Source organism: Nodosilinea sp. LEGE 07088, from assembly GCF_015207395.1.
In the GTDB taxonomy this organism is placed as follows: domain Bacteria; phylum Cyanobacteriota; class Cyanobacteriia; order Phormidesmidales; family Phormidesmidaceae; genus Nodosilinea.
In genome coordinates, this window is sequence record NZ_JADEWX010000034.1 from 1 (window position 1) to 46,315 (window position 46,315).

The following is a 46,315-nucleotide window of genomic DNA, read 5'->3' on the forward strand; positions in this document are numbered from 1 at the left end:
CCCCAAGCCCCACCAGCGATCGCCGCCCAACCCTGCAGCCCGGCGAATCGGTCATGCTCTCCGGTGGCACCGTGGTGACCGGCACCGAAACCGGTTATACCGTCAGCTCACCACTTGATAGCCCAAGTGTCGTTAAGCTCCCCAACGGCCAATACCACCGACCCGGGGATACGTCCACAGTCACGGACGAAGAAACCGCTAGTTTCCCCTGGTGGGCCGTACCATTCTTGGCCGTGCCTGCTGGCCAGCTCGCCATAGGCGACCCGGCCACACCGGCTCAGTTCACCAAAGCGCCCCCCGCCGCACCCGTAACCCCTATCCCCAGCCCACCGGAAACCGGCTGCCGCTGCAACGCCCCGCTCTTGGCTGGCCAGTCGGCTCAGGCTGCCGAGCTGGGCGCTATCAAATCGAAGCTGGCCCGGATCGAAACCAACCAGACTGGCCCCCAGGGTTTTGGCGGACTCTATGCTCTGCTGATTGAACTCAGAACCAAGTTAGGGGCCGTCAACGACTTCATGAAGAAGGCTTGGGAAACGACCCGCATGCAAAAAGTACTCGATGTGCTGACCTTTATCGGCGTCATGCACAATGTTTCTATGCTGTCTAGGGACATCGGCGAGACGTTTTTCTACGTCGTTGGCCAGGCCTTAAACATTGTTGGCATTGACGACGAAGAAGGTAATCAGCTCGACATTCAGAGCATTGTTAGCGGCTCGGTTTATAGCTTTCTAACCAACGTTTTTGGGGAAGCCTTTGTCGAAGGTGCGATCGATAGCTATCGCAAAGCAAATCGTATTGTGCAGAGCGCGTCTATGGTGGTTTGGACAATCAGAAGCCTTCAGGACACCTCCCTTGACCTGATGGAATGGATCGCCGAGAACACGGGCAAAATCGGCAATGCTCTAAAGCGGTTCGGCGTCGTGGGCGATCGCGCTTACCCCTGGATGGCAGAGCAGGCACAGGCTCGCGATCGCAACCGCGCCAGGTTCTCCAAAATCACTGACGCCCTAGAAAACACCGAAGATCGCCTATCGGCGTACTCCGTTGCAACTTCCAACGTCTTGGAAATTCAGGAAGAAACTGCCGAGCTAGGCGAGAACTGGCAAGCGTTCAAATCATCCTTAAACGACATCCCCGACCCCTGGTTTAGCAATCAGCCGGTACAGGATGCGATCGCCACTGAAACTGCCGCCAGCGTCTCACCCTCGATCACCTCGACCGATGCCGACAAGGTTAATTAAGCTATGGCCCTACCCCCCGAGTTCTCAGAACAAGAGCACCTTCAAGACGCAATTCGCCGCTGGATGAATCGTGAAATTCGCGACTATTTTTCAGATTTAGGCGGTGAGGAATGGGACGAAGACATTACCACGCCCAGGGCTTCTCTGCGCGTGGCTTGTACTCATAAAGACGCTGATTCCCTCCTGATGACCTCTCTAAGGTGGGATCTATTCGAGCGCGTTCGCCTCCAACGCCTGCAAATTCCCATCACCGGTATACCCGCCGGTGACACCCACGAAACCCGCAAATTCCGGCCCCAAATCTTTCTGTACTTTCAAGAGGATTTAGCCGACGTAGAGCCCGGCTATGACCCGATCACAGGGCGTATAACCTTCCGCCTAATGCAGTACTCCTATGACCAAATTACCCCGGCGATCGCCCAGACCCTAGCCCAGCGGGTAAAGGTTAACTTTGCCGTCGGCGCTGGCTACATCTGGCGTAAGGGCAAAGTTATGGTCAGCTATACCGACAAAAACAAGGGCTATCAACTTCAATTGCTCTGCCGTTCAGAGGCTGCCGGTATTCAGCTCATCAACCAGGTGCTCGACATCAATAACGACGCCCCCGACCTGAGTAAATGCAACGTCAGCGAGAACCAGCTTGAGGCCGTAGCTTACCCCGTCATTCCGCCTAATGACTATATCTACGGTGACACTCGACGACTGCCCCGCCGCCGCCCGGTCGGTGACGTGCGGTTCCAATACGCCCTGTTGCATGTGTGGGGGTTGACGCAACCGATCGCCCTGGTAGACCGCACTGGCCTGTGGCCCTCTGCCCTAGCCGCTTAGCGTCTGTCCTGTTTGGCCGCTTGTTTTTAGCGAGTATTAAAAATTTGCCAGAACGTCTATGACGTTTGCCCCTGAATTTATCCGGCTAGAAAGGGGTAAACAGGATGCAACAGTCGTTATGGGTAATAACCATGGGTAATCGCTATTCAGACATCAAACGCGCTGCAAGACTTCAAACCGGCCTTAACAACTACATCAACCATTTGCAGACCCTCGGCACCCGGCCCAGCCGAATCGGTACTCAGGGCGCACGTAATCTAGATGTGACTCTCTATTTCCAGCCATTCACCGCCAGCGTTGCCACCGATGAGTACGTTGCCGGCCGCTGCACCACTGCCAGTGATACCAAATTGCGCGCCATTGTTAACGGGGCTGATGATGCGGCCGTCACCAATACCCTAGGGGCCAACACCCTAATCAACCTACCTAAATTCCGGGGCGCTCGCGTGGTCTACTTTGAGAACGCAACTCGCTCCGTTAACGTCGAAACCTCTGATGTGACCGGATTGCAGTACCTCAAGTACGCCGGTGAGCGGTTCTCTATCCCCTTCGGGGCTCAGACTGCAACAGCCGACCAGCAAGATGCTTTCCTATCGGCAAAAGCGGCCATTCTGGCCGCCAACGCTTCTGCCGCCGTTAAGCGGGTCTCCCTCTCTCGTGAATTTATTGGTGTAGAGCCCGCGTAACCATGGCTGACGCCCTATCCCCGCTCGATCCCTTCTTGACCGCCCTACGGGCTGATCCAGACTTCAACCGTTCAGACGAACGCAATGAGCTGGAATCAGCCCTAGTGCGCGATGCCTTGATTACCGACCTAATTACCGGCCAGGGCTATCTCGACACCACCCTAGACTGTCTGGCTGAGCAGGGCATTGACCCTGACGCCTGGCTCGGGGCCGTGGTCAATAACATCGAGCATGTAATCGACGCGGGGGTAAGGTTTGACCGTCATGAGACCGGCCTATTTTTGCCCGCTGTAATCCACTAAGCAACCTTTATGTCTGAATCCGCCGCCGAAATCCTAAAACGCCTCAAGCCCCGCCGCCGCCGCGTCACCGTGATCGGCACCAGGGCCAGGGCTACCAAAACCAAGACTCCGGCCAAGCCCAAAGCTGACGCTTAATTATGGGCTGGTCTACCCTAGGCACCCTAACCCCTGCCCTGGATAACTGGCGAACCCTAAACGCTCCCGCCGCCGGTGAGCTGTTTAGGATCAGCCAGTCTTGGTCTGGGGAATGGCCGGGCACCGGATTTATTCAGCTCCGGCTGCTCTACGCCAACAATGAATTTTACGAAGACAGCTATTTTGAAACCCGCCGCATCTACCCCACCACTGACGAACGGCTTCTCTATCTTCCTTTCAACCCGGTCTTTGCCAGCGCTGGTTACACCGTGCGCTACTTTCAAGCCCGGCTGAGCTTCCGCGCCCGGGTATTTGAATCGGCTAACTGGCAAGTCGCCCTAGACGAGTTTCTACCCGATGCCCCTTAGCCTTTTACCTACTTTCTGTATCGCCGTCCTGGTGACCGTGCTGACGATCGTCAGCCTGGCCTACGGCAAAAGCGATCGCGACGAATTCCCCGGTCGCCGCCAGGGCGGCGGTGGCCACGCCTATAGTGATCAGGATGACCGCGATGCCGATTGAAGTTGCTATTCCTCTGATACTGTCGGTGGCCACCGCTGTGGTGGTGGCCCTACGCAAAGCCTTTGCCGACGTAACCAAGGCTATCTCGCTGCTAACGCTACTCCGTGAAGATGTGAAAATAGCGCTGGTCGGGATCGAAGCCCTGCGCATAGTCGATACCGACTACGACACTCGCGCCCGACTCATGGAGCAGCGCCTAGAAGATCTCGAACGCTACTTGCAGCTGGCCAGCGGAGGCCAGTACCCCCACCCCTTCCAACCAAGAGCTAATCGGAGTCCGGGTAAGCTTTCCGCACTAGAAGCCTAAGTGCCTCAGCGGGCAAATAAACCTCGACAGTCCCTTCGGTAAACGGTGGCGGCAAAATTGAGCAGCTAAACACCTCGGCCATACCTGTGGAGCTAACCATGAAGTTGATCACCCCCCGCCAGCCGCCGTATTCAGGCCAAGACTCAATTACCTCTATCAGCACCGCGCCCCTCGCCATTCGTCGATCATCTCAACTATCTCATTATGAGACTTGCCCTCGACGTGTAGCGCTAGGTAGACCCGACTAGCCCGGCTCGCCACCTTCTCTCTGGTGAGTAACCCACCCGGAATGTGGCGAGTACCCTCTATTTTGTGGCCCCGGCCCCAGCGGTAACGGTAGTATGTTCGGCCCTTGCTCTCGTATGGCCCGCATTCCTGCCACAGTTCGCCAGAACCGCGAGAATTAGTGCTGTCGGAATCGCCGTCAGAAGTTCTGCGATCGCCAGTGGCGATCGCAGAACCCTTGCTGTCGGAATCGCCAGAACCGCGAAAATTAGTGCTGTCGGAATCGCCGTCGAACGCTTCCTCTGGCACCGCCATGGCCGGAGGCCAGTCGTAGGGCTTCGCCACCGTGGCCCCCGGCTCCATCAGCCAGATCGAATCCTCAGTAGTACCGGAGTGGTACACCACCATTTCAGTCCCGGCGTAGTGAATGGTGGCCCCTGGTGCTGGCTTCGGTGCGCGATCGCGCACCGACTCTTTGAACCCCCGGTTAATGATCAGCGTGTCGCAAATCTCTTTGACCTGGCCCTCTACGATGACGACAGCCCGACAGATGGCCCGCTCCCGGTCAATGATGGTGAACGGCTGCCAGGCCGTAACACCGTAATAGGTGCGCTCTTTCCAAACCACCTGGCCCGGCGTAAACGGGCTTTCCTCCATGGCGGCGATCGCCTGCAAAATAGGTAAATCGTCCTGTGACAGTTCCGACCTGGTGGCCTGGGCCGCGGCTCCCCGCAGCTGCCCAGCGCCGGACGCTGTAACCCTTGATAAATCAACGTTCTTCTCTGTCGAAGGCAAAACGACCCCGTTGTGACAGTTGCCGCCGCACCCCACCTTGCAATACCACCCGGCGCGCTCATCGAGGGCGGGTGTTGCATTGGGGCAATCGGGCATGCTCATGGCTCCCCCTTCAACACAGCCTCAGTCAGCAAAACTAGAAAAAGCTCCCGGTGACGCTTAGGAAACCGTTGCAACTGTTTCCATACGTGGCGAAACATGAGTCGAAGCACGGCCTGCTCTTGGGCCTCACGGTCAAGGCCCAGCTCGGTCATGGTTTCAATGAAGTCATTGGCCAGGCGATCGGCCAGGCCATCGGTGAATAGGTCGGTCTGTCGGTTGGGCATGTTGAGCCTATTGAGTGCAAATTGATGAAATGAACTGGGAATTAATCGCAATGCAGGCCGTAGTCTACGGTTTCTGTACTTGGTGGCAGTTGCATGACAAGGCATATAGAGAGGGCAGGGTAAGTAGGCCGTTTTTTGGTGCTGCTCCGAAGCCAACGACCCGCCGCCGCTACCCTACTCCTCCACCACCCCGGCCCCGGCACACAGAACGGAGCAGTCGGCCTGGTGGTGTGTCTATCATCGGCGGCAATGCCATTTACCTCAGATCACCATTGCCCCCGCCGGAGCAGCCGCCCAGATTCAAAAAACCGACCAAAATTGAAACTGCCTCGGGCCTAGCCCCAAAAATTGAAATTGAGCCACCACCACCCCCAACCGCTGCGCCACCATCACCCCCAACCGCTGCACCGCCACCGCTACCACCGCCAACTGCTGCACCGCCACCACCGCCGCCCCCATCAACTCAATCAAAGCTCAATCCCGCCTACCTTATTCCGCTACCAAAAACTACACCAGTACGCCCGCCCATTGAGGTTCCGACAGCGCTGCTATTCACGCTAGACCGCTACACCGGCGATCGCGACATCTCTAACCGCCTGGTTCGATTCGTGGCTGAAACCAATCCATCCAGGGATGGTCGATGGTGCGCAGAAAAGGCATTATGGGACATCAAGCGCGATCGCTATTAACGAATAGCTCGCGAATCGTTAATAGGGCACAGGAAACGGGCCGATGTTATCGAAGTCAAAAACATGCCCCAGAGGTGCGATCGCACCTCTGGGGCTATTTAGTGTCAGTCCTGGTTCTCTTCGGAGGTCAGCAGGCCATCTGCCGCGATCGCCAGTAGTTCATCTAACTCTTCTTGCGCCTTTTGGGCCTCCTTTTCGTACCACTCGATACAGGCGTTCATTTCACCCAGCCGTTCTTCGGCGCGCTTAATCAGCCGGGTTAGGAGTTTCCCAATAAGAGCTCTGCATTGGCCGACGGAGTCTCCCCCCTCACCAGCTGTTCCACGAACTCCGAGTTTGACACGTTCAAAGCCTGCGCTTTCTCTCGCAGTATCTTGCCTGCCGTGGGGGTAAGCTTCAGCTCCACTCGACTGGTTTTCGCCTCCCCATATTTGGCGTGAGTTTCCTTGGGCATGACCATTACTCATTGTGACTGCCTCCATTGTACGGCTAAAGTATCATTCAAATTATACGGCTAATCTTGCTAATGATGATTATTAGCCGTACAATAATTTCGTGCGTCAGCTGGATACCCCGCCGGGGCATGCTTCCTTGCCCCGGCTTCTCTGGCCAGTCTGGGAAAGGCCCCCTGGTGCACCAGGTGGGAAGTAAACCGTTCAACTCGGTCACTGGCCACCCATCGTCTCACCGAGGGCGATCGCCCTCGAATGCCCTATGCCAAGCCAAAAAAATGGCCCCACCGTAGCGGAGCCTCAAGGAGTGCAAAATACTAGCCCTAGACTACCCCAGTTCCCCTACGTTGTTATGCACCGCGACCCGCGCACAAACGGCATGATGCCCGTTGCGATATTCCTTTACCGCGCCCACGCCGGTGCCTTTATGCGCGGCCTGGAAATCACCAACCCCGATGCCGTTGACCAATTCGAGCTAAGAGAGATTAACTATGACTAGACCCTACACCCTGCCCCCGTGGACAGCCGACGCTATCCGCGAACTAATCGACACGCTCAACTGTTTAAATAACGGCCTCTACGAATCGCCCTCCGACATGGCGGAATGCCTACACAGCACCGCCGAATCTATCCGCCTGGTGCTCGACCCGGCCGAATTTGAGCCCCAAACCGCCGATCTACTCAATGCGATCGCCGTGCTCTACCTGGCCCTGCAGCTGGCTGCTAATGAAGCTCACATTGCTAACGTAGACCCCATGTATTACGCCAACGAAGGCCACGCGGGCACCTTTGAGCGCTGGGCTAAGAATGCGATTGAAGCGGTTGAGGCTACCCCCGGCGATCAAACCAGAGATATGGTGGCCGGTACCCTGGTTCGACTCCGCCAACTCACCGCCGAGGTGGTGGGTGCGGCCCCCCATGCGGCGGTGTTCCCAGCCCTCGATCAACCGCCAGAACCCCCGTTCCCGTCTTGGATAGCTCCGGTAAAGCGGTCGGAGCCATCGCCCGCCATGCACTCCCTAGGCCGTGCCATGTTTGGCGATTGGTATCTGTCGCCCGACGATACCCCCACCGCTGCCGATCCCGTTGACCCCTACCCCACCGAACCCAATGAGCACTACTAACCGCCTACCGACTGAGGTTTTAGACTGCCTAGCTGCCCATCTGCTCGCCGTGGCCTGGCTAGCCGATGAGGTGCAAGACCTGGGCCCATGGACAGATCTAAGTCGTGACGACCTGATAGCCGAAGCCCGCAAGCAAGGTTTCTACCGTTATCGCAATACTCCGCCGCAGGGCATTGCGGCGATCGCTGCCCAGGCGCTGACCGACTACGCCGCGATCGCCGCTCTCGACGACGACAAAAACGCCCTCGACGACGACAAAAACACGCCTGATGAGTCCTGATAGGACGAAACACCGACCCCGCCGGGCCGGTGTCGCGGGTTAGCTTGCACGGGTAGAGGGGCCGCAATCCCTCTACTCTCTAAACCGCCTTTGGGCCGGAGTTTTATAAATGTTGCTGTCTTATCGGCTACGGAACGTTGCTACACGGCCCTTAGCCCTGCGCTCATTTAACGTTGCTACACGGCCCCTTGTAAGGGACTACGGATCTAAGAATGACGTGCTAGACAGTGCCGTGCATCGGCCTGGAGCTTTTGGAACAACGATCTAAGTAAGGCCCCATGACCAAAATAATCGGAATAGAAGTCGGCAAGACTTCTATCGTTTGCTGTTGTCTAGACTCTGATAACCTACCTAAAAACTATCCAGAATTCGCCCGTTCTTATACACCACAGACCCTTTTACCTAACCTCATCGGTGCCCAAACACTGCTGGAGCTGGGCGAAGTGTTTGTGATAGAACCCACCGGCGACTACTCAAAAATCTGGATTGACCTGCTCAAGGCAAACGAACGCTGTGTACTCAGAGTTAACCCCAAGCGGGTTAAAGCTCTGAAGGAATATCACGGCGTCATGTCAAAAACAGACCGTTACGACGGCGCTTTTTTGGCCCTCTATGGCGCTGAAAACCTCGACAACCCCACCGCTTTTCTGAGTGACTATGCCGAAGAACTGCGCGAATCTCTACTTCAACATACCTTCCTATCGCGCATGACCGGTAACCACCAGCGCCGCCTGTGGCAGCTGCTCTCAAGGGAGTGGCCAGAGGTGTGCCGTAGCCGCAGCGGCGGCAAGCCCCGCCAGGTGCGCGAATTTCTGGAGCCTACCCCGCCGGGCCTGTGGCGGTTCATCGCTGGTGAGGACTACCAGCAGGCCGCAACCCGTCAACGCTCCCTAGATGAGTCGATCGGCTCCGGTCTGAGTGAGCTATCTAAAACCCTGGCAACTCAGGTGTGTGAGCTTGAGCGCAAGCAATACGACATGGAGCAACGGATACAGGCCTTGGCGTCTGCCTCAGAGTTTGCGCCCTACCATGCCGTTTTTGACCTATTCGGGTTCGGCCCTCTCACCCGAGCTTCAATCCTCAGTCGGATCTATCCGTATCAGCAGTTCATGGGCCCTGACGGCAAACCGATTAAAATCCGGGTGCCCTCGGTGAAGGGTAACCACACCAACCGCCGGAATAAATCGCTCGGAGCATTCCGGCTCAGCCTGGGCAATGGCACTAAGACCTACCAATCGGGGCAGCTGGCCACCGAACGCGCCGCCGGGCCAAAGTACGCCCGTGTGGCCCTCTACCTGCATGTGCGCTCTCAAGTAGTGCTCCGGGGCAATGCTCCGGGCCTGGCCCCTAAATACCTAGCCAAGCATAGGGATTTCTATCAGGCCTTGCCACCCATGCCCCACACCAAGGCTGTCTCTAAGGTTATCTCTCACGTCGTTAAAGACCTCTACCGTGAGCTGCTGGCCACCCTGTAACCAGCCGCCGCCCGACTACCAAACGCGCCGCCGGAGCACTCCGGCGGCGCGTTTGGTTTATAAATGCTCCTTCACTCCGTAGCACCCTGCGATCGTTTGGTGGGGTAAACGATTCCGCTTAGGTGCTCCGTCGTTACGGAACATTTATAAACACTCGTCCAGATTTAGCCACACCCGAGGTTTGGGCAGATAGTCAAGTCGCCTGAACGGCGACGAACCCATAAGCCTGCAAGGATGGCGAGACTCTGATTATAGTACTAAAATACTGATTTGGCCATTGGTTCGCCGAGACGTTATTAGCCGGGTGAAACCCCACCGGTTATTCCCACCGCCCTGGGAATAACCGGTGAAAAAGACTTCACATCCGAGCTGACGAAGGCAGCCGATCGGGCCTGATATCTGGCGACAGCTGAGGACCGCCACGGCTTCGAGGTATTGCTGGATTGGGCCAAAACCGGCTCCGGTGAGGCGGCGGCGCGATCGCGCCGCCGCCTCACCAGCCATTACCCTTTGACGCACATCACCTGCTTGAGAGTAGCAACGACCTCCACCAGGTCGGCCTGGTTGGCCATCACCTGCTCAATCGGCTTGTACGCCCCCGGAATTTCATCCAGCACGCCCGCATCCTTGCGGCACTCCACGCCCTCGGTTTGCTGGACGAGATCATCCAGCGTAAAGGTGCGCTTAGCCTGACTGCGAGACATCTGCCGCCCCGCCCCGTGGGAGCACGAGCAGAACGCATCGGCACAGCCCTTGCCCTTCACAATGAAGGACTTCGCCCCCATGGAACCGGGGATGATGCCATAGTCGGTTGCCTGCGATCGCACCGCACCTTTGCGAGTGACGTACACCGCTTCATCGAAATGCACCTCTCGCTCGGCGTAGTTGTGGTGGCAGTTGACCTGTAGCTCGGGCTTAAAGGGCTTGCCCCCGGCCAGATGGATTTCTACCACCCGCTTGAAGCGGGCCATCATCACCTCCCGGTTGCGCAGGGCGTAGTTTTGCGCCCACTGCAGATCGCGCCAGTAGGCCTCGAACTCCGGCGTACCCTGCACAAAATAGGACAGGTCAGGATCGGGCAGCTTCAGCCCGGCCAGCTTGGCCAGGTCTTTGGCGGTCTCGATATGGCGCTGAGCCAGCATGTTGCCGATGTTGCGGCTGCCGGAGTGCAGCATCAGCCACACCTGCCCAGCCTCATCCAGACACAGCTCAATAAAGTGGTTGCCGCCGCCGAGGCTACCCATCTGCTTTTGGGCCTTGCCTTCCAGATGCTGCACCTTGGGATGCAGCGCTTTGAAGGTGCTCCAGCCCTGCCAGTTGGTCACGTCTTTGCCGACCTCCTTGTTGTAGTCGAAGCCTACCGGAATCAGCTTTTCTACCTCAGCGCGAATCTGCTTGAGCTTGCCCTCCAGCTGGTCGGCCTGGTACGGGGTCTTGACGGCGCACATGCCGCAGCCAATATCCACCCCCACCGCCGCCGGAATGATCGCCGCTTTAGTGGCAATCACCGAGCCCACCAGCGCCCCTTTGCCCAGGTGAACATCGGGCATCAAGGCCACATGCTTGTGAACAAAGGGTAAGGAGGCCACGTTTTTGGCCATTTTGGTCTCTTGGGGACCTAACTCATGCCCGGCCCAAGACAGAACGGGCACCGATGTTGATAACTTCAATGGTTGATAAGGCATGGTTTTACATCCTTGGCGTTACAGATTGGATGGCGGCACCCCTGGCGATCGCTACCCGTAGCCTTGTGAATGAGCGACTGACCCAATGCGGGTCAGATTTCCCCTTACCCAAACCCTCACTTATCCGATGAATCAGTACGCGGTAGTAACCAGTTACAATACCCAATACCCCTGTCACAATGCTGGGCATACGCTGTAAGTGGGATTCGAACCCGCACTGCCCTAGGTGCTTCCAGGTGATCGGTTTGCAGCCGATAAAATCCAACTTCAATCCAGTTGGCGGATTCGTACTCGCCTTTACCGAATAAGCTACCCACTCATTCATGGTGCGGGCAGCACTATGACTGCCCCAGTTTGTTTAGCTTTCAATCAGATCAGTGGCCCAGTTGAGGGCTTGAATCTGAGCATCTAGCTCACGGTAATCCCGCGATAGCTGGTCGATGGTTTGCTGCAGCTCAGCCACATTGACCGTGCTGACAAAACGCAGTTCCGATCGCATGTATCGATCCTGCGAAATTGTCGCAGCATTGATCAAACCCTCGTAGCTGCCCCGCTTCAGACGGAGCACATCCCGCGTAGCCAGAGCATCCGACAGCATGGCTTCCTGAAACGGCGTGATCGAGTTGGTGTGATTGATCTGTTGAATCAGTCGCACCAGTTCACGGGTGGTCGCCTCTAGTTCCGCCAGGAGTTCCTGGGGGTCTTCGGGCGGCTGCTCACCCTCTTGGACGCGGGCGCTCCGCGTTAGCCGCTGCCGCAGCTGGGCCACATGCTTCTGCGCGTCGGCCCGCAAAATCAAAGCTTCTGCTAGTTTCATCAGAACCACCTCCTCATATCGTAAATAGTTTGTCAGCCCCCCATCGCCACAATCAGGGCCTAAAAGTAGTGGCTGCGTAGGCTGCCGTCGTAGCGGCCACTGTTGCGACAGCAGCGCTTGAAAGCGACGCCCCGAACCGCAAGGACACAGGTCGTTGTTACCGAGTTTTTCGTGCAGTTCTTTGTCGCCGTGGACGAGGCGGTGTCCCCGTTTCACGGCGGTTTCAGATGGGTAGCCCCGACGACGTTTGCTAGAGGGCTCAAAAGCTAGAACTGCCAGCTTCCTCAAAGTCGTCCAAGAGCGCGTCGAGATCGTCGTTTTGCCTGGGGTTAAAGCGTTTCATGGGTCTCACCTCCAAGTGGAAAACTAAGCTTAAGAAAGCTGCTGGCGAATCAGGCGCAGCGTTTTCTTGTTGCACTGCCGCTTGCTAACGGCGTAGATGCGATCGCCCTGAAAGATAATCGCCTGCTGCCAGGTGATTTCGCCCTGCAAGATATCGGTCACAGTCTCGGCTCCATTTACTGGAAAGTCGGCGAACGTGACGAGATACCAAATCTCATCCAGCTGGCGATATTGATGGTGGCGATCGATCACAATGCGATCGCGCTCCTGCTTCCGATCTTTTTGCTTGCGCGGCACTTTTTGAACCACACACAACAGACCTGTTTCAGGATGGACGTAAAAGCGATCGCGATAGTGGCTCTCCAGTGGCTTAAACCCGCCCCACTCAGGCTTGCAGTAGAGCACACCGTCGATCATCTCCACATAGCGCTCAACATAATCCCACACGTGACTAAGGATATGCTGACCCGCCAGTGTGCTGGTATCTAGCCGTCGGCAAAGCTTGCTATAAACGGCATTCCAGGGTTGGCCGACCTGCGATCGCAACCAGCGCCGCAGCGGCCCCAGATGATCTGAAAAATACTTGGTCTTTTGCCAGGGCTTAATCAGATAGGGGCTGAGCAAACCATCTTCGCTTGCCACTTTCGTCAATTGGCATAAACGTTTCTTCCCTCCTTTTAACTTGCGAGAACTCATCCTCATGCCACGGCGAGGACGTTCAATGACAATTTCAGCTAAACGATGCTCACTCATAGATTGAACTGTGAATAAAGTTAGACTGCGATCATTGGTTGTTGATAGTTAAACGTCATTGAACTCACCTCCATCGGGGAATTTAGAACAACAAAAACTAACCCAAACGCCAAAAACATTTGGGGTGACTGACGAGAGTCGTTCGCGAAGCGTCTCCCTGGGGAGAAACTCGCTAACACTGGTGTCACAAACCAGCCCCTCCATCACTTCGGGTAGCCCCTCTGGGGCGGCTTCGCCAACAGTCACAGTGGATCTGGTGGGGGGCGTTCGCGCTAGCGTTCCCGCTAGGGAATACCCACAGCCTCCTGTGTGCAAAACAGGCGCTCTCCCAGTTAGAGCTACAGACCCAAGCAGCAGGCGTGGTAGGGATCGAACCTACACAGGTCGATTTAGAAGATCGATGCCCATTCCATTAGGCGACACGCCCACATTTGGTAGTCCTGGCAGGAGTCGTTCGCGAAGCGTCTCCCGGAGGGAGAAACCTGCAACCGACTGTTTACAAAACAGTTGCTCTACCGTTGAGCCACACCAGCTTGTTGGTAGCGGAGGTGGGATTCGAACCCACTACGTGAAGGCTTATGAAACCTCAGAGCGCACCATAGCTCCATCTCCGCGATACCCCTGACAGGAGTCGAACCTGCATCTGTCCCGGTTTAAGCGGGATACGTCTGCCAATTGCGTCACAGGGGCAAAAGGGTGGATGAGTAACTGAGTAAGTAGGTTGTTTTCCCATCCACTCGTCTACCCATCTACACCTTAAGTGGGCTGTGTAGGGTTCGAACCTACGCACTTCCGCTTAAGAGGCGGCTGCTCTACCAACTGAGCTAACAACCCAAAAGGAGAGAAATTTTGGATTTTGGATTGCCGATTTTGGATTTTCTCCCAATTCAAAATCCAAAATCCGAAATCTAAAATCCAGTGGGTCGCCCAGGGGTCGAACCTGGATCTCTCCGCTTAAAAGGCGGCTGCATATCCGCTCTGCCAACGACCCAAGTTGGTACACCGGGCAGGAATCGTTCGCGCAGCGTCTCCATCAGGAGAAACCTGCTACAACACACTAATCAGGTGCGCGCGTCACCACTTCCGCCTCCGGTGTATGAAATGGTCGGGATGGTAGGATTTGAACCCACGACTCCTTGGTCCCAAACCAAGGCTTCTGACCACTGAATTACATCCCGACGAGTGCTCCCGGTAGGAGTTGAACCTACACATGAACTGTTTCTAAGACAGTCGCCTCTGCCAGTTGGGCTACGGGAGCGTAAACAGGAGGATAGGGCGATCGCTCAAGTAAGCAACGCCCATGCCCCCCGACTGGGAAGGAAGGAATCGAACCCTCAAACACCTGATTCAAAGTCAGGTCGCTTTTCCTGTTTGCGTACTTCCCAACGCATGGATGCCGAGGCTGGATTTGAACCAGCATCTCTGTGATTCAGAGTCACAGCGACTTTCCAAGTCGTCCACTCGGCAATGAATGGCTGCCCCAGTAGGACTTGAACCTACAACCGTGCGGTTAACAGCCGCCAGCTCCACCATTGAGCTATGGGGCATGGGAAGTGACGGAATCGAACCGTCTTCTCACCGTCTTCAGCGGCACGTGAGCACCAGCTTCACCAACTTCCCGTTTTGGCGGAGGATAGAGGAATCGTTCGCGGAGCGTTTCCGAAGGAAACACCCCTAGCCCAAGGACTACCCTGGTTTTCAAGACCAGTTGCCGACCATTCAGCGGTATCCTCCAAAGGTGGCGAGAACGGAGGGTTTCGTTCGCGTCAGCGTCTCCGAAGGAGAAACCCCCACTCTTCGGTTTCGTAGACCGATGTGTTATCCAGTTACACCACGTTCTCAAGAGCGGAGCGAACAGGAGCTGTTTTGCTCCGCAACGCTGGCGCGAACGCGCAGCGTCTCCGAAAGGAGATACCTGTAGTGGGAATCCCACGACTGTTTAGCAAACAGCTTGCTTTACCGATGGCGATCGCTCCAAAACTTTGGTAGGTCGGGCTGGACTTGAACCAGCAATGCAATAAGCGGCGGTTTTACAGACCGTTGCCCCCACCGGTAGGCGAGCCGACCTATGTTGTTGAAATCGTGACTCACAGCATGAGTCGTTTGGCAGTGCCGACGGGAGTTGAACCCGCAAACATCGACTTGAAAGATCGACGGCTTTACCGATTTGCCTACGGCACCAGGAAATTTCTACGCCGCGGCAGACGTAGAAACGCACAGACCAGGATTCGTTCGCGGAGCGTTTCCGGAGGAAATACCTGGAACAACGGTTTTGGAGACCGTGATGTTACCGTTACACCATCTGTGCTAGTTGGTCGCAGCGGCGGGAGTTGCACCCGCAACAACCAGGGTATGAACCTGGGGCTTTGCTGGTTAAGCTACGCTGCCAAAAAGTGGACTCCAGGGCGGGAGTTGCACCCGCAATTTCCGGTTTTGCAGACCAGCGCCTTGCTAATTTGGCTACCTGGAGATTTGGTGGAGACGTGGAGGATTGAACTCCAGTCCTGCAACCGTCCGTTTGTTGGTTTCGGAGCAGTCAACACCAGTCGCGTCCCCACGGACGAAGATGACAGGATTTGAACCTGTGGCTCCTGCCTCGGAAACGGGCGCTCTTTCCAACTGAGCTACATCCTCAATGTGGAAGCCTCGACGGGAGCTGCACCCGCTTCTCTATGACTGAGAATCACAGCGACTTATCTGATCGTCCACGAGGCTATCAATAGCGGTGGTGGGACTCGAACCCACGAGTACTCCGGTGCCTTAAAACGCGCTTCCCCAACTCACATCCCTGCTTCGTCAGGTGCACTGCAAATTCGGCATTCCGGCTGTCCCTTACGTATGTCACCACACCTGGGGGACTATCCTCCAGCGAGTCAACGTTTGCTGGTGCTCTACCTCATGAGCTACACCGCTATACGGGGATGATGGGATTTGAACCCACGATCGCTCGTTCGACAAACGAGTGCTTTTAGCCTGACTAAGCTACATCCCCAAAGGTGGCAGTATTTAGTTTTCAAGGTTCAGATGGAAAGGTTTCAAGCCTTGAGGAAGGCTTTGCCTGCCCTGATGCTACAAATGTAGTATGTATACTACAGACTGTCAAGTGTGGATTGCAACTTTTGGTAGAAAGGTCTGGGTAGCGCTCTCGCAGAAAACTGGGATGCCTTACCCAGACCAGGCTTTTCGGGCTATGCCCAAGCAGAAACAGGACTTTCACTCAGTTGCCACAACTTGTAGATGAGGGCTTCGGTGCGATCGCTCAGGGCGGTTACAAACATCCCCTCATGGGCGTCGGGGCTGGAGGCAATCCAGCTACCACTGAGTTTGATTTCGACAAACCAATCGTCCACGGGAAAGACCTGTGTATTACGAACACCCTCGTCTCGTAGCACGCTTTCGAGCTGCCGTAACTCAGCGATCTGGGTAGGCAGCAAAAAGCTCGCCTGGCCAGGTTCTACATGCAAGTTTTGGGCCAACCGCATCGCCAAAACAACGTGCTGGGCGATGAGCATTTCAGGGGAGGCCATGACCCACTCCATATAGAGTCCGAGGTCGGTGTAGTTCAGCTTCAACATTGGTCGGGTCTCCTATGCTAGTGGGTTAGTCGGGGGGATGCTCGCTCCAAAACTGGTCGGCAAAGGCCATAACCGGGTGCATGGGCGCTTTGGGTTTGGTTTTGAGCACCAGGTGGGTGTCTGGTAACAGGCGATCGCCCTTAGTGGTGTTGCAGCGCTCGCAGGCCGCGACCACGTTGTCCCAGGTGTGGGTGCCCCCTTTTGAATGGGGAATCACGTGGTCAATTGTCAGTCGCCTGGGGCTGCCGCAGTACTGGCAGCGGTACTGGTCACGGCGAAACACTTCCCGGCGGCTCACCGGGGGCACCTTCCAGTGCCGTTCGCGATCGCCACTGGTCAGCCGGATGTGCTCTGAGACTTGTAGTACAAGATTGGGAGAGCGCACCTGCCACTGCTGAGCGCCGTGCAGTGCGATCGCTTCGGCCTGGCCGGTGACTAAAAGGGCGATCGCCCGCCTGATATTGATACGCATCAAAGGCAGATAGTTTTTTGAAAACACAACCACTTGATGCTGAAGCACGAGAGGCTGTGGCGTTTGCTGCTGAATAGACATGGCTGTAATCCAAAAAAATACCCCCCGCTTTTGGCTCTCAAAAGCGGGGGGCAGAGCAGTAATTATGCTTTTCCCTATAAAAGAGATAGGTTGCTCCTACCCCTTCCGCTTTTGGCTAAATGGTCTCGACCGAGCCATTCGGTGGCTATGCCGTTGATACCTGTATAGGCGGGTTTAGCGGCCGGGCTATTGGGCCGCTCACCGATAAACAACACCGACTGTTCGCCAAAACACGGGCGAATTCGGTGCAGTAAGCGGATGTTTTCTCTGGATAAGCGGCAGTTCATGGGAATATCAGGTTTGAGCGCAGGCTGGGTTTGAATAATGTAGATGGATTCATTATGTTACATCTGTAGTGCGATGTCCACACTCAGATGTAGCTAGATGTTCTAGGTAATACAGGGCACCCGCCGGGTATTACGCAACTTTCCACGATTTTTCCGAAAATTTTCCTTCTTTAAAGTGAACAGCCCTAGCCAGAAAAAGTGGTATCGGGCTCCTACCGAGCAGTCACAAAGCGCTCGCGGGCCATCGCTCGCAGCTGTTGAATATCTTCTCGGCGGGTAACCGACAGGGGCACCGTACGCTTAATCTCTTCTAGCAGCAGGGTGGTATTGGCGGAGCGGTTCTCGTAAAGGGCGCGGTAGTGGGCGGTGATCACCGCCTGCTCGATCTCAGCGCCGCTAAAGCCCTCGCTGGCGATGACGAGTTCGTCGAGGTCAAAGGCGTCGATGCCCTGCTGGCGGCGACTGAGGTGAATATTTAGAATATCGTGGCGCTCATCGGCCTCGGGTAGATCGACAAAGAAAATCTCGTCAAAGCGGCCCTTGCGCAGCAGCTCCGGCGGAATGGCTGATAGGTCATTGGCGGTGGCGACCACAAAAATTTCCTGGGATTTCTCCTGGAGCCAGGTGAGAAAATAGCCAAACAGGCGGCGGCTGAGGCCACCATCGCCCTCGCCGCTGGTTTGACCCATACTTTTCTCAATTTCATCCATCCAGAGAATGCAGGGGGACATGGTTTCGGCCATGGTTACCGCGCGGCGAAAATTCTTATCAGATTCGCCGATGTACTTGTCGTAGAGGCGGCCTGCGTCGAGCTTGAGCAGGGGTAAATTCCACTGGCGGGCAATGGTTTTGGCCGCCAACGACTTGCCGCAGCCCTGAATGCCGACGATCAAAATACCCTTGGGGGCAGGCAGATTGTACCGGCGTGCCTGGGGAGTAAAGCCCACCTTGGCATAGCCTAGCCAGCGCTTCAGCCCCTCAAAACCACCTAGCTCGGCCAAGTTGGTCTCGGAAGGAAAATAGTCGAGCAGCCCCTCTTCGTGAATGACGCGGGCTTTGCGCTCCAGCACCCGATTGACATCGTCGGTATTGAGTTTGCCATCGTGGAGAGCGGCGTAGGCGACCACCTTGCGGGTTTGGCTCAGGGTCATACCCTGGAGAGCTTTGACCAGGGTGTGAATATCTTCGGGACTGAGCTCGACTTTGACCCGGCCCTTGAGCGATCGCACCACGTCGGCCACGGCCCCGTAAAGCTCTTCGGGCTGAGGCAGCTTGATGTCAAAATACACCACATCATGGGCAATTTCGGGCGGCAGGCTATGGCCAGTGCCGCTGATCACCAGCGATGAGCGATTGCGAGAAAACTGGTCGGCCACCTCCCGAAACTGTCGCGCCACCACCGGGTCTTTGAGGTGGGGAGCAAAGTCTTTGAGCCAGTAGATCGCCTTAAAACTCAGGTCCTGAATGTGGCGCAGCATGTCCAGAGGTTCGGTGGTCTGGGGCAGCGCCTGGCCGCGCTTGGCGCTGGGGGGGCTGTACTCGTTTTGCCAGCGATGGTCGGGACTGTCAGGCGATCGCATCAACCCCTGGGCAATGCTCCACTCAAACACCGTCATCTGCATATCGGCACAGGCTGCGCTAATTAACCCCTGCACCCGCTCTTCTTCCACCGTGTCGATCACCACCACTGGATGAAACGACGTTATCAGGGTTTGAAAGTGCTGCACGCTGGGGTTGAGAGCCATCGTAAAAATACCGGAGAAGTGCGCTAGGGCTAATATGCCCGGTTCTTACTTCGTTTCCCCCACTCGCCCATCCGGAGGCCCCGCTTAATCGAGCGCGTCTAGCCCCTGGCGAGCGTATCGAATGCGCAGCTTGAGTCCCAGGGTGACCTGTTTCATCAGCCAGTACAAACTGGCCAAACCCACAAAGGTGACCGCAATGACTGCGATCGGTCGCTTAGAGGTGAGGACGTCTAGGGTATCGACGAGAACGCTGGTGGGGTCTACCACCAGATCCCAACTGTTGAACCGCAGAAAGCGACCCAGATAGATGCCCACGGCACACAGGGCATGGATCAACAGCTCAATCGGCAAAATCAGCGCTCGCGCCCCATGCTGTTTGAGATAGATCGCCAGGTTGAGAATAGAGATGACGTAGGCCTCAAACCCCAGCAAAATTGCGATCGTATGGATGGGAATAAACACCAACGCCACCACCCAGGTGCGGATCAGGCCAGAGCTGGTGCCATGAATCAGGTGAATGATGTCGGTTAGGACATAGGGGGCATTGGGCAAAAAAGCCAGAAATACCACCAGCCCAGCCCACCACAGCCAGCCCCGAGGGGTACTCTGCTTTTGAAACACCAGCCAGCTCATGGCCGCCGCCACCCCGATCAGTCCGATCAACCACAGCAGGCGCAGCTGGGTGGCAAGGCCACCGTCGCCCAGGATGTTGAACCAACCCTGCATTACCCGGGGCATTCTCGGCCATAGTCCGATCACGCCAATGACGCCTACCCCTGACCAGGCGGCTAAAAACCATTTTTGCGGTATGACGCGACTGCGAAACAGACCAAAACTCAACAGCAGAGGTACAAAGGCTAGGAATAGATTCCACCAAATCCAGCCGTCATAGACGTTATCGAAGGCGCTGACAATACCATTGGGCAGAAGCGATCGCATCGGGGGTTAACCTCAAAGAGGGCTTACCCTAATCTAGATCCTGACAGCCAGATCGTCTTCATAGTCGGTCAAGGGCAGACCTTTTTCGCCCCCTGCCCCGCAGAGATATACAAGTCTCGGCGCTGATTTGAACCCTACGTGGAAGCAATGCCTGGCCCGGCACCATAGGGAGTAAGATGCAAAAGACCTCAGCCCCCGTCCAGCAGCATCTCCATGGTAGATACCCCCCAGCGCCAGGGCAACACCACCGAGCATTTGCTCGGCAGCCAACCCTACAAGGCCTCGGCCCAATGGCAAACTCTCTACGAAAAAGATCAGCCCGTAGCCGAGCTGTTCCACGTGGCCTACACCATCGCCGACCAAGACCCGGCCCAGCGCCCGATTACCTTCGTGTTTAACGGTGGGCCAGGGGCGGCCTCGGCCTATCTACATATGGGTGCCCTCGGGCCGCGCCGAGTGGTGTTTAACCCCAATGGTAGCCTGCCTCGCCCGCCGGTGCAGGTAGTCGACAACGCCGAGAGCTGGCTCAGCTTTACCGATCTCGTTTTTATCGACCCAGTGGGCACCGGCTTTAGTCGTACCCTGCCCAAGAACGGTGAAAAATCTGCTCAGTCAGACCATAAACCGGGCCACAAGCCCGACGACAAGGCCGACGATAAAGCTGACGACAAGGCCAAAAAATTCTGGACGGTCGATCGCGACCTCAACGCCCTGGGCGAATTTATTCAGGGCTATCTGTCGGCCCACCACCGCTGGCTGTCGCCGGTATTCATTGCCGGGGAGAGCTACGGTGGCTTTCGGGTGGCCAAACTCTGTCGCAAGCTTCAGCAAGACTACGGCGTGGGCCTGTGCGGCGCTATTCTAATTTCTCCGGTGATGGAGTTCATGCTGCTGGAGGGCACCGATTACAACCTCAGCGGCTGGGCTACGGTAATCCCATCGATGGCGGCAACAGCGGTGCTGCACGGGCGGGTAACGACCGCCGACACCCCCACCGCCCACGGGGTCAAAGCCGCTGAATTTGCCCGCAAAACCTTGATCCCGCTGCTGGCCCTGGGCGGCACCGCCCCCGCCGAGGAGCAGCAGCATGTCTTCGATCAACTGGCCCAGCTGATTGGCCTCTCCCCCGCATTGGTGCAGCGCCATCGGGGCCGCATCGACATTGTCACCTTCGCTCGAGAGCTACTGCGCCACCAGCAGCGCATTTTAGGCCTCTACGATGCCTCCGTAACGGCGATCGACCCTTTCCCCGATCGCCTGGTGAATGAGGGCACCGACCCCACCCTAGAGGGCATCGATCGCCTGTTTACGGGTGCCATTAACAGCCACCTGCGATCGACCCTGGGGGTTGATACGACCCTGACCTACAACCTACTCAGTTTTGAGGTGTTCAAAGCCTGGGAGTTTTTGCCGGAGAGTGAGTACCGTCAGGGGTTTATCGGCTCGGTCGATGACCTGCGGGTGGGCATGGCCCTCAACCCCTACCTCCAGGTCTATATTACCCACGGCATCTACGACCTAGTAACCCCCTATTTCTCGTCTAACCATCTGGTCGATTTAATGAACCTCAACCCCGATTTGCAGACCAACCTGACCCTGCGACATTTCGAGGGAGGGCATATGTTTTACACCTGGGACGAGTCGCGACGGCAATGGCTTAGCGATATGCGGCAATTCTATCGGCAGGCGGCGGGGCGCAGCCTGTAGCTGGGGGCTTGGGTACGGGCGATCGCCGTCGAACCCAAGGGCAAAAAAAACCGACAAGCCCAAATGCATGGAGTTGCCGGTTGGTTGTGTGTTCCCTGTAGATGACTCGGCTAAAGTTGAGTCAACCTTAGTATCACGGGAAAGTTCCTAGAGACCTAGCGAATTTGTCACTACAGCTTGTGAGTTTGATCACAAATTTAAGCATTTTGACCGATGGCAATTCTTCTAAAGCCGTACTCGCTGTAAAGACTCTTCAACCCCAATTGTTCCCTGGGGACTTTAGCGCAAAAATAAAGGCACCAAGACGACGCCCCTGTATATCGAGACAAACCTATGACCGAGTTATCCATGGGGTCTGCCGAAGCCCTGGCCAGCATCGCCATGGTGGCGATCGCCGCTGACGGCTATTTAGCCGAGCAAGAGGGGCAAGACATGACCATGCTGCTGTCGCGGATGGTCATGTTTAACAGCTACTCCGCCGAGGCTATGCAGCACATGTTTGATCTGGTACTCGAGCGCCTTAAACAGCAGGGCCCAGGGGTGTTGGTTAACGAGGCCAAGGGGGCTTTATCCCAAGATATGCGCGAGACAGCCTTTGCCATTGCCACTGACCTGGTGCTGTCTGACCGCACGGTTACCCCCCAGGAACAGGCCTTTCTTGAAGATCTCTATCGTATTCTCGATATTCCCAGCGACCTGGCCCAGAGGATTGTACAGGTCATGACCATCAAGAACCGGGGCTAAGGCTGACCAAGGTCTGACCCGCGCAAATTCTACCCCCAAGCATGCCAGGGCAAAGGTGCTCAGTTGAGCACCTTTGCCCCGTGAAACGATGGGCCTTAGGGTTGTCTTTTATGGTCGGCATCGGGTGGCGATACAGGAAATAGCCAGGTCATGAAGCTAACACCAGCCACTAAAGCCAGAGCAACGATCGCCGCCCCCGTCAAGAAGGGTAAAAACACCATCGGAAACACCTCTAGGCCAACTGGTGAGTACTTTAGGAAAACCCTATGGCTAACCTGTGACTGAGCTGTGTCAATCTGACATCGCCTCCAGGAGCTGGTTAAGCGCCGTGACGTACTGGGTATCTTGCTCGGTCCGAGGCGATCGGGTTGCATCCACAGATCGCGCTGGGCAGCTTCAGTTGACTCAGTCACCCCATCGAGGGTAATGCCTCGGTGGTTAATGTCAGCTTTAGGTAGATTGCAGTAGCCGCTCGATTCGCGCCAGACGCTCCAGCAGCTCAGCCTCGACGGGGGTTGGTAAATCGACGGCGCGCTCTACGGTGATGCTGCCGCTGGTTTCTAAAATGGCGGCTTTAATTTCGGCCAAGTCTTCAAATCCCTGACGTCGCAGCACTGTTTTTAACTCTCCGGCACTGATGAGTTCCTGGTGCAAATTTTCGGGAATCATCTGGCCATCGAGCAGAAGCAGTCTCGGCTTGCCCTCGATGAGCTGCTGTACTTTGGGATGGCGATAGGTTAGCCGCACCACTAGATAGTTGGTCATCAACAGCGTCGCGGCACCAATAAAGCCCCCGGTAACGGAGTTGTCGTTGCCGATAATGGCGTTTTGTACGGCGTTTGAGAGCATGAGCAGCACCACCAAATCAAAGCCGGTGAGTTGCCCCAGTTCTCGTTTACCGCCTAAGCGCAGGGCAATCAACAAAAAGCCATAGACCAAAATTGGGCGGACGATTTTTTCTAGGATGGAGATATCGGGTATCCACAGATCACTGACCACATTCATGGAAGCACCTAAGCCGTTTCAACTACCTTAAAGTGGCTGCTTCCATCCGGAAATGGCATCGTCACGACGATGCTAAAAAGCTTGTAGTGTTTTGTCAGAAGACCCTGGTTTTGTGCAGCCGTCCCCAAGGAGGATAATCTATCTAAGGATGAAATGTTTACCAGCGGTCATATGGGCTAGGGCTAAATTACCTTGGCGATCGCAACGCAATCTCCAAAGGTCGCATCCGTTTTCACCCCCTGCCAATCCATCGACGGAACCGCCGCCCGGTAGCCCTGGCCTTGCAGCGCTGTAATCAGCTGGTCTCGGTTGGGGATATCCATCTGTCCCCGTCGGCCAATTTCGCCGAGGGGATAGTAGTAGGGCGGCAGGTCAATTTCCTGGGCCATCATCCCTAGCAGCTTGGCCTGGGAGCACCAGTTCCAGCTAATCGCCAGGATTTGCATGGCGGTCAGCATGGCCTCGTCATGGAGCGGCCCGAGCCACAGCGGCCCGCTGAGCACGGGGGCATCTGACGGTTCCCCCAACCCGTGACGGCAACTCACCCGGCCCAGGTGTCGCCAGTCCACCGTTTGAAACTGGCCGCAGTGGTGACAATAGGCGATAAATCCATAGGTGGCATCCGTCAGCGTTGGTTTGGGCACTAGTCGTACCATCACCCGGTGCACTTGGCCCGTAGACAGAGCAAAGACGGGCTCAATGCCCAGGCCCCGGGCGGCAGCGATCTGGGCCGCGTGGCCAATCAGCAGGCGCAATCCCTGCTCGTGGGCAGCGGGGTGCGATCGCGCCCAGGCCCCATAGGTTCTCAAACTCCGCTCGGGGTCGTGGCCGCTGGTGGCACGGCCATCGGTGCTGGTCAAATACAGTAGCCCCCCCAGGCGGGTGGCCCACAGCCCATTCGCCGTATAAGGTGATGGCCCGCCAAAATTGTCGATATCCACCAGGTCGTAAAAGTCGCGCTGCTGATAACAGGTAAAAAACACCTGATTGGCATCCTGGTGAGTGATGCGGTAGATGTGGGCGGGCAATGTCGCTAGATTTTGCCCCAGCACAGCGGACAAATCAGGATTGCCTTCGTTGGCCCAGACAAACTCTGCCTCGGCCTCTAGGCCGTAACGTAGGGGCCGCACACCGCAGCCGGTCATGGCGTCGAGCACTCGCAACCTGCCGTGGCGCTGGCGATAGACGGCGGCGGCTAGCACCGCCAGGTCGCGGGCGATCGCACTTTGGGGCCGATAAAACGCGTCCCCCACGGCAAAGGTCGCTTTGCCTTCATGCCGCTGCGATGGCACTGACAATGCCCCGGTAGGGGTCACCGGGTGGCCTCAATGGCCTGGGCGATCGCCCCTTCCAGGGTGGGCTTGTCGAATTCGGTGAGCACAAAGACCTCCTGCACGGTCTTCCCTTTGCGGGCAATTAGCTTAAACCCACCGCGAATCGGCACCGATACTTTAACCCGCAACTCGGGGGAATGGGCTCTGACGTTGGCAATTACCCCGGGGGTCACCGTGCCAATACCGGGCTGTTCTAAGAGGCGTTCGAGAATGGGAATCAGCCCGGGCAAATGGGTAGAGTGGTTCCAGACAAGGCGACCGTCCGAGGCTTGTGTCATGGGGTGGCTTAAGAAAGTTTTAAGGAATTAATACTAGATTATGCTTTTTCGAGGGGGGCCATCGTCAAGCCAGCGCGAGTAAGTTGTGTGTGATAGAGCTCTGCCTGCTCCAGAGGGCCCACCCAGACAACCGCCTGCCCCTCATGGTGAATCTGGTTGGTTAGCTCCCAAGCTTGATCGCTGCCCATCCCTGGAATATACTTCAGCAGGCACTCAGTCACATGCTGGAAGGTATTGAAATCGTCATTGAGAACGATGATTTTATAGTTGGGATAGGTCTGACGAGTAGTTTGACGAGTTTTTTCGGGAGCGATGGCAGGCGCAGAAGAAGTGGCCTGGGGCAACACCGAAGTCATAGAGCTGAATCCTAAAAGTGCCATACCGGAGGTAATATCTAAACCAACTGCCTCAAATAGGCTCTGAAGTGAGGTTCTTTCGCCTAGTGTACCGAATACCGCTAGCCTTCCCAAGGCTAAAATGACTGAATTCGGAAATTGCTGATTCCCAGGCCATTAATCAGGGCTTGAATTACCGGCTAGCACCGCTACATTCAGGGTGTTGGCCTGCAGCACCCAATCCCCTACGCCCAACCAGGCCCGACTTAAAGGGCGATCGCCCTTTAGCCAAGCCAGCGAGCTACATCCTTAGCGTGGTAGGTCAAAATCATATCGGCCCCCGAGCGCTTAAAGCTGGTCATCGTTTCCATCACCAGCTTTTGCTCATCAACCCAGCCGTTGAGGGCTGCCGCCTTCACCATCGAGTATTCGCCCGACACGTTATAGGCAGCCACGGGTAGGTTGGTGGCCTGCTTCACCCGCCAGATGATGTCCATATAGGCCAGGGCGGGCTTCACCATCAGCATGTCGGCCCCTTCGGCGATATCCAGCTCGATTTCCTTGAGCGCTTCGGTGCCGTTGGCGGGGTCCATCTGGTAGGTGCGGCGATCGCCAAACTGAGGCGCACTCTCCGCTGCATCGCGAAACGGCCCGTAATAGGCCGAGGCATACTTCGCCGCGTAGGAAAGAATCGGCAAATCTTCAAACCCACTTTCGTCTAGCCCAGCGCGAATGGCCTGGACAAACCCATCCATCATCCCCGAGGGCGCAATGATGTCAGCCCCCACGTTGGCCTGGGCTACAGCAGTTTTCTTCAGCAGTTCCAGAGTGGGGTCGTTGAGCACCCGTCCGCTCAGATCGCCAGTCTCTAGATAGCCGCAATGACCATGGCTGGTGTACTCACACAGGCAGGTATCCACAATCACCAGCAGGTCGGGCACCGCTTCCTTAACCGCCGTGGTAGCTCGCTGCACAATACCGCAGTCGTGCCAAGCTCCGGTGGCGTCGGTGTCTTTGTCGGCGGGGATACCAAATAGAATAATGGCGGGAATACCCAGGTCGTAGACTTCCCTCGCCTCTTCCACAATTTTGTCAACCGAAAGCTGGTACACCCCCGGCATCGACGACACTTCCTTAGCAAACCCATCCCCCGGTACCGCAAATAGGGGATAGATCAGATCGGCCTGGGTAATCAGGGTCTCTTGCACCATGCGGCGAAGTTGCGGGTGCTGGCGCAGACGGCGAGGACGATGAGTGGGAAACATAGCCTGGGGCGTAATAGGAGGTCTCTAAGCATGGAGCTTCATTAAACTAAAGCTTTATTTAGGTACGAAAACAACCGCTTGGTTACGTTCCGTAATCTACAGCAAGGATAAAGATCGATCGCCTGTCTGACCCCCCACTATAAGTAATCCAATTTTGTAATCCAATTTTTGGGGCCGATAAAATCTTCCGTGGGGTGTGCTATTGTTATAAGCCGTGTCTGGTTATTGCCAGTGCACAACTTCCCCATGGTGGGGGTCGCTAGCTCAGCGGTAGAGCACTCGGCTTTTAACCGATTGGTCCTGGGTTCGAATCCCAGGCGACCCATACTTTAAGGTTCCACGGCTCTGCAGGTAGCAAAACTCACGGTCTGTGTCCCTCAGTGGTCTATGATGGGGCCAAGTGCTGGGTAAACACATCTCGGCTGGGTGGGGAGTTCTTTTAAGCTTGGCTTTAGCTTGTCAAAACATTTCGTTATAGATCATCGATCTGTCCTAAGATTGATGAGTAAGGCTACCTACTTCAACATCTGAAGGCCTAACGGCGAGAATACACTAGGAGGAATTTTATGGCGCTTGTCTCACTGAGGCTACTGCTGGATCATGCGGCTGAGAACGGCTACGGCATTCCGGCCTACAACGTAAACAACCTGGAGCAAATTCTAGCCATCATGAAGGCTGCGGATGAAACCGACAGCCCCGTGATTCTGCAAGCATCTCGCGGTGCACGCTCCTACGCTGGCGAAAACTTCCTGCGCCACCTGGTGCTTGCTGCGGTTGAAACCTACCCCCACATTCCCGTGGTCATGCACCAAGACCATGGCAACTCTCCTGCCACCTGCTACTCGGCCCTGCGCAACGGCTTCACCAGCGTCATGATGGATGGCTCCCTTGAAGCCGATGCCAAAACCCCCGCTAGCTTTGAATACAATGCGGCGGTTACTGGCGAAGTGGTGAAAGTAGCCCACTCCATTGGCTGTAGCGTTGAAGGCGAGCTGGGCTGCCTCGGCTCCCTCGAAACTGGCGCTGGCGAAGCAGAAGATGGCCACGGCTTTGAGGGCACCCTCAGCCATGACCAGCTGCTTACCGACCCCGATGAAGCGGTGCAGTTTGTGGAAGCCACCCAGGTAGACGCTCTGGCCGTTGCTATCGGCACCAGCCACGGCGCCTACAAGTTCACCCGCAAGCCCACTGGCGAAATTCTAGCCATTAGCCGCATCGAAGAGATTCACCGTCGCCTGCCCAACACCCACCTGGTCATGCACGGATCTTCTTCCGTGCCCCAGAAGTGGCTAGATATGATCAACGAGTACGGCGGCAACATTCCCGAGACCTACGGCGTACCCGTTGAAGAGATTCAGAAGGGTATCAAGAGCGGTGTGCGCAAGGTCAACATCGACACCGACAACCGTCTGGCCATCACTGCGGCCATCCGTGAAGCAGCAGCTAAGGATCCGTCTAACTTCGATCCTCGCCACTTCATGAAGCCCTCGATGAAGTACATGACCGAGGTGTGCAGCGATCGCTACACCGCCTTCGGCACCGCCGGCAACGCCAGCAAGATCAAGCAAGAGCCTGTAGAGGTCTACGCCGTCAAGTACGCCAAGGGTGAGCTTAATGCTAAAGTCGCCAAGACTGCTGCAGTCTAGTACCCAAGCCGATCAAGTTTTCTAGATAGCTTGATTTGGTTTGATTATAGATAGGGCTTTCTCGCTGAGGAGGCCCTGTTTTTTGTTTTCTCCTTCCTTTTGGGATGGACAGAGGTGGGTTGGGCATAGCAGTATTGATCTGGGGTCAGCGGGCGATTACTTGCTGACGCTCGACCCCATCGACGGCACACAGTTTTATTACGACCTGGCATGGTGATTGCCAGCTCACGGGCCGTACATCAAGACTTAATAACAGCAGTCCTGGCTGCTAAGGTTGCCTCAACCTAGCATTCCTGTTGGAGAGTCAAGCGTTCAACCCCCTGACTACAGGAAGATAGACCATAACTTAAGCAGTACGGCGACCCGTGGTTGCTTCTCCTCGATCAAAAATTCGCTTCAATCTTAGTCCTACAATTTGAGGCAATCTCTGGGCTATACGGACGAAGAAGTAGGGATTCTGCACTAGAGCCGAAACGATAGCTACAGGGTCAATCGGCTTTTGTTTCAGCGGCTCAACAACAGAATAATAGGCAAGACTTTGTTGATAAGCGCTTAAGTTACCAGCCAATGCCCTCCGCAACGGAGGATTAGCCTTGATCTCATCTTTGTCAATCCAAACTTTAATCGCTTGGCAGGCCTGAGTGAGCCGCTCTAATTGGCTCTTAGTAAACAGCGAACCGGCCCGAGCCCGGTAATAGTAATAAGGTGTAGGCTGAAAGACAAACTTGGCACCTCGAATTAAGCACTCCAGGTATAAGAAAAAATCCTGACCCAGGCGAACCTCTGGCTTATAAAATATCGAATGCTCAATTAAAAACCCTCGATTGATTAACGGCTTTGAGAGACCAAAATGTAGTCCCTGACGACCGTGAATGTCGTTTTTAAGGTATGCCAAATCTGTCACCACCTGCGGAGCCAAAACCTCCTGCCCACTTTCTTTTACCAGAGTCGTCCAAGGGGTTAGGCTGCCGTCTTCAATAAACCAGATATCGTCGGCTACCATATCAGCTTCAGATTGCTGGGCCACGCACAGCATTTTCTCTAGCCGATTGGGCGCATACCAATCATCAGAATCCAAAACCGCAACCCACTGACCCTTAGCCTCTTGAAACGCCCAGTTACGAGCAGCGGCAGCTCCCTGATTCTCAGCAAATTCGAACAAGCGCACTCTGCGGTCGGTAAAGCCTTTAACGATAGCAACCGTATTATCTATCGAGGCATCATCGACAACAATGACTTCAATATTTGCAATCGTCTGCTGTAGCGCCGACTCAATTGCCTGCCCAATATACTGAGCTGTATTGTAAGCCGGCATAATGACCGAGACTAGTGGAACCGTCTCATCAACTGTGTAGGGGTGACTATAGGCAAGTGAAGATGTCATAGCAGGCGTTCTCAACTAGGCAGCACACTGGTTTTGGGTGTATTCAAAGGAATCTAAAACCACTGGTGGTTGGCCATCGCCTCTTACCCCAAAGGTCTCAACCGCCAAATTTTCTGCTGAAAAATGCAGCTTAGTAAACACATGCATAGTGTTGTCTCTAACAGCAACCCAAGGGGATGGATCGGCCTTAAATATGGAAAAGCTGCCACTCTTGTTGCTTTCCTTGCCGCTGGGGCTAGTCTTAAGCCAGGTTACACCATCTTCCATGGTGTAACAGGTTTTAGATTGAGAAGTCGGACGATTTTTCTCAGGTACATCTACTAATGGGTAGGTTCGTTCAAAAGCCTGGTCATGAGATGACAGCACCAGCTTTACGCCAAGTGATTCAAATAACGGCCCTAGCTGCGATCGCAATGCCAAATTAGAAGGGTGACTAGCCCCTTCAGCAAAAGCCGAAACATGCATAAATGGAATAATCCAGGTTTGGCCTGCGGCCTGAGCAGCCAAAATATCTTGCCTAATCCAATCCAGCGCTTGCGGTTCTAACCCCTGTTGTTCAAAAACAGCAAAGACTGAGACAAAATGGGCATTACCAACATCGAAAGAATAATTTCCCCTATTAAGGGCATTGTCAGGTATGGCGAATCGGTTAGCCCATGGCGTCATATTCTCTTGCAGCTGAGTTTCATGGTTGCCATAGGTAGGCATCACTACTGAGCGGGTGAACACGGGTGCCATCTGATTCAACCAGACGTCGATCGAAGCTTCTAAAGAACCGTATCGTTTATCTGTATTGTAGTAGGCATAGTCACCACCAGCTAACGTCAGTAATGGATGCTGTGCAGCTATGGCCTCGATAATTTTCTCTACCCCAGTGCCCAGACCGTCGCGGCGTCCGATCAGACCTGTATCAGCAAAATAAATAGCATCAAAGTCACTCTCACCGATAGGGGGAGAAGTTCTCAGCTCAAAGGTATCGCTCCAAAAGCCTTGAAGACGATCTCCTTTGAGACGATACTCATAGGTAGAATTTGCCAACAAGTTGCGAAGCTCTACCTCATGGCGAGCACCGTTAGAACCAGAAAAATTCTGATGCCCCACAGCCATTTTCCATTCAGACTCTCCTAGCTGTCGATATCCAACCACTGAAGGAGTATAAATACGGCGGGTATGCCAACGCAGATTAATTGAATTTGCCGAATTTCCATCCCACGCAAGATGGATCTGATCCGGTTGCTTCAAAAAAAGGCTAATGATCGTACCCCGAACATGTATTCTATCGCCAATCACTTGATATACCGCCACCGACCCCAGCAGCAATACAGTCAAAGCAAACAAAATGACAGGCAACCTAATCTTCTGAAAGCTGCTCCGATTAAGCAATTCACGCAAAGATAAAAGCAGTCTCACAAATCACCTCAAAAAGCCAGAGCTATGCCACTGTTCCAAAGAGTCTTTCAAGATAAATCTCAAGAATCTTTTAACAGCAAACCCTCAACGATCCTGTTTGCAGGACAAAATCTGTCAGCTTAGAGAAACCCAAAATCAAACACAGCAAAAATTCAGCAAAAAAGTTAGAGGACACTCTTAAAAATAGGTTTCTATACCTCCGTCCCAGCCTTAGCGAGAACAACATGATCTATAGGATGGCCGTCAAGATGATCAGGGATGGAAACATCAAGCAGGCTAAGCATTGTAGGAGCAATATCAACGGCTTCAACATCGGGAGCAATACTTCCTGGTACAATTCCCGGCCCCTTAGTAATCAAAAATCCTTTCGGGCGATGCCCACCCGGACGATGGTGCAGCAGAGGGCCAATACGGCCAAATCTCGAGCTATCAGCTACATCCACTGGAGCACCATTCTTATTCCATAAAATAACCAGATCTGCTCCAGGCATCCGTTCACGATCATTGTCTTCGGTAGGATAGCCACGAGTTTTAACAACTTTATCCACTAAGGGCTGACCAGTCCTAGAGTCCTTCAGATCGTAGAGAACTTCAATAATTTCCTCGCAGAGGGCGTCATACTCTTCAGGCAGCACAATGCCATCACGCTCTCTTCCCTTCAAATTAATACGAATATGCCCATCTGCAAAGGCTGGCAATGCAAAGGCTTTCATCTCAGGCCATAGAGGTGAATACCACATCCCGGGCATCCAAGCAGCAGCTACTGAATCCCTACGCAATGCCCAAGGAGAACTTAAACCATTGACCTTATCAGCTAAGAATCGCTTAGGTAAGAACCGCTTAATGCGCTGCCAGACTGGATTACTCTCATGGTTTTTAACCCAGTTTTCTCCCTCCCAAGAGCGCCTTACGGGCTGAGTGATCACTGCCGGTGGCACAGTTCCTACTTTGCCTGGAGCCAGAGCCACTTTCCCTGGAAAATTAAACCTGTACATTAGCTCTGGGAGTACTCCCATACTCAACAGGTCGGTAACGTTATTTCCCATGCCATGCACGGAGAAACAAAACACAAAAGCATCATCTGGCACATCTTCTAAAATCTGGCCAATAGACTGATCAACCTGCTCATAAATAGCCAGAGTCGGATCAACATCTTCCCCAAACTTTCTGCGCCAGGCATCATGAACAGGATGATCAGGTCGGCTGAGGTGAAGGAGATCATGCCCTGCGCTATGAGTTTCTGGAAAAGCAGCTAAAAATAAATCCCAGTCGTCTCTACCGAGCAGATCACGACAGATCTGAGTGCGCGTGCGAACACTTCTTTGTAATGCCGGATATAACCACTTGACATACTCAGCGTCAGACCAGTGACCATCATCGTTATTGAGAACTTCATTCTTGCCATACTTTTGATTAATCTCATCTAAGAGACTAGCTGGCTTAGAATGGCTAGGGGTGAAGGGATAATGCCCACCCCAAGCAAGCACTTGTAGCCCATCTACTTGCTCTGAAAGCCCCGTAGCTGGCAAATCAAATATAGCAACTTTGTGCTCTTTACCAACAGCATAAAAAGGTGGATACTCGTTAAAATCAGCAGCTACTTCTTCCTCATCGCGGCTGATATTGTAAGATTGCGGATAAAATTTTGAAGTATCCCAGAATCCAGTTTTGTCAGGGCGACACCCCGTCCAAGTCATTGTCCATAGCCTTTCGGTGGAACAGGTTTCAGTAGGCTGACCAGCATAATTTACAGTGTTCTTTACATATCCATAAGAACCCTCTTTCATAAGCTTCTGAATATTTTTGAGATATCCTTTCTGCATCCACTCTTCCATTAGAACTGGATCTGCAGAGTCAATACCGAACCCAATAATAAGTCGCTTTGATGACATTTTTTACCTACTGACTCTAAAACATTAAGGTACTAAGGCCAGACACACTTAATTTGAAGAATGGACGTACTAAATCTGCCTTAAAAAATAGCTTACATTGTAAAAACGAAAGCTTGCTGTCTAAAGAAAAACTTTTTAGTAAATTTAACCCGAGAATGTAAATTAAAAAAGTTAGTTGAATTCTCGATTTTAGCGAGAGAGTAAATCGTCTCGAAGAAATAGCAGGAAAACCATGTTAGTTCGACAAATCAGATGACCTCCTAGCGTAAACTGAATCATTCAGCTCCAGCAAAAATATAACCGTCGTTGCCAGTAATGCTCCGACAAGAACACCCATAGCAATTACTAGAAATCTTCTCACAGACAAAGGATTTTGGGGCACTACGGCAGGTTCAAGCACCACAACGCTACCAGATGCCTGGTTCTCAGCAATCCTTAAATCTTGCCGTTTTTGTAAAAGGGACTCATACCCTTGCCTGGCCACTAACAACTCACTAGCCAACTTCTCTTGCTGCTGTTCTAGGAAGGGGAGTGCATCAGCTTGCCTGTTATAGGCCTCCCGCGCATCGGACAAAACTGCTAATCTTTGGTCTAAACTTAAACGTTCAATCTCAGCATCAATGAGAGATGCAATCATGGTCTGGCGCTGGTTACTAACTTGAAGGTGACGGCTAGATAAGGGTGTCTTACCACTGGGCACAATAGCATCAACCTCCTCACGCAATAGCTGACTTAGATTATCCTCTTGATTCCTAAGGTTCTCCACAGTTGGACTATTGTCAGTGTAAAATCCTCGATCTACTGCCAGTTGCTGTTGAACCTCTTGAAGGCGCAACAGCGCGCCTTGTACGCCGGTAGCCTGACTCAGATCGCTGACGATTATTGCCTCCTGAGGTGTCAGGCTAAGCCCGCTGCGCAATTGACTAGATCTAGAAATAGCCTCTTGAAGAGCTGCTCGAGTAGTTAATATTTGTTGGTCCAGATCCTGCATCAAAGCGACCATCGACTGAGCTTGAGAATCAAGTAGAACAACATTGTTCTCTTCTTTGAACCTTCTAAGCGCTTCATCTGCACGCTGTACATCTGCTTCTGATTGAGGTAATTGTTGATCAATTAATTCTCGAGCCTTAGTAGCCTGAGCGAGGCTCGATTCAAAATTTCCTTGAATATATACATCAGTAACGGTATTGACAACGGCAGCAGCCTGTTCAGGATCGCGACTTTCGTAGGATACCTGTACTACATCGGCTCCAGGCAAAACCTCAACGGTAAGATTTTGACTAAGGGCATTGGGATTTAGAAGAGAACCTTCTTCATTGGTGAGGCTGAGAATGTCAATGACCTCTTCCAAAAGGGGTTGAGAGGAAATGATTCGAGTTTCAGTAACCAGAGGATTCTGGTTATTGACTAAAGTATCTAGATCTTCGCTGCCTTCTCCCAATCCTGTCAGAGCAGGAGTACGACTAATGCGAAATAATAGTTCAGCACTTGCCTTGTACGTAGGCTCTAACCGTAATGACATGAGAGTAGCTATTGCTAGTACCGCAAAAAAGGTCAGCGCTGCAGGCAACCAGTGATTTCGAGCTGCTCTCACATAAGATCCGGGACTTATATCTAGTTGCTCTCGATCCTGAAAAGTTTCCATAATGACGATCCTTAGAAATCTTCCTCACCACTTGATGAGTCTTTGACTTAGCCCTTAGAGATGCCCTGATATAAGCATATACCGGAGAAAATATTTGGTATGTACTTAGTTTTTAATACAGTTAGTCGTTGCCGTCAATAATCCTCACAAAGTCAAAAACGCCTCGCAAAGGTGAAAATATCTGATCAAGGGTATCCGTTACACTGGTCAAGGCTGATCTACCTACGAGGATCGTATCGTTAGGGCGCATTGCAGGGTTCGTTTGATCATTGACACTGGCGGCAAAATCAACTGCAATGCTGCGATCAGATACGGTACCATCAGGATTAAGGCGAACTAATCTGACAGTTCCCCTTGAGGCCCGGATTAAATCAAATCCGCCAGCAGCCAGTAGTGCTTGATTCAATGGAGTATTTGGCTTGATCTGGACTACGCCAGGGTTACCAACTTCACCAACTACATATACGTCAATCGTTTCTGGAGAGAAATTAGCAGAGGCTACCTCAGTAATCTCTGCATCATCAACTAACGAAGCCTCAGGCACGATGATGGTATCTCCATCCCGCAGTGTCAAATCTTGACTCAGGTCTCCTTGACGCAGTAGATCCCATAGATTGGCATTCAGGTACTCGCCATCTCCCCCCATGGGTGCAGGGCGATAGACCTGCACATTGCGAACATCAGCAAGTTGAGTAATCCCACCGGCTTGACTAATAGCGGTAGTCACATTGATGCGTTGGTCGCGGTCGCCCTGGGCTGCCCGCTCAACTGTGGCAATGCTATAGGTACCAGGCCGATTAACCTCTCCGACAACAGCAATCTGCAAGGGTCTAGGGCGCTGGACATCTAAGGTAACAACGGGGCGGCGCACGAAAGCCTGATAGCGTTCCTCAATTGCTCGACTCGCTTGGGTCAAAGTTAGACCATTGACATAAATGGAGCCAACCAAAGGCAAGTTGAGAGTTCCATCGGCTAAGACCCCATATTCCTGGCTGTAGTCTGGCAAACCAAAAATATCCACGACCACACGATCTCCATGACCTAAAGTGTAACTGCTAAGCTGACTAGCTCTCTCAGGGGCTAGCAAGACCGATCCCGAGGGCTGAACGTCAAACTGACTGACGACTATGCCCGAGTCATTCTGTCTTTCCTCAGCCACACCTTCAGGGACAAAAAGAATAGATGTAAATATTGCAAGGAAAACTGCTGTAATTTGCTTCATTGCTCAAATATAAAATCTAGTGATTAATTGGCTTTACAAAGCTCTAATACTATATCCTAAAATCACGGCACATACCCCTCCACTTGACAGCGACTACTAATGCTTTATCAATACCCGAGTTGTAGTACATTATCAATTCCTTTAAACAGTTTGAGGCACAGCCTCAATGGCAGCTCTATATACCTCTAAATTATCTCTAGTAATCCTGTCCCAGTTGTAGGTAGAAAGCACATACTGTTGCGCATTACTAGCTAAACTTTCCATATACTTGGAAGAAACTAAGGCTTGAGCAATCATGGCTTTGCAAGACTCTACACTACCTGCATCAAATAGAAGGCCGCGATTCTTGCCCAAAAGTTCTCTATGGGGTTCAATATCACTTGCCACTACAGGAACACCTTCCGACATCGCTTCTAGCATAGCTAGCGGTAATCCTTCCACATCTGATGGTAAGACAAATAATCCAGCCCCTCTCATTAACTCTGCCAACTTAGCTCCACCTAACAAGCCCGTAAACAGTATGCTGGAATCTTTTGCTACCAACCGAGAGATTTCAGCTACATAGGGTAGTGAACCACTGTTTCCACCGACTATGACTAGTTTCCAGCCAGATGGAGGTAAGCTCTTAAATGCTTGAATTAAGATATCAAGACGCTTTTCAGGTACAAGACGACCTAAAAATATGATGTACTTCTTTTTCTCCAGCCCTAGTGAAGCTCCGTAGGTAAAAGATTCGTCAGTAGCCTCATAGCTAACAGGAGCATTAGGGATATAAACTGTGCGGTAGCCATAGGTATCCTGGAAATACTGCTGTAGCTGCTTAGACACAACAACTATGGAGTCAGCATACTTAACCGCCATTTGTTCCCCAGACCGAATAAGATGACGAGCAATTTTACCCCACTTAGATCGCTGCCAATCTAAGCCATGGCAAGTAACCACTACTTTAGCTCGTGAATAGGCCAGCTTTGGCAAACTGGCAAACAGTGCTGGGCCAAGAGCATGAAAATGGATAACATCATAATCTCGCCCTAGCGATGATACAAAGGCTGCCAAAGCAGAGCTAGCTAGGGCATCAGAACCTTTAGTCGTTGGTGCGGGCAAAGAAATCACACGAATGCCTTTGTAGTCATGGCTGTGAAACCATGGCTGGCTGGTATAAGACGCACGGGCAAAAAAATCAACCTGATGACCTAGAGCCTGAATGCGAGGATACAACTCGGAACATTGGTGTTCAATACCACCTTGGAGAGGTGGCAAACCTTTAGCACCAACAACCGCGATCTTCATTCTTGTTCTCTCCTCGAACTTTACAAGCGCTTCAGAAACTGTAACCCAAAATCTCGCAAGAGGCTGCCACAAAAAGACTTTAGTCAGTTTTTCGCCTTAACTGTAACCTCATCGTGTTATAAATTTCTTCGATCACGACATTGGCATGGTAGGGTTTAGCAGCCTTTGAGCAAGCTTCAGCCGGGAAGTCAGTCGGATGCTCTAGGATTACCCTAAGGCTTTCTGACACTGTATGTGGATCTCGTTGGGTGGCTACGACACCACTGCCAGAAGTCAGAAGATGGGGAGTTTCACCACAATTAGTAGTCATTACAGGTGTTCCACAAGATAATGCTTCTAAAGCAACCATCGGCAGTCCTTCGTAGATACTGGTTAAGGCAAATACACTAGCGGCACGATGAACTGCAGCCATCTGTGGTGGACTTAACCGTCCCAAAAAAGTAACCTGACGACCTAAGCCAAGTCGTTTAACTTCGGCCTTGATGTCAGCTTCTAGTTCCCCAGCCCCCGCCAGTAGTAAATGGGCTGATGCCATTTGAAGCTGGGACAGCGCTCGAACCAGGAGGAGCGGATCCTTCTGAGGATGGAATCGACCGGCAAAAAAGATAAATTGCGTTTCACTAGCCAAACCCAGTTCCTGGATGAGTTTTAGCCGATCAGCGTTCTTATCGGCAGTATCCGAGAAGGAGAAAACATCGGTATCAACTGTGTTTTTAACTAGCCTGAGTCGCTCCGATAGATTGGGGTAACGTGCTTTATAAAACGTCAGTGAGTCAGTATTACAGGAGAGAACATCATCAAATCGCCTAATTAGACTTTCTTCCAGCCAAAAATAGACCTGTGGCAGGCTTCGCCAAAGAATAGCATGCGCTTGATCAGCACCGTACATCTGCTGGTGAATATCATTATGTACAAACAGCGTTTTCCTAGCTGATACGCCACTCACGGCCAAGGATGGTTCAAGGCGATGAAAGTGCATGAAGTCTGCATTGAGGAGTTTTCTAGCCTTAGCTAAGGCTAGCGTGTACTTTAAAGTAGTGGGTATAAATCCTCTAACGTTATCATCTCCTAAATCAATAATCGGTAGGAAACGTATGGTCTTACCCTGAAAGCTTCGCTCATACCAGTGTCCTAGACTATAACCCCCAGAAGACAGCCCCCCGACCACTCCAATGTCAAAGTCTTTCGGAGAGTACTTAATAAAATTATTAATAACCGTTTGTATACCCCCAATACTAGAGTGCCAGGGGTCGTACTGGTAGAAAATAAGTAACGATGGCTTTTCAGATGCCATAGTGACGATACCTTAAGAATCGCAGGAACAACCTAAACAAACCGCGATGCAGGATATCTGATGCAAGATATCTATCGAAAATTATGTATTCTGCGATCACAATCTACATAAAGCGCAAGTTCAAATCTGAAATGCATCAACCTAGCTCAGAACCGCTGCCAGCCCTTGTGACTATTGTGGCAGCAGACACTGTATGCCCCATCAGCCGCAGGCATTGTAGCGTATTGTGGGTCTAGTGACAGATCCTAACTACAAGCAGTTTTGAGCAGGTGATGCACTTTACTCTAGAATTAGCGAAGGTAAACGGAGCGATCGCCTTTTCAGACCAACTCTCTACAAACGAAAATCACACCCTTGGACTCTTTGCACAAGCAAGCTAGTACTCGAAGGCTAAAATATGTCCACCGTTCCGGATCGCTTGGCTCCCTAGCTCCCCTGCTGCTCCCTAACTCTAAGAAATAGTATCTAAACTTGCGCCGTGGAGTACTAGCACCTTACCTCATCGAAAATATTCTCTCCTAGCAGGCTACTCCATACTCAACTTATCTTGATCACTTCATAAAAGCTTCAAGTTCGAGTTGTCAATTGTGAAGATAGAACAATTATAACAAATGAGCTTTCGGATCTGTTATTCCATAGAACGAGCGTATGACACTGCGATAACAATTTACTATTTCAACTCAACAGGTTTAAAATTGCTAAGGTTAACTAGTCTAGTCTAGAGAGCAGACAGGGTTTAGGTTATCCTTGACCTAGGATGCCAGCTTGAGACAAATTCCCCGGAAGCGTTTCTAATCAGGGCTTTCAGTGGTTTTTGAATTCCCTCAGTATACTAAACTCAGGAGCCAGAGTTTGAGTAGCTTAGGCATTTAGTCGGTTGCCTGATCCTTTGACTTTGAGAAGAACTTAGGCAAACACTGCTTAGCTTTTTCGATGGCGACTTTGTATCCAGAATCTTATGCATAGATAATGATCAATAAAATAACCGATAAATATAGATTTTATTCCGAAATAGCTCCGTGACAAGATATCAGTTTATTTTACGTATCCAATCAAGAATTTGGGTGGATGATCGCATTTATCTGACAAAATAGCAAAATCTATGAGGTAGCCTATCTAACTTCAACTTATGCTAGATAATTTTGCTGCGTAATACACAGTCTGATTTGGTTCAGTATCCTATTTATCTATAGTAAACACTGTCTTTGAAAGATTGAAGCTAGCAGGGTACGGCATAAGTTAGAATGACTGGCAAACATATACAGAACTAAGGAGATGCTAGAAAAATAAGGGGGGTAGAATATGTATAACTGCCACCGAGCAGTTAAGATAATTTGAGATAATTTTCCTTGTCTGAAAGGTTGTGGCTACAGCTGAAAATCAACGATTTATTGCGGCAAGATTTAAGAGCTAAGTTTTATTAAGACTAGTATTTATGATGCTGAAAAACATTATCTCAAAGGTTCAAGATAAACTGAAGAATGACAAAGTTTTCAGCTCGTTATTGCGAGGATCAAGTGTTGTTCTATTGATTCAGATCTTGGGCCGAGGTATTGGATATTTTGACCAAATAATTTTAGCCCGTTGGATGGGAGCAACAGATTACGGCTTTTACATATACATTATTTCTTGGGCAACCCTGGTTACAACCCTTCCAAAACTAGGGCAGAGAGGTTCCGTTGTACGCTTTATCCCTGAGTTTAGAATAAAAGAAGAGCCTGGAAGGTTGAAAGGAGTTGTCCAGGGTAGTCTTGGCATGACAGCGTTGGTCAGCGTTGGTTTAGCCCTTATAGGTACTGCTATAGCGTTTATTTTTGAATCCCAGGGGCAAACCATCAATTTGCAGGCAACTCTAATCGGCATTTGGGTGATGCCGCTAATGGCTTTGGTTGATTTGTCGATGAGCATCCTTCAGGGATTTCGCCGTATGGCAGCTGCGTTTATTCCCCTTACCTTAGTCCGGCCAATGCTGGTATTGATTGGGGCCTCCTCAATATATTTCTGGGTACAAGATGGTACTCCTTTGAGCACCACTACTGTTTTATGTATTACTTTTATATCTTTTGTGGTGATTTTACTTCAGCTACAGTGGATGATTCACCGTGAAGTGAGAGCTTTCGTGGGAGATATGCCCGCGATTTATGAAATACGTCGATTGTTGCGAGTATCGCTGCCGCTGCTTCTGGCGACTGGATTTGGAACAATATTAGTCCAGTCTGACATTGTTATGATTGGACTAATAAAAGGGCCTGAGGATGTTGGTTTCTACAATGCTGCTGTTAGAACTGCTGCGATCATAGGCTTTCTTTTAACTGCTGTATCAGCAGCAGTAGGGCCGATGATTTCAGCTGCCTATGCCGAGGGAGAGCCAGTCAAGTTACAGCGGCTAATAACAAAGGCAAATCAGATACTGTTGATCCCTTCCCTGGCCATTGTAGTGGCAGTAATATTTTTATCAGAACCTTTATTGCGTAACTTTGGGCCTGAATTTGTATCGATGCGATGGGTACTCATTGTTTTAGCTCTAGGACAATTTGTTAAGGCTAGCAGCGGCCCTATAGGACTGCTGCTAGATCTGACGGGTCACCAAGATGAAAGTGCCCGTCTCAGAGGAATGGCAGCATGCTTAAATATTTCACTCAATCTAATTGGTATTTATACTTTGGGTGCATTGGGTGCTGCCCTGGCAACACTAACCTCAATTATTTTCGAGAGAGCTTATATTGACTATGTGGTTGTTAAGCATGTTAATGTAAGTCCTTCCTGGTTTTCTTCAATTAATAGGCGTTTGCAGTCGATAACAAGACAATAATATATTCTGGTTTATGACTTATGGCGCATACCTAATATATGTATATTTGTGGATGATTGGGGTAGTAACTTATATAGGCTAAGTATATTCTGGGAGAATTTTTATGGAAAAGCCTTCGTTAATTAGCGTCGTTATTACTACCTATAGACGGCCTAAGCTTGTGCTAAGGGCGATCGAAGGTGCGCTGCGACAAACTTTGACCAATTTTGAAGTCATTGTAATTGTAGATGGCCCTGATCCTGAGGCAGAAGCAGTATTATCTACAGTTCAAGATTCTAAGTTTAGGTTTGTAATATTACCGCAAAACGTTAGGCTTGCTGGAGCTCGTAATGCCGGAGTTAAGGAAGCGAAAGGGAATTGGGTCGCCTTTCTTGATGATGATGATGAGTGGATGCCTAATAAGCTAGAGCTGCAGCTTAAAGCAGCACTTAACTCTCAATATGCCTGCCCAATTGTAGTTAGCCGTTTCATTAACAAAACTGAGGCCGGAGAATCTGTTTGGCCCCGGCGGCTACCTCGTAATGCAGAGCCATTGGGTGATTATTTGTTTGTGCGCCGTGCATTGTTTCAGGGAGAAGGGGCTTTTTTGCCATCAACTTACTTCACTACGAAGGAACTATTGATCGAGTTTCCTTTTGAGAACAACAAACATGAAGACTACGACTGGCTTCTCCGAGTCAGTGCCAATGGTCAGGACGTTGGAATTGAGTATGTGGATGAACCTTTAGCCATTTGGCATTCGCATGTAGGCGTAGGGGAGCAGCGGCTGAGTCAAATCCCAGATTGGCGTTATTCTTTAGACTGGGTCCAGTCAGCCCGGGATCTCATGACACCTAGAGCCTATTCGTCATTTTTAATGACAAATGTTGCATCTCCTGCCGCTGAACAACGAGACTGGTCTGCTTTTGGGATTTTGCTCAAAGAAGCTGTGCAGAAAGGCAACCCTAGGCTGCTCGATTTTTTGTTGTATTTGGCAATGTGGCTAGTGTCGGGAGAACAGCGAGAAAAAATTCGTGCTACGTTTACTAAACGTAAATCTGCTAAGTCTGCAAGCATTACGTAGAAGTCGTTCAAAAAGATTATCAAAAATGCGAATATTTCAACGATTGGAATATGGCTTTACGGTCTTTGCACTATTTTTGTACACGTCCTCAATTCTTGCGCTGGTGCTTTCGAGAGGCGCGGTTACGCAAGGTGAGACCGTTAATTTTAACTCCAGCTTAATTTTGCTAATCTTTTCACTGACTTATTTAGTGATAGGGATATTGGTAATATGTCGATGGAAAAAATTTCTGAGATCGTTACGAGGAGAATTTGTAATTTTACCCATACTGGCTTTTGCAGGACTATCGTACTTTTGGTCTGACGCCCCGGATGTAACTCTGAGACGCTTGGTAGCTATAACTGGCACTAGTTTATTTGGACTGTACTTAGGATCGCGCTACAGCATTCGCCAACAGCTACATTTATTGGCTTGTTCTTTTGGGTTAATTGTGCTAATCAGCTTGGCTTTCGTGATAGCGTTGCCAAGCTATGGAATCTCTTCGGGATTGCATGAAGGTGCATGGCGCGGGGTATTTATTCATAAGAATGGCCTTGGTATCAGCATGGTGACTAGCGCTACTGTTTTTGGTTTGCTTGCAGTAGGAGAAAAAGAGCGCCGCTGGCTGTATTGGATGGCTTTTTTTACTTCAGTTGCATTGATGTTAATGGCGCAATCAGGCACCGCCATTGTAACGTTATCCGTCGTCCTACTGGCCTTACCTGTGTACAGAATTTTTACTCTAAAAGGCTCACTAAAAATCACTTGGAGTCTACTGGCCATGCTCACAGTACTAACAATACCGATTGGATTAGTGTGGGCTAACCCAGAACAGTTTCTAGCCTTGATAGGCGAGGATGCAACCCTAACAGGACGGACAACTATTTGGGCCATCGTGATTGATACGATTAGTCAAAGACCAATTTTAGGCTATGGTTACGAAGCATTTTGGCGTGGATTGTCTGGCCCATCAGCAGTGTTATATTACGTAGATCAGATTACAGCTGCTCATTCTCATAATGGTATTCTTGAGCTGTGGACGGGCTTAGGTTTTGCTGGGGTAGTAATTTTTGTCTCCGGCCTATGGTTAAATTTTTTGAGAGCGATAACCTATCTTCACTCAGATACCTCAGCTGAAAGCTACTGGCCTGCTGCATATTTAACGACTATGGTCTTAGTCAATATAGCAGAGTCAAATATTCTGCAGTACAACGAGCTTAAATGGGTGCTCTACGCTGCTGTTTCGATATCGCTGGCCAAATGGATTACAGCCCGTAAAGATATGGCTAGGGGACATATCACGGATGCGGGCAGTACAGTAAATCCAATATAGCGGTTCTCATGCGGATAAGGTCAAACGAAGCAATTGGGCCTCGCAAACTCAGTGCATTGACTGCTGTCCTTTCAGCACACAGGCATACAATCGAAAACCCCATCATTATCCGCCTCGACTAATGCCTTTACAAGTTGGAGTTGTTCCTCAATTACAAGAAACGCAATAATGTAGAGTCATCCTGAATTTCCTCTACTTTGATCGTACCTCGTCGGTCTAGGAAACGCTATAATTGCTTAGCAGAATGACCACCATAAATATAGGATTAACTGACTTAAAGCGGATAGATCCCTGACAACGCAGTAGTCAGCAGCATATATTATTTAGCACTGGTCAAGCAATAGTGTCATCCGAACCGGTTCCTCGCTAATAGTTCTCCCGAAATGTCGATTTAGCCATTGAGTACAATAGCCACCAAAAACATCGGAAAGCTCCTCCATTAAGATACTATACTTAGAGCACAAGTGGTCTTTGACTTCCTTTGGAATCTCAAGATCTGGAGAGGAATTTGTGACTGCACTGATCTGACAATATTCAGAAATCTTGTTTACATCACCTCCAAGAAAGGTAACTATTTCCTGGAGAGTAGCTAGAGGATGTTCGGTAATTGCATCCAAAAAACTAACCATAATTTTACCAGACTGAGAATATTTCTTATAGCGCTCTAAAGTCTCCAAGTAATTTAGACGCTGAACTATTTTTGGACTATCTAAGTAATTAATAATACTTTCAATATCTGGTAATGTCCGCCCCTCACGTAAATAACTTTTGCGATAGCTTGACCAGGTTCTTTCAATTGGGTCTCGCATCAAAAAAACGGTCTTTAGACTTGGGAATAAGCTATATATTCTGGCGATATCAACATCCTTCAAGAGCATATACGCCGGAGTAATTTCTCCTCGAATTCCATTCATGCTATCAAATAGAGAGAGATACCATTGATCATCATATTTTTTGGGAAAGTAGTACTTTAGCATCCAAGCAAGTTCTGCTGCATCTCTATTTCTTAGGGAACGTAGACATGAAGTCCTAACGCCGCTCCGCCAACTAGATTGTTTTATCCTAGCTGCCAAACCATCGCTCGCCAACTTATTTGGCGAAGGATAATCCGTACTCCGGTCAAAGTAATGAAGCTCTTTGGTTCTTGGTAGCTGAAAGTCTGGATGCTCTGCGAGTCTTTCATGAAGCCAAGATGTACCAGATCGTGGCGCTCCTATGCCAAGAAAATGGATTTCGTCAACCATGTATTTCCTCAACTCCTGATATTCATGCGTACTAAGATGTCCAACTTAAAGAGGGTGCAAGTTTTGCTAAATAATGGCTTGGCTTGCCGAGACCTCCCCAACAATCTAGTAAGTAATACCTAAATGTCAAGGTGATATTACAGAAAGTTGGTAGATAGGTAGGTAATCCCTGTCTAGGGTAGCAATCGTATAATGAGTTACATTTAGGGGCGCTAGCATTACGGTAAGGGGAAAAATCACCCCGAGGTCAGCGTTAGGCCACCGCCCCCTGCGAGGCCCGAAAGCTTTATCCAGCAGAAGGTTGCTGCGCTGTCCATGGGGTAATTCCCCTGCCTGCCAAGCCTGTGGGGCCAGCTTATCGGGCTAAGATAGTCATCCCCACCGCTATCAAGTGATAGACCTGCCAACCGTCGAGCCCGACGTGGTTGAGTATCGATTGCATAGTCTGAGGTGCCCGTGCTGCGACACGGTTGTCAAACCTATGCCGCGACTCGGTTGAACCGGCCTACGCCTTCCCATGCAGGGTGCTATTGCTACGGCAAGACACCGATGCAAACCTGGAGTGATAGCTTGCATCTGGCGAAAGCAAAACAGCTTGACCACTATGTGGAAGCGTAAAGATAAAAACCAAACATGAGCTGATGCTCTTATACATGTCTGATATGCCTCAACTGTCAGATAACGTTTGATTTATCATATTTGGCGCCAACTCCTGCTGCACAGCAAGGCCAATATTGAGCGCTTCCTGCAAAAACTGCCGATACTCGCTGGCCTGGTGGTTGACCTGGAGTGCTTGCAGCGTCGCTAAGTTAGTCTCGATCGTATTGAACAGCTCCTGCTGTCGCTTTATTAGCGCCTGGTGGCGGCGCAGTATTTTTTCGGTCATCAGAGCTGAAACCAGACTGTCACGGGTGGCCTGGAGGGCAACTAGTATCTCACCAGGCTGGGAACCCTTGGCAGCGGTAATCTGCGCTGCATCTAGTTCTGCCATCACCTGTAAAGCCTGGATGATGTCGTTGTGGCGATCGCACTCATCGAGCAATCGGGCCAGGGTAATGAAGGTCTTCGCCCGACGCCATTGGTAGATATGCCAAGCGATGGCACCTAGCGCGATCGCCCCCGCAGTCGCCAACAGCAACATCCCATACTGGTTAAACCCTGCCCGGTTGCGCACCAACACCAGGCCAATAAGTAGGCAGTTGAGATTAAATGTAAGATAGCAGGGTAGCCAGAGTGCCCTCAAATGCCCGCCCCATTACGCATCATTTTGACCGAGGAAGAAGACCGCACGTTAAGTGAACTTCGGGAGGCTCAGACAGTTCCCTATCGGACGCGTGACCGAGCGCATAT

43 protein-coding genes, 24 tRNA genes and 2 pseudogenes are annotated in these 46,315 nt (G+C 51.8%); 19 read left to right on the forward strand and 50 right to left on the reverse strand.

The window, feature by feature from the left end; genetic code table 11:
* The 8 genes and pseudogenes from IQ254_RS10645 to IQ254_RS10675 form a co-directional block, all read left to right on the forward strand.
* Nucleotides 1–1,241 (forward strand): annotated as a pseudogene (locus tag IQ254_RS10645) (hypothetical protein); the annotation flags it as partial.
* Nucleotides 1,242–1,244: 3 nt separating this feature from the next.
* Nucleotides 1,245–2,069 (forward strand): hypothetical protein, encoded by an 825-nt coding sequence (locus IQ254_RS10650; RefSeq protein WP_193966161.1) that lies wholly within the window; start codon nucleotides 1,245–1,247, stop codon nucleotides 2,067–2,069.
* A gap of 131 nt (nucleotides 2,070–2,200) precedes the next feature.
* Nucleotides 2,201–2,755, forward strand: a complete 555-nt coding sequence (locus IQ254_RS10655; RefSeq protein ID WP_193966162.1) for a hypothetical protein — start codon at nucleotides 2,201–2,203, stop codon at nucleotides 2,753–2,755.
* 2 nt (nucleotides 2,756–2,757) lie between these two features.
* Nucleotides 2,758–3,057 carry a hypothetical protein gene (locus IQ254_RS10660; RefSeq protein WP_193966163.1) on the forward strand — a complete coding sequence of 100 codons (300 nt, stop codon included), beginning with the start codon at nucleotides 2,758–2,760 and terminating at the stop codon, nucleotides 3,055–3,057.
* A gap of 9 nt (nucleotides 3,058–3,066) precedes the next feature.
* Entirely contained in the window at nucleotides 3,067–3,192 is a 126-nt protein-coding gene (locus IQ254_RS32060; RefSeq protein WP_255526994.1) for a hypothetical protein, read from the forward strand.
* Nucleotides 3,193–3,194: 2 nt separating this feature from the next.
* Nucleotides 3,195–3,560, forward strand: a complete 366-nt coding sequence (locus IQ254_RS10665; protein ID WP_193966164.1) for a hypothetical protein — start codon at nucleotides 3,195–3,197, stop codon at nucleotides 3,558–3,560.
* On the forward strand, nucleotides 3,550–3,714 hold the full coding sequence (locus tag IQ254_RS10670) for a hypothetical protein (protein WP_193966165.1): 165 nt from the start codon (nucleotides 3,550–3,552) through the stop codon (nucleotides 3,712–3,714). Before IQ254_RS10665 ends, IQ254_RS10670 begins: the two co-directional genes overlap by 11 nt.
* Nucleotides 3,704–4,021: a hypothetical protein gene (locus IQ254_RS10675; RefSeq protein ID WP_193966166.1), complete on the forward strand. Its 318-nt coding sequence runs from the start codon at nucleotides 3,704–3,706 to the stop codon at nucleotides 4,019–4,021. The genes IQ254_RS10670 and IQ254_RS10675 overlap by 11 nt, the downstream gene beginning before the upstream one ends.
* A gap of 156 nt (nucleotides 4,022–4,177) precedes the next feature.
* On the opposite strand, the gene IQ254_RS10680 is transcribed toward IQ254_RS10675, so the two are convergent.
* The 3 genes from IQ254_RS10680 to IQ254_RS10690 form a co-directional block, all read right to left on the reverse strand.
* Nucleotides 4,178–5,143, reverse strand: a complete 966-nt coding sequence (locus IQ254_RS10680; RefSeq protein ID WP_193966167.1) for a hypothetical protein — start codon at nucleotides 5,141–5,143, stop codon at nucleotides 4,178–4,180.
* A complete protein-coding gene (locus IQ254_RS10685) occupies nucleotides 5,140–5,367 on the reverse strand; it encodes a hypothetical protein (protein WP_193966168.1) in 228 nt (75 codons plus the stop codon). The genes IQ254_RS10680 and IQ254_RS10685 overlap by 4 nt, the downstream gene beginning before the upstream one ends.
* Nucleotides 5,368–5,667: 300 nt before the next feature.
* Entirely contained in the window at nucleotides 5,668–5,838 is a 171-nt protein-coding gene (locus tag IQ254_RS10690; RefSeq protein ID WP_193966169.1) for a hypothetical protein, read from the reverse strand.
* Nucleotides 5,839–6,770: 932 nt separating this feature from the next.
* Between IQ254_RS10690 and IQ254_RS10695 the strand changes: the two genes are divergently transcribed.
* The 4 genes from IQ254_RS10695 (at nucleotide 6,771) to IQ254_RS10710 (ending at nucleotide 9,387) form a co-directional block, all read left to right on the forward strand.
* The gene (locus tag IQ254_RS10695; protein WP_193966170.1) at nucleotides 6,771–7,007 is read left to right on the forward strand and encodes a hypothetical protein; all 237 of its coding nucleotides are present in this window, start codon (nucleotides 6,771–6,773) and stop codon (nucleotides 7,005–7,007) included.
* A complete protein-coding gene (locus IQ254_RS10700) occupies nucleotides 7,000–7,632 on the forward strand; it encodes a hypothetical protein (protein ID WP_193966171.1) in 633 nt (210 codons plus the stop codon). The genes IQ254_RS10695 and IQ254_RS10700 overlap by 8 nt, the downstream gene beginning before the upstream one ends.
* Entirely contained in the window at nucleotides 7,619–7,912 is a 294-nt protein-coding gene (locus IQ254_RS10705) for a hypothetical protein (RefSeq protein ID WP_193966172.1), read from the forward strand. The genes IQ254_RS10700 and IQ254_RS10705 overlap by 14 nt, the downstream gene beginning before the upstream one ends.
* A 278-nt stretch (nucleotides 7,913–8,190) precedes the next feature.
* On the forward strand, nucleotides 8,191–9,387 hold the full coding sequence (locus IQ254_RS10710; RefSeq protein WP_193966173.1) for a transposase: 1,197 nt from the start codon (nucleotides 8,191–8,193) through the stop codon (nucleotides 9,385–9,387).
* A gap of 249 nt (nucleotides 9,388–9,636) precedes the next feature.
* Here IQ254_RS10710 and IQ254_RS10715 read toward each other — a convergent pair whose 3' ends face one another.
* The 32 genes and pseudogenes from IQ254_RS10715 to IQ254_RS10870 all read right to left on the reverse strand — a co-directional run bounded on the left by IQ254_RS10715 (nucleotide 9,637) and on the right by IQ254_RS10870 (nucleotide 20,083).
* The gene (locus IQ254_RS10715) at nucleotides 9,637–9,906 is read right to left on the reverse strand and encodes a hypothetical protein (RefSeq protein ID WP_193966174.1); all 270 of its coding nucleotides are present in this window, start codon (nucleotides 9,904–9,906) and stop codon (nucleotides 9,637–9,639) included.
* Nucleotides 9,891–11,072, reverse strand: a complete 1,182-nt coding sequence (locus tag IQ254_RS10720; protein ID WP_193966175.1) for an RtcB family protein — start codon at nucleotides 11,070–11,072, stop codon at nucleotides 9,891–9,893. The genes IQ254_RS10715 and IQ254_RS10720 overlap by 16 nt, the downstream gene beginning before the upstream one ends.
* A gap of 358 nt (nucleotides 11,073–11,430) precedes the next feature.
* On the reverse strand, nucleotides 11,431–11,889 hold the full coding sequence (locus tag IQ254_RS10725) for a DIP1984 family protein (protein ID WP_193966176.1): 459 nt from the start codon (nucleotides 11,887–11,889) through the stop codon (nucleotides 11,431–11,433).
* Nucleotides 11,890–12,021: 132 nt separating this feature from the next.
* Nucleotides 12,022–12,105: pseudogene (locus IQ254_RS33540) on the reverse strand (hypothetical protein); the annotation flags it as partial.
* Between the two features lie 156 nt (nucleotides 12,106–12,261).
* Nucleotides 12,262–12,984: a hypothetical protein gene (locus IQ254_RS10735; RefSeq protein WP_193966177.1), complete on the reverse strand. Its 723-nt coding sequence runs from the start codon at nucleotides 12,982–12,984 to the stop codon at nucleotides 12,262–12,264.
* 248 nt (nucleotides 12,985–13,232) lie between these two features.
* Nucleotides 13,233–13,332: transfer RNA gene (locus IQ254_RS10740), tRNA-Ala, on the reverse strand.
* Nucleotides 13,333–13,338: 6 nt separating this feature from the next.
* Nucleotides 13,339–13,411: transfer RNA gene (locus IQ254_RS10745), tRNA-Arg, on the reverse strand.
* Between the two features lie 5 nt (nucleotides 13,412–13,416).
* Nucleotides 13,417–13,514 (reverse strand) — tRNA-Thr (locus IQ254_RS10750).
* Nucleotides 13,515–13,521: 7 nt separating this feature from the next.
* Nucleotides 13,522–13,599, reverse strand: a tRNA-Met gene (locus IQ254_RS10755).
* Between the two features lies 1 nt (nucleotide 13,600).
* Nucleotides 13,601–13,674, reverse strand: a tRNA-Leu gene (locus IQ254_RS10760).
* Nucleotides 13,675–13,745: 71 nt separating this feature from the next.
* A tRNA-Lys gene (locus IQ254_RS10765) sits at nucleotides 13,746–13,818 on the reverse strand.
* A gap of 85 nt (nucleotides 13,819–13,903) precedes the next feature.
* A tRNA-Lys gene (locus tag IQ254_RS10770) sits at nucleotides 13,904–13,975 on the reverse strand.
* A 4-nt stretch (nucleotides 13,976–13,979) separates the two neighbouring features.
* Nucleotides 13,980–14,080: transfer RNA gene (locus tag IQ254_RS10775), tRNA-Ile, on the reverse strand.
* Nucleotides 14,081–14,086: 6 nt separating this feature from the next.
* Nucleotides 14,087–14,162 (reverse strand) — tRNA-Pro (locus tag IQ254_RS10780).
* Between the two features lie 5 nt (nucleotides 14,163–14,167).
* Nucleotides 14,168–14,242: transfer RNA gene (locus IQ254_RS10785), tRNA-Leu, on the reverse strand.
* Between the two features lie 53 nt (nucleotides 14,243–14,295).
* Nucleotides 14,296–14,369, reverse strand: a tRNA-Gln gene (locus IQ254_RS10790).
* Nucleotides 14,370–14,374: 5 nt separating this feature from the next.
* Nucleotides 14,375–14,451: transfer RNA gene (locus IQ254_RS10795), tRNA-Gln, on the reverse strand.
* A 5-nt stretch (nucleotides 14,452–14,456) separates the two neighbouring features.
* Nucleotides 14,457–14,531, reverse strand: a tRNA-Asn gene (locus IQ254_RS10800).
* Nucleotides 14,532–14,604, reverse strand: a tRNA-Phe gene (locus IQ254_RS10805).
* Between the two features lie 4 nt (nucleotides 14,605–14,608).
* Nucleotides 14,609–14,718 (reverse strand) — tRNA-OTHER (locus IQ254_RS10810).
* 5 nt (nucleotides 14,719–14,723) lie between these two features.
* Nucleotides 14,724–14,825, reverse strand: a tRNA-Arg gene (locus IQ254_RS10815).
* 142 nt (nucleotides 14,826–14,967) lie between these two features.
* A tRNA-Tyr gene (locus IQ254_RS10820) sits at nucleotides 14,968–15,052 on the reverse strand.
* Between the two features lie 36 nt (nucleotides 15,053–15,088).
* Nucleotides 15,089–15,165 (reverse strand) — tRNA-Glu (locus tag IQ254_RS10825).
* Nucleotides 15,166–15,197: 32 nt separating this feature from the next.
* A tRNA-Trp gene (locus IQ254_RS10830) sits at nucleotides 15,198–15,292 on the reverse strand.
* A gap of 4 nt (nucleotides 15,293–15,296) precedes the next feature.
* Nucleotides 15,297–15,372: transfer RNA gene (locus IQ254_RS10835), tRNA-Met, on the reverse strand.
* Nucleotides 15,373–15,378: 6 nt separating this feature from the next.
* Nucleotides 15,379–15,454, reverse strand: a tRNA-Cys gene (locus IQ254_RS10840).
* A 91-nt stretch (nucleotides 15,455–15,545) separates the two neighbouring features.
* Nucleotides 15,546–15,618: transfer RNA gene (locus tag IQ254_RS10845), tRNA-Arg, on the reverse strand.
* A 282-nt stretch (nucleotides 15,619–15,900) separates the two neighbouring features.
* Nucleotides 15,901–15,976 (reverse strand) — tRNA-Asp (locus IQ254_RS10850).
* A 196-nt stretch (nucleotides 15,977–16,172) separates the two neighbouring features.
* On the reverse strand, nucleotides 16,173–16,559 hold the full coding sequence (locus IQ254_RS10855; RefSeq protein WP_193966178.1) for an alr0857 family protein: 387 nt from the start codon (nucleotides 16,557–16,559) through the stop codon (nucleotides 16,173–16,175).
* 25 nt (nucleotides 16,560–16,584) lie between these two features.
* On the reverse strand, nucleotides 16,585–17,112 hold the full coding sequence (locus IQ254_RS10860) for an HNH endonuclease (RefSeq protein ID WP_193966179.1): 528 nt from the start codon (nucleotides 17,110–17,112) through the stop codon (nucleotides 16,585–16,587).
* Between the two features lie 499 nt (nucleotides 17,113–17,611).
* Nucleotides 17,612–19,144: an AAA family ATPase gene (locus IQ254_RS10865; protein ID WP_193966180.1), complete on the reverse strand. Its 1,533-nt coding sequence runs from the start codon at nucleotides 19,142–19,144 to the stop codon at nucleotides 17,612–17,614.
* An 84-nt stretch (nucleotides 19,145–19,228) separates the two neighbouring features.
* On the reverse strand, nucleotides 19,229–20,083 hold the full coding sequence (locus tag IQ254_RS10870) for a DUF1361 domain-containing protein (protein ID WP_193966181.1): 855 nt from the start codon (nucleotides 20,081–20,083) through the stop codon (nucleotides 19,229–19,231).
* 213 nt (nucleotides 20,084–20,296) lie between these two features.
* On the opposite strand from IQ254_RS10870, the gene IQ254_RS10875 reads away from it, so the two are divergent.
* Nucleotides 20,297–21,790 carry a S10 family peptidase gene (locus tag IQ254_RS10875; protein WP_193966182.1) on the forward strand — a complete coding sequence of 498 codons (1,494 nt, stop codon included), beginning with the start codon at nucleotides 20,297–20,299 and terminating at the stop codon, nucleotides 21,788–21,790.
* Between the two features lie 333 nt (nucleotides 21,791–22,123).
* Nucleotides 22,124–22,534 (forward strand): tellurite resistance TerB family protein, encoded by a 411-nt coding sequence (locus IQ254_RS10880; RefSeq protein ID WP_193966183.1) that lies wholly within the window; start codon nucleotides 22,124–22,126, stop codon nucleotides 22,532–22,534.
* A gap of 95 nt (nucleotides 22,535–22,629) precedes the next feature.
* Here IQ254_RS10880 and IQ254_RS32065 read toward each other — a convergent pair whose 3' ends face one another.
* The 6 genes from IQ254_RS32065 to hemB all read right to left on the reverse strand — a co-directional run bounded on the left by IQ254_RS32065 (nucleotide 22,630) and on the right by hemB (nucleotide 26,751).
* On the reverse strand, nucleotides 22,630–22,755 hold the full coding sequence (locus tag IQ254_RS32065) for a hypothetical protein (RefSeq protein ID WP_255526995.1): 126 nt from the start codon (nucleotides 22,753–22,755) through the stop codon (nucleotides 22,630–22,632).
* Nucleotides 22,756–22,984: 229 nt separating this feature from the next.
* Nucleotides 22,985–23,539, reverse strand: a complete 555-nt coding sequence (locus IQ254_RS10885; RefSeq protein WP_193966184.1) for a DUF421 domain-containing protein — start codon at nucleotides 23,537–23,539, stop codon at nucleotides 22,985–22,987.
* 182 nt (nucleotides 23,540–23,721) lie between these two features.
* Nucleotides 23,722–24,855 carry a tRNA (guanine-N1)-methyltransferase gene (locus tag IQ254_RS10890; RefSeq protein WP_313887422.1) on the reverse strand — a complete coding sequence of 378 codons (1,134 nt, stop codon included), beginning with the start codon at nucleotides 24,853–24,855 and terminating at the stop codon, nucleotides 23,722–23,724.
* Nucleotides 24,852–25,151 (reverse strand): DUF2103 domain-containing protein, encoded by a 300-nt coding sequence (locus IQ254_RS10895; RefSeq protein ID WP_193966185.1) that lies wholly within the window; start codon nucleotides 25,149–25,151, stop codon nucleotides 24,852–24,854. Before IQ254_RS10895 ends, IQ254_RS10890 begins: the two co-directional genes overlap by 4 nt.
* A 38-nt stretch (nucleotides 25,152–25,189) precedes the next feature.
* Nucleotides 25,190–25,507 carry an ATP-dependent Clp protease adapter ClpS gene (clpS, locus tag IQ254_RS10900; protein ID WP_193966186.1) on the reverse strand — a complete coding sequence of 106 codons (318 nt, stop codon included), beginning with the start codon at nucleotides 25,505–25,507 and terminating at the stop codon, nucleotides 25,190–25,192.
* A gap of 263 nt (nucleotides 25,508–25,770) precedes the next feature.
* Nucleotides 25,771–26,751 (reverse strand): porphobilinogen synthase, encoded by a 981-nt coding sequence (hemB, locus tag IQ254_RS10905; protein WP_193966187.1) that lies wholly within the window; start codon nucleotides 26,749–26,751, stop codon nucleotides 25,771–25,773.
* 253 nt (nucleotides 26,752–27,004) lie between these two features.
* Between hemB and IQ254_RS10910 the strand changes: the two genes are divergently transcribed.
* Both IQ254_RS10910 and fba read left to right on the forward strand, forming a co-directional pair.
* A tRNA-Lys gene (locus IQ254_RS10910) sits at nucleotides 27,005–27,076 on the forward strand.
* A 241-nt stretch (nucleotides 27,077–27,317) separates the two neighbouring features.
* Complete coding sequence (fba, locus tag IQ254_RS10915) at nucleotides 27,318–28,397, forward strand: class II fructose-bisphosphate aldolase (protein ID WP_193966188.1); 1,080 nt, start codon at nucleotides 27,318–27,320, stop codon at nucleotides 28,395–28,397.
* A gap of 346 nt (nucleotides 28,398–28,743) precedes the next feature.
* Here the strand turns inward: fba and IQ254_RS10920 are convergent, their stop codons facing one another.
* From IQ254_RS10920 to IQ254_RS10950, 7 genes are all read right to left on the reverse strand, one after another.
* Nucleotides 28,744–29,781 carry a glycosyltransferase family 2 protein gene (locus IQ254_RS10920; protein WP_193966189.1) on the reverse strand — a complete coding sequence of 346 codons (1,038 nt, stop codon included), beginning with the start codon at nucleotides 29,779–29,781 and terminating at the stop codon, nucleotides 28,744–28,746.
* Nucleotides 29,782–29,796: 15 nt separating this feature from the next.
* Nucleotides 29,797–31,191 carry a metallophosphoesterase family protein gene (locus IQ254_RS10925; protein WP_193966190.1) on the reverse strand — a complete coding sequence of 465 codons (1,395 nt, stop codon included), beginning with the start codon at nucleotides 31,189–31,191 and terminating at the stop codon, nucleotides 29,797–29,799.
* A gap of 191 nt (nucleotides 31,192–31,382) precedes the next feature.
* Entirely contained in the window at nucleotides 31,383–33,083 is a 1,701-nt protein-coding gene (locus IQ254_RS10930) for an alkaline phosphatase family protein (RefSeq protein ID WP_193966191.1), read from the reverse strand.
* A 235-nt stretch (nucleotides 33,084–33,318) separates the two neighbouring features.
* Complete coding sequence (locus tag IQ254_RS10935) at nucleotides 33,319–34,728, reverse strand: GumC family protein (RefSeq protein WP_193966192.1); 1,410 nt, start codon at nucleotides 34,726–34,728, stop codon at nucleotides 33,319–33,321.
* Between the two features lie 121 nt (nucleotides 34,729–34,849).
* A complete protein-coding gene (locus IQ254_RS10940) occupies nucleotides 34,850–35,950 on the reverse strand; it encodes a polysaccharide biosynthesis/export family protein (RefSeq protein ID WP_193966193.1) in 1,101 nt (366 codons plus the stop codon).
* A gap of 141 nt (nucleotides 35,951–36,091) precedes the next feature.
* The gene (locus tag IQ254_RS10945) at nucleotides 36,092–37,240 is read right to left on the reverse strand and encodes a glycosyltransferase family 4 protein (protein ID WP_193966194.1); all 1,149 of its coding nucleotides are present in this window, start codon (nucleotides 37,238–37,240) and stop codon (nucleotides 36,092–36,094) included.
* Between the two features lie 79 nt (nucleotides 37,241–37,319).
* Complete coding sequence (locus IQ254_RS10950; RefSeq protein WP_193966195.1) at nucleotides 37,320–38,534, reverse strand: glycosyltransferase; 1,215 nt, start codon at nucleotides 38,532–38,534, stop codon at nucleotides 37,320–37,322.
* Nucleotides 38,535–39,969: 1,435 nt separating this feature from the next.
* On the opposite strand from IQ254_RS10950, the gene IQ254_RS10955 reads away from it, so the two are divergent.
* The 3 genes from IQ254_RS10955 to IQ254_RS10965 all read left to right on the forward strand — a co-directional run bounded on the left by IQ254_RS10955 (nucleotide 39,970) and on the right by IQ254_RS10965 (nucleotide 43,721).
* On the forward strand, nucleotides 39,970–41,346 hold the full coding sequence (locus IQ254_RS10955; protein WP_193966196.1) for a flippase: 1,377 nt from the start codon (nucleotides 39,970–39,972) through the stop codon (nucleotides 41,344–41,346).
* Between the two features lie 103 nt (nucleotides 41,347–41,449).
* Complete coding sequence (locus IQ254_RS10960; RefSeq protein ID WP_193966197.1) at nucleotides 41,450–42,409, forward strand: glycosyltransferase family 2 protein; 960 nt, start codon at nucleotides 41,450–41,452, stop codon at nucleotides 42,407–42,409.
* 25 nt (nucleotides 42,410–42,434) lie between these two features.
* Entirely contained in the window at nucleotides 42,435–43,721 is a 1,287-nt protein-coding gene (locus IQ254_RS10965; RefSeq protein WP_193966198.1) for an O-antigen ligase, read from the forward strand.
* Nucleotides 43,722–44,044: 323 nt separating this feature from the next.
* On the opposite strand, the gene IQ254_RS10970 is transcribed toward IQ254_RS10965, so the two are convergent.
* Nucleotides 44,045–44,965, reverse strand: a complete 921-nt coding sequence (locus IQ254_RS10970; RefSeq protein ID WP_193966199.1) for a sulfotransferase — start codon at nucleotides 44,963–44,965, stop codon at nucleotides 44,045–44,047.
* Between the two features lie 667 nt (nucleotides 44,966–45,632).
* Complete coding sequence (locus tag IQ254_RS10980; RefSeq protein WP_193966201.1) at nucleotides 45,633–46,139, reverse strand: hypothetical protein; 507 nt, start codon at nucleotides 46,137–46,139, stop codon at nucleotides 45,633–45,635.
* Between the last annotated feature and the right edge of the window lie 176 nt (nucleotides 46,140–46,315).

Bases quoted from the DNA above. Each gene is read 5' to 3' on its own strand.
- IQ254_RS10875 (WP_193966182.1), top strand. From the start codon at position 20,297: ATGGTAGATACCCCCCAGCGCCAGGGCAACACCACCGAGCATTTGCTC.
- IQ254_RS32065 (WP_255526995.1), bottom strand. From the start codon at position 22,755: ATGGTGTTTTTACCCTTCTTGACGGGGGCGGCGATCGTTGCTCTGGCT.
- IQ254_RS10945 (WP_193966194.1), bottom strand. From the start codon at position 37,240: ATGAAGATCGCGGTTGTTGGTGCTAAAGGTTTGCCACCTCTCCAAGGT.
- IQ254_RS10655 (WP_193966162.1), top strand. From the start codon at position 2,201: ATGGGTAATCGCTATTCAGACATCAAACGCGCTGCAAGACTTCAAACC.
- IQ254_RS10860 (WP_193966179.1), bottom strand. From the start codon at position 17,112: ATGTCTATTCAGCAGCAAACGCCACAGCCTCTCGTGCTTCAGCATCAA.
- IQ254_RS10960 (WP_193966197.1), top strand. From the start codon at position 41,450: ATGGAAAAGCCTTCGTTAATTAGCGTCGTTATTACTACCTATAGACGG.
- fba (WP_193966188.1), top strand. From the start codon at position 27,318: ATGGCGCTTGTCTCACTGAGGCTACTGCTGGATCATGCGGCTGAGAAC.
- IQ254_RS10950 (WP_193966195.1), bottom strand. From the start codon at position 38,534: ATGGCATCTGAAAAGCCATCGTTACTTATTTTCTACCAGTACGACCCC.
- IQ254_RS10720 (WP_193966175.1), bottom strand. From the start codon at position 11,072: ATGCCTTATCAACCATTGAAGTTATCAACATCGGTGCCCGTTCTGTCT.
- IQ254_RS10895 (WP_193966185.1), bottom strand. From the start codon at position 25,151: ATGACACAAGCCTCGGACGGTCGCCTTGTCTGGAACCACTCTACCCAT.
- IQ254_RS10735 (WP_193966177.1), bottom strand. From the start codon at position 12,984: ATGAGTGAGCATCGTTTAGCTGAAATTGTCATTGAACGTCCTCGCCGT.
- IQ254_RS10870 (WP_193966181.1), bottom strand. From the start codon at position 20,083: ATGCGATCGCTTCTGCCCAATGGTATTGTCAGCGCCTTCGATAACGTC.
- IQ254_RS10940 (WP_193966193.1), bottom strand. From the start codon at position 35,950: ATGAAGCAAATTACAGCAGTTTTCCTTGCAATATTTACATCTATTCTT.
- IQ254_RS10965 (WP_193966198.1), top strand. From the start codon at position 42,435: ATGCGAATATTTCAACGATTGGAATATGGCTTTACGGTCTTTGCACTA.
- IQ254_RS10660 (WP_193966163.1), top strand. From the start codon at position 2,758: ATGGCTGACGCCCTATCCCCGCTCGATCCCTTCTTGACCGCCCTACGG.
- hemB (WP_193966187.1), bottom strand. From the start codon at position 26,751: ATGTTTCCCACTCATCGTCCTCGCCGTCTGCGCCAGCACCCGCAACTT.
- IQ254_RS10885 (WP_193966184.1), bottom strand. From the start codon at position 23,539: ATGAATGTGGTCAGTGATCTGTGGATACCCGATATCTCCATCCTAGAA.
- IQ254_RS32060 (WP_255526994.1), top strand. From the start codon at position 3,067: ATGTCTGAATCCGCCGCCGAAATCCTAAAACGCCTCAAGCCCCGCCGC.
- IQ254_RS10855 (WP_193966178.1), bottom strand. From the start codon at position 16,559: ATGTTGAAGCTGAACTACACCGACCTCGGACTCTATATGGAGTGGGTC.
- IQ254_RS10865 (WP_193966180.1), bottom strand. From the start codon at position 19,144: ATGGCTCTCAACCCCAGCGTGCAGCACTTTCAAACCCTGATAACGTCG.
- IQ254_RS10695 (WP_193966170.1), top strand. From the start codon at position 6,771: ATGCCAAGCCAAAAAAATGGCCCCACCGTAGCGGAGCCTCAAGGAGTG.
- IQ254_RS10675 (WP_193966166.1), top strand. From the start codon at position 3,704: ATGCCGATTGAAGTTGCTATTCCTCTGATACTGTCGGTGGCCACCGCT.
- IQ254_RS10680 (WP_193966167.1), bottom strand. From the start codon at position 5,143: ATGAGCATGCCCGATTGCCCCAATGCAACACCCGCCCTCGATGAGCGC.
- IQ254_RS10665 (WP_193966164.1), top strand. From the start codon at position 3,195: ATGGGCTGGTCTACCCTAGGCACCCTAACCCCTGCCCTGGATAACTGG.
- IQ254_RS10725 (WP_193966176.1), bottom strand. From the start codon at position 11,889: ATGAAACTAGCAGAAGCTTTGATTTTGCGGGCCGACGCGCAGAAGCAT.
- IQ254_RS10970 (WP_193966199.1), bottom strand. From the start codon at position 44,965: ATGGTTGACGAAATCCATTTTCTTGGCATAGGAGCGCCACGATCTGGT.
- IQ254_RS10650 (WP_193966161.1), top strand. From the start codon at position 1,245: ATGGCCCTACCCCCCGAGTTCTCAGAACAAGAGCACCTTCAAGACGCA.
- IQ254_RS10700 (WP_193966171.1), top strand. From the start codon at position 7,000: ATGACTAGACCCTACACCCTGCCCCCGTGGACAGCCGACGCTATCCGC.
- IQ254_RS10955 (WP_193966196.1), top strand. From the start codon at position 39,970: ATGATGCTGAAAAACATTATCTCAAAGGTTCAAGATAAACTGAAGAAT.
- IQ254_RS10920 (WP_193966189.1), bottom strand. From the start codon at position 29,781: ATGACATCTTCACTTGCCTATAGTCACCCCTACACAGTTGATGAGACG.
- IQ254_RS10710 (WP_193966173.1), top strand. From the start codon at position 8,191: ATGACCAAAATAATCGGAATAGAAGTCGGCAAGACTTCTATCGTTTGC.
- IQ254_RS10935 (WP_193966192.1), bottom strand. From the start codon at position 34,728: ATGGAAACTTTTCAGGATCGAGAGCAACTAGATATAAGTCCCGGATCT.
- IQ254_RS10685 (WP_193966168.1), bottom strand. From the start codon at position 5,367: ATGCCCAACCGACAGACCGACCTATTCACCGATGGCCTGGCCGATCGC.
- IQ254_RS10705 (WP_193966172.1), top strand. From the start codon at position 7,619: ATGAGCACTACTAACCGCCTACCGACTGAGGTTTTAGACTGCCTAGCT.
- IQ254_RS10880 (WP_193966183.1), top strand. From the start codon at position 22,124: ATGACCGAGTTATCCATGGGGTCTGCCGAAGCCCTGGCCAGCATCGCC.
- clpS (WP_193966186.1), bottom strand. From the start codon at position 25,507: ATGACTTCGGTGTTGCCCCAGGCCACTTCTTCTGCGCCTGCCATCGCT.
- IQ254_RS10670 (WP_193966165.1), top strand. From the start codon at position 3,550: ATGCCCCTTAGCCTTTTACCTACTTTCTGTATCGCCGTCCTGGTGACC.
- IQ254_RS10930 (WP_193966191.1), bottom strand. From the start codon at position 33,083: ATGTCATCAAAGCGACTTATTATTGGGTTCGGTATTGACTCTGCAGAT.